51 protein-coding genes and 2 pseudogenes (1 of these 53 running past the window's edge) are annotated in these 57,671 nt (G+C 56.0%); 9 read left to right on the top strand and 44 right to left on the bottom strand.

The features are described from left to right. The 11 genes from FHR95_RS16155 to FHR95_RS16105 all read right to left on the bottom strand — a co-directional run. On the bottom strand, positions 1-365 hold the 5' end (the start) of the coding sequence (locus FHR95_RS16155; RefSeq protein ID WP_183315176.1) for a hypothetical protein. The gene continues 961 nt to the left of window position 1, outside the view; 365 of the gene's 1,326 nt are visible here — the first part of the coding sequence; it begins with the start codon at positions 363-365; the stop codon falls past the left edge of the window. A gap of 76 nt (positions 366-441) precedes the next feature. Continuing rightward, the gene (locus FHR95_RS16150) at positions 442-1,380 is read right to left on the bottom strand and encodes a glycosyltransferase (RefSeq protein ID WP_183315175.1); all 939 of its coding nucleotides are present in this window, start codon (positions 1,378-1,380) and stop codon (positions 442-444) included. Positions 1,381-1,516: 136 nt separating this feature from the next. Then, positions 1,517-2,197, bottom strand: a complete 681-nt coding sequence (locus FHR95_RS16145; RefSeq protein ID WP_183315174.1) for a P-loop NTPase family protein — start codon at positions 2,195-2,197, stop codon at positions 1,517-1,519. Positions 2,198-2,225: 28 nt separating this feature from the next. Further along, complete coding sequence (locus tag FHR95_RS16140) at positions 2,226-3,095, bottom strand: ATP-grasp fold amidoligase family protein (protein ID WP_183315173.1); 870 nt, start codon at positions 3,093-3,095, stop codon at positions 2,226-2,228. Positions 3,096-3,212: 117 nt separating this feature from the next. Beyond that, positions 3,213-4,931 carry a CocE/NonD family hydrolase gene (locus FHR95_RS16135; protein ID WP_183315172.1) on the bottom strand — a complete coding sequence of 573 codons (1,719 nt, stop codon included), beginning with the start codon at positions 4,929-4,931 and terminating at the stop codon, positions 3,213-3,215. A gap of 48 nt (positions 4,932-4,979) precedes the next feature. Continuing rightward, positions 4,980-5,687 carry a phosphoribosylglycinamide formyltransferase gene (gene purN / locus FHR95_RS16130; protein ID WP_183315171.1) on the bottom strand — a complete coding sequence of 236 codons (708 nt, stop codon included), beginning with the start codon at positions 5,685-5,687 and terminating at the stop codon, positions 4,980-4,982. A gap of 8 nt (positions 5,688-5,695) precedes the next feature. Beyond that, positions 5,696-6,583, bottom strand: coding sequence for a GNAT family N-acetyltransferase (locus tag FHR95_RS16125; protein ID WP_183315170.1), 888 nt, complete (start codon positions 6,581-6,583; stop codon positions 5,696-5,698). Continuing rightward, positions 6,580-7,413 carry a phytanoyl-CoA dioxygenase family protein gene (locus FHR95_RS16120; protein WP_183315169.1) on the bottom strand — a complete coding sequence of 278 codons (834 nt, stop codon included), beginning with the start codon at positions 7,411-7,413 and terminating at the stop codon, positions 6,580-6,582. The genes FHR95_RS16125 and FHR95_RS16120 overlap by 4 nt, the downstream gene beginning before the upstream one ends. 31 nt (positions 7,414-7,444) lie before the next feature. Then, positions 7,445-8,401 (bottom strand): phytanoyl-CoA dioxygenase family protein, encoded by a 957-nt coding sequence (locus tag FHR95_RS16115; RefSeq protein ID WP_183315168.1) that lies wholly within the window; start codon positions 8,399-8,401, stop codon positions 7,445-7,447. Positions 8,402-8,411: 10 nt separating this feature from the next. Further along, positions 8,412-10,409: a polysaccharide biosynthesis protein gene (locus FHR95_RS16110; protein ID WP_183315167.1), complete on the bottom strand. Its 1,998-nt coding sequence runs from the start codon at positions 10,407-10,409 to the stop codon at positions 8,412-8,414. A gap of 2 nt (positions 10,410-10,411) precedes the next feature. Continuing rightward, positions 10,412-11,494 (bottom strand): polysaccharide export protein, encoded by a 1,083-nt coding sequence (locus FHR95_RS16105; protein WP_183315166.1) that lies wholly within the window; start codon positions 11,492-11,494, stop codon positions 10,412-10,414. Between the two features lie 1,021 nt (positions 11,495-12,515). On the opposite strand from FHR95_RS16105, the gene FHR95_RS16100 reads away from it, so the two are divergent. Then, complete coding sequence (locus FHR95_RS16100; protein ID WP_183315165.1) at positions 12,516-14,522, top strand: acyltransferase family protein; 2,007 nt, start codon at positions 12,516-12,518, stop codon at positions 14,520-14,522. Positions 14,523-14,672: 150 nt separating this feature from the next. On the opposite strand, the gene FHR95_RS16095 is transcribed toward FHR95_RS16100, so the two are convergent. Continuing rightward, complete coding sequence (locus tag FHR95_RS16095) at positions 14,673-16,016, bottom strand: UDP-glucose dehydrogenase family protein (RefSeq protein ID WP_183315164.1); 1,344 nt, start codon at positions 16,014-16,016, stop codon at positions 14,673-14,675. A 737-nt stretch (positions 16,017-16,753) separates the two neighbouring features. Here FHR95_RS16095 and FHR95_RS16090 point away from each other — a divergent pair. After that, positions 16,754-17,473 (top strand): lipopolysaccharide kinase InaA family protein, encoded by a 720-nt coding sequence (locus tag FHR95_RS16090; RefSeq protein WP_183315163.1) that lies wholly within the window; start codon positions 16,754-16,756, stop codon positions 17,471-17,473. Positions 17,474-17,592: 119 nt separating this feature from the next. Here the strand turns inward: FHR95_RS16090 and FHR95_RS16085 are convergent, their stop codons facing one another. The 9 genes from FHR95_RS16085 to FHR95_RS16045 form a co-directional block, all read right to left on the bottom strand. Continuing rightward, complete coding sequence (locus FHR95_RS16085) at positions 17,593-18,315, bottom strand: hypothetical protein (protein WP_183315162.1); 723 nt, start codon at positions 18,313-18,315, stop codon at positions 17,593-17,595. Next, positions 18,312-19,469: a glycosyltransferase gene (locus FHR95_RS16080; protein ID WP_183315161.1), complete on the bottom strand. Its 1,158-nt coding sequence runs from the start codon at positions 19,467-19,469 to the stop codon at positions 18,312-18,314. The genes FHR95_RS16085 and FHR95_RS16080 overlap by 4 nt, the downstream gene beginning before the upstream one ends. After that, entirely contained in the window at positions 19,469-20,683 is a 1,215-nt protein-coding gene (locus FHR95_RS16075; RefSeq protein ID WP_246378664.1) for an O-antigen ligase family protein, read from the bottom strand. Before FHR95_RS16075 ends, FHR95_RS16080 begins: the two co-directional genes overlap by 1 nt. Positions 20,684-20,992: 309 nt before the next feature. Continuing rightward, positions 20,993-22,273, bottom strand: coding sequence for an exopolysaccharide biosynthesis polyprenyl glycosylphosphotransferase (locus FHR95_RS16070; RefSeq protein ID WP_246378663.1), 1,281 nt, complete (start codon positions 22,271-22,273; stop codon positions 20,993-20,995). Positions 22,274-22,340: 67 nt separating this feature from the next. Next, positions 22,341-23,579 carry a glycosyltransferase family 4 protein gene (locus FHR95_RS16065; protein ID WP_221199368.1) on the bottom strand — a complete coding sequence of 413 codons (1,239 nt, stop codon included), beginning with the start codon at positions 23,577-23,579 and terminating at the stop codon, positions 22,341-22,343. Continuing rightward, entirely contained in the window at positions 23,579-24,649 is a 1,071-nt protein-coding gene (gene wecB / locus FHR95_RS16060; RefSeq protein WP_183315160.1) for a non-hydrolyzing UDP-N-acetylglucosamine 2-epimerase, read from the bottom strand. Before wecB ends, FHR95_RS16065 begins: the two co-directional genes overlap by 1 nt. Before the next feature lie 8 nt (positions 24,650-24,657). Then, on the bottom strand, positions 24,658-25,776 hold the full coding sequence (locus tag FHR95_RS16055; protein ID WP_183315159.1) for a glycosyltransferase family 4 protein: 1,119 nt from the start codon (positions 25,774-25,776) through the stop codon (positions 24,658-24,660). Beyond that, the gene (locus tag FHR95_RS16050; protein ID WP_183315158.1) at positions 25,766-26,887 is read right to left on the bottom strand and encodes a glycosyltransferase; all 1,122 of its coding nucleotides are present in this window, start codon (positions 26,885-26,887) and stop codon (positions 25,766-25,768) included. Before FHR95_RS16050 ends, FHR95_RS16055 begins: the two co-directional genes overlap by 11 nt. A 91-nt stretch (positions 26,888-26,978) precedes the next feature. Beyond that, complete coding sequence (locus tag FHR95_RS16045) at positions 26,979-28,295, bottom strand: O-antigen polymerase (protein WP_183315157.1); 1,317 nt, start codon at positions 28,293-28,295, stop codon at positions 26,979-26,981. A gap of 594 nt (positions 28,296-28,889) precedes the next feature. Here FHR95_RS16045 and FHR95_RS17435 point away from each other — a divergent pair. Then, positions 28,890-29,861 (top strand): annotated as a pseudogene (locus tag FHR95_RS17435) (IS30 family transposase). Positions 29,862-29,979: 118 nt separating this feature from the next. Here the strand turns inward: FHR95_RS17435 and FHR95_RS16025 are convergent. The 6 genes from FHR95_RS16025 to FHR95_RS16000 all read right to left on the bottom strand — a co-directional run bounded on the left by FHR95_RS16025 (position 29,980) and on the right by FHR95_RS16000 (position 36,831). Beyond that, positions 29,980-31,425, bottom strand: a complete 1,446-nt coding sequence (locus FHR95_RS16025; RefSeq protein WP_183315153.1) for an oligosaccharide flippase family protein — start codon at positions 31,423-31,425, stop codon at positions 29,980-29,982. 67 nt (positions 31,426-31,492) lie between these two features. Continuing rightward, positions 31,493-32,581, bottom strand: coding sequence for a DegT/DnrJ/EryC1/StrS family aminotransferase (locus FHR95_RS16020; protein ID WP_425485308.1), 1,089 nt, complete (start codon positions 32,579-32,581; stop codon positions 31,493-31,495). Further along, positions 32,581-33,153: a UDP-2-acetamido-3-amino-2,3-dideoxy-D-glucuronate N-acetyltransferase gene (wbpD, locus tag FHR95_RS16015; RefSeq protein WP_183315181.1), complete on the bottom strand. Its 573-nt coding sequence runs from the start codon at positions 33,151-33,153 to the stop codon at positions 32,581-32,583. The genes FHR95_RS16020 and wbpD overlap by 1 nt, the downstream gene beginning before the upstream one ends. A 19-nt stretch (positions 33,154-33,172) precedes the next feature. Beyond that, entirely contained in the window at positions 33,173-34,120 is a 948-nt protein-coding gene (locus tag FHR95_RS16010; RefSeq protein ID WP_183315151.1) for a Gfo/Idh/MocA family protein, read from the bottom strand. A gap of 8 nt (positions 34,121-34,128) precedes the next feature. Further along, entirely contained in the window at positions 34,129-35,442 is a 1,314-nt protein-coding gene (wbpA, locus tag FHR95_RS16005; protein ID WP_183315150.1) for a UDP-N-acetyl-D-glucosamine 6-dehydrogenase, read from the bottom strand. Positions 35,443-35,445: 3 nt separating this feature from the next. Beyond that, positions 35,446-36,831 carry a hypothetical protein gene (locus tag FHR95_RS16000; protein ID WP_183315149.1) on the bottom strand — a complete coding sequence of 462 codons (1,386 nt, stop codon included), beginning with the start codon at positions 36,829-36,831 and terminating at the stop codon, positions 35,446-35,448. A 316-nt stretch (positions 36,832-37,147) separates the two neighbouring features. Here FHR95_RS16000 and FHR95_RS15995 point away from each other — a divergent pair, with 316 nt between their 5' ends. After that, complete coding sequence (locus FHR95_RS15995; protein WP_183315180.1) at positions 37,148-38,125, top strand: IS30 family transposase; 978 nt, start codon at positions 37,148-37,150, stop codon at positions 38,123-38,125. A 13-nt stretch (positions 38,126-38,138) separates the two neighbouring features. On the opposite strand, the gene FHR95_RS15990 is transcribed toward FHR95_RS15995, so the two are convergent. The 8 genes from FHR95_RS15990 to FHR95_RS15970 form a co-directional block, all read right to left on the bottom strand. Then, positions 38,139-38,930 (bottom strand): Wzz/FepE/Etk N-terminal domain-containing protein, encoded by a 792-nt coding sequence (locus tag FHR95_RS15990; protein ID WP_183315148.1) that lies wholly within the window; start codon positions 38,928-38,930, stop codon positions 38,139-38,141. A gap of 256 nt (positions 38,931-39,186) precedes the next feature. Beyond that, on the bottom strand, positions 39,187-39,909 hold the full coding sequence (locus FHR95_RS17380; protein WP_343065246.1) for a polysaccharide biosynthesis tyrosine autokinase: 723 nt from the start codon (positions 39,907-39,909) through the stop codon (positions 39,187-39,189). Beyond that, positions 39,896-40,306, bottom strand: coding sequence for a GNVR domain-containing protein (locus FHR95_RS17375; RefSeq protein ID WP_343065245.1), 411 nt, complete (start codon positions 40,304-40,306; stop codon positions 39,896-39,898). Before FHR95_RS17375 ends, FHR95_RS17380 begins: the two co-directional genes overlap by 14 nt. Before the next feature lie 179 nt (positions 40,307-40,485). After that, a complete protein-coding gene (locus FHR95_RS17370) occupies positions 40,486-40,791 on the bottom strand; it encodes a hypothetical protein (RefSeq protein WP_343065244.1) in 306 nt (101 codons plus the stop codon). A 144-nt stretch (positions 40,792-40,935) separates the two neighbouring features. Beyond that, positions 40,936-41,256 carry a Wzz/FepE/Etk N-terminal domain-containing protein gene (locus FHR95_RS17365; protein WP_343065243.1) on the bottom strand — a complete coding sequence of 107 codons (321 nt, stop codon included), beginning with the start codon at positions 41,254-41,256 and terminating at the stop codon, positions 40,936-40,938. 253 nt (positions 41,257-41,509) lie between these two features. Beyond that, complete coding sequence (locus FHR95_RS15980; RefSeq protein ID WP_183315147.1) at positions 41,510-41,851, bottom strand: four helix bundle protein; 342 nt, start codon at positions 41,849-41,851, stop codon at positions 41,510-41,512. A gap of 96 nt (positions 41,852-41,947) precedes the next feature. Then, positions 41,948-42,385, bottom strand: a complete 438-nt coding sequence (locus tag FHR95_RS15975) for an arsenate reductase/protein-tyrosine-phosphatase family protein (protein ID WP_183315146.1) — start codon at positions 42,383-42,385, stop codon at positions 41,948-41,950. Next, positions 42,385-43,515 (bottom strand): polysaccharide export protein, encoded by a 1,131-nt coding sequence (locus FHR95_RS15970; protein ID WP_183315145.1) that lies wholly within the window; start codon positions 43,513-43,515, stop codon positions 42,385-42,387. The genes FHR95_RS15975 and FHR95_RS15970 overlap by 1 nt, the downstream gene beginning before the upstream one ends. Positions 43,516-43,910: 395 nt before the next feature. Here FHR95_RS15970 and FHR95_RS15965 point away from each other — a divergent pair, with 395 nt between their 5' ends. Then, positions 43,911-44,129 carry a hypothetical protein gene (locus tag FHR95_RS15965; protein WP_183315144.1) on the top strand — a complete coding sequence of 73 codons (219 nt, stop codon included), beginning with the start codon at positions 43,911-43,913 and terminating at the stop codon, positions 44,127-44,129. Here the strand turns inward: FHR95_RS15965 and FHR95_RS15960 are convergent. The 5 genes from FHR95_RS15960 to cysQ all read right to left on the bottom strand — a co-directional run bounded on the left by FHR95_RS15960 (position 44,114) and on the right by cysQ (position 48,974). Then, a complete protein-coding gene (locus FHR95_RS15960) occupies positions 44,114-45,535 on the bottom strand; it encodes an MBL fold metallo-hydrolase RNA specificity domain-containing protein (protein WP_183315143.1) in 1,422 nt (473 codons plus the stop codon). The genes FHR95_RS15965 and FHR95_RS15960 overlap by 16 nt on opposite strands. Before the next feature lie 79 nt (positions 45,536-45,614). After that, complete coding sequence (locus FHR95_RS15955; RefSeq protein ID WP_183315142.1) at positions 45,615-47,021, bottom strand: mannose-1-phosphate guanylyltransferase/mannose-6-phosphate isomerase; 1,407 nt, start codon at positions 47,019-47,021, stop codon at positions 45,615-45,617. A 74-nt stretch (positions 47,022-47,095) separates the two neighbouring features. Then, a complete protein-coding gene (locus tag FHR95_RS15950) occupies positions 47,096-47,356 on the bottom strand; it encodes an MBL fold metallo-hydrolase (RefSeq protein WP_183315141.1) in 261 nt (86 codons plus the stop codon). A gap of 215 nt (positions 47,357-47,571) precedes the next feature. Continuing rightward, a complete protein-coding gene (locus tag FHR95_RS15945; RefSeq protein WP_183315140.1) occupies positions 47,572-47,994 on the bottom strand; it encodes a phasin family protein in 423 nt (140 codons plus the stop codon). Between the two features lie 134 nt (positions 47,995-48,128). Continuing rightward, positions 48,129-48,974: a 3'(2'),5'-bisphosphate nucleotidase CysQ gene (gene cysQ, locus FHR95_RS15940; RefSeq protein ID WP_343065242.1), complete on the bottom strand. Its 846-nt coding sequence runs from the start codon at positions 48,972-48,974 to the stop codon at positions 48,129-48,131. Positions 48,975-49,319: 345 nt separating this feature from the next. Here cysQ and FHR95_RS15935 point away from each other — a divergent pair, with 345 nt between their 5' ends. Further along, positions 49,320-49,766: a CopD family protein gene (locus FHR95_RS15935; RefSeq protein ID WP_183315138.1), complete on the top strand. Its 447-nt coding sequence runs from the start codon at positions 49,320-49,322 to the stop codon at positions 49,764-49,766. A gap of 23 nt (positions 49,767-49,789) precedes the next feature. On the opposite strand, the gene mscL is transcribed toward FHR95_RS15935, so the two are convergent. Further along, the gene (mscL, locus tag FHR95_RS15930) at positions 49,790-50,236 is read right to left on the bottom strand and encodes a large conductance mechanosensitive channel protein MscL (RefSeq protein ID WP_183315137.1); all 447 of its coding nucleotides are present in this window, start codon (positions 50,234-50,236) and stop codon (positions 49,790-49,792) included. A 192-nt stretch (positions 50,237-50,428) separates the two neighbouring features. Between mscL and FHR95_RS15925 the strand changes: the two genes are divergently transcribed. Next, the gene (locus tag FHR95_RS15925; protein ID WP_183315136.1) at positions 50,429-52,159 is read left to right on the top strand and encodes a PglL family O-oligosaccharyltransferase; all 1,731 of its coding nucleotides are present in this window, start codon (positions 50,429-50,431) and stop codon (positions 52,157-52,159) included. A gap of 9 nt (positions 52,160-52,168) precedes the next feature. Here the strand turns inward: FHR95_RS15925 and FHR95_RS15920 are convergent. Both FHR95_RS15920 and FHR95_RS15915 read right to left on the bottom strand, forming a co-directional pair. After that, positions 52,169-53,175 (bottom strand): annotated as a pseudogene (locus FHR95_RS15920) (IS30 family transposase). A 305-nt stretch (positions 53,176-53,480) separates the two neighbouring features. Further along, positions 53,481-54,518, bottom strand: a complete 1,038-nt coding sequence (locus FHR95_RS15915; RefSeq protein ID WP_183315135.1) for an IS110 family RNA-guided transposase — start codon at positions 54,516-54,518, stop codon at positions 53,481-53,483. Between the two features lie 199 nt (positions 54,519-54,717). On the opposite strand from FHR95_RS15915, the gene FHR95_RS15910 reads away from it, so the two are divergent. After that, positions 54,718-54,864, top strand: coding sequence for a hypothetical protein (locus FHR95_RS15910; RefSeq protein ID WP_183315134.1), 147 nt, complete (start codon positions 54,718-54,720; stop codon positions 54,862-54,864). A 26-nt stretch (positions 54,865-54,890) separates the two neighbouring features. Here FHR95_RS15910 and FHR95_RS15905 read toward each other — a convergent pair whose 3' ends face one another. Then, positions 54,891-55,331: a pilin gene (locus FHR95_RS15905; protein WP_183315133.1), complete on the bottom strand. Its 441-nt coding sequence runs from the start codon at positions 55,329-55,331 to the stop codon at positions 54,891-54,893. 382 nt (positions 55,332-55,713) lie between these two features. Between FHR95_RS15905 and pilB the strand changes: the two genes are divergently transcribed. Beyond that, the gene (gene pilB / locus FHR95_RS15900) at positions 55,714-57,510 is read left to right on the top strand and encodes a type IV-A pilus assembly ATPase PilB (RefSeq protein ID WP_425485307.1); all 1,797 of its coding nucleotides are present in this window, start codon (positions 55,714-55,716) and stop codon (positions 57,508-57,510) included. Positions 57,511-57,671: the final 161 nt, after the last annotated feature.

Genomic DNA, 57,671 nt, shown 5'->3' with positions numbered 1-57,671 from the left:
ATGCTTATTTCTAGCACGATAAAAACAGCAATAAGCACTGCAATACTTGTATCAACAATAAGTATGTCTCGCCTAAGCAAGACATGAACAACGCCTCCCAATGCACACCCAGAAATAAGTATCCATCCGAAATGGAGTCCAAAGATAAAATCTATGTTATTCAGTGCAGCGCCAATCAATATTATTGGAAAACCGTATACTGGTGAGAAGCCCGAAGCCAGGACAGCAAAGACAAACCCCAGAAATACAGCAAGTCGTGTATCCATGACAGCAACCAGAGCTATCAGAGCTGGCAATGACACGATAGATACAATTCGCAAAAACAATGGCCGCTCAGAATACTCCAGGTTTATGCCGTCAGTCATGTCTTTTACTCTTCAACAAGGGTGGCGCGGATATGATGCATGTCATTGAAATCATTCTTAGAGATATCAATGCACGTCATTCGCCATGCCACCTTAACTTTTTGACAAACAGGTTAATGTCTCGAAGTCGCAGTATTCGGATCAAGTACTCCTTGGACAGGGTTTTGCGAGAGGTGAGCGAAAACACCTTTCTCAAATACATGATCCAGAAGGCATAAGCATATTCGTCTTTTTCAACTCTTTTATAATATCTATAGATCCAATACCAGGAATTAATCTGTTCTTCGTGACGAGTATTCAAGTCCAATCCACTCCACATTCCATCAGGATGCACAATATGGCATGCGGGTAGAATTTCACTATGGAAATGACTGCCACCATAGTTTCCCAACAAAGATATTAGAAATTTGTCATTATTTTTTATTTTCCCTCTCTCGGGAATATCTCCAAAATCAATATTTCTAAAAACCATTGTGAGATTAAGCATCCATGCCTTTCCTGTCGCCATCTCCTGTGCAGAATAATCCCTGTGATGTTTTCTGGCTAACCGGGATTGAGTTATAACATGGCCTTCTTGATCCATGGAACATGAATCATGCGCTGTGACGGATATATGGGGATGGCTTTCTAAATAGTCACACTGTAACTTTATTTTTTGGGGGTCCATCCAGTAGTCGTCGCCTTCACAGTAAGCTATATATTTTCCAATTGCTTTTTTGTGAGCAATATCGAAAACTACTCGCCCCTTTGAGAACTGGTTTTCTTCTTGAAAGATAGGCTTTACGATATTAGGATATTGCGACTGATAGGCTCTGATAATATCGGAGGTCTCATCCGTTGAGGCATCGTCATGGATGATTACCTCAAAAGGAGATCGCAAATCTTGACTCAAGAATGATTCTATTGCTTTGGAGATATACCCATAGTGATTGTAAGTTATGCATAATACGCTGACAAGCGGCTGAGTTATATCGCCACTCCATGATTCCATGATATCCTTTTCATTCTTAATCATCGGTTTCACCGCCTGTAAAATTTACAGCACCAATATTAAATTTTCCAAGAAATGTGAATACTGATACTACTTGCTTTGGAAACCGGTGAGCAAAGACGGCCAGCTCTCGGCAAATAATATTGACTTTAACTCTCCATTACTGAAGATCGAGAATAAAATTATCTATGTCACTGATCATTTTGTCCAACCCCTTATCCACATCTATAGTCAGGCTAGGAAACCCGCTTTCCTTCATCCGACGTATTAACATTGCACGCCGCCCCATTACTTCAATGTTAAATAACGACAATTCATCACATGTCTTGTTTTTATGGTAGCTCAGGGTTTGGCCTTTAGTCCTTGACCTTCTCTTTATCCTTTCATTTATCATCTCTGGACTTGCTGTAAGATTTATCACTGCCCGATTATTCATGATAGCCCTGAAGTCATCTGGATATAACTCTGAAAGGAGACAAAGCTCGTTGGTAAACTGATGGCTGAGCCCTTCGTCCACTAACACTGTAGCTGGGAATTCATGCATATTCAGATCATAAAGAATCTTGATCGCTTTTCGTTGCAATATGTCAATGTCGTCTAATTCGTTAGCCGCAATGGACAGCAATCGAGCCCGTGATGCACATTCTTTCTTTTTCTTACCGACCTTCAGACGTCGTGATGTCAATATTGAATTCTTTATCAAACTCTTGATCAAGTATGTTTTCCCGATACCTGGCGGGCCAACTAAATCAATCACAAAGGAATGGTTGGTGGATTTTGAGCACCGATACGCTTTGAAGCCGGCTCTGTTGTAAAGAAAGTTATAGACTGATGCTTTCATTGCATCTTTAATCTCCTGGAAATAGTTATTACCACAAATCCCCAAAAACTCGATCCCACGACACAGGTTCGAACCTTGCATGTCCCAGGGATGGTGCAATGGTTATTTCGCCAAACACGATCCTTTCGTCATCAACCTGATACAGGTCCACTCTTACAAAATCGTAATTACTACCAAGCTTTTCGGCAATACGAATCATCTCTTCGAGGCGAGTGGGTCTAGCCGCGTCTGGTCCTACTGGATATCCGAGTTTAAAATCTTGACGCCTCCACTCAGTATCATACAATGATCGTGTATGGTTAACAAAGCGTCCGAAGTCAACCTGGATATACTGTACTTTCCCATGAAAAACGAAGAACTTGTAATCAAGTGGCACATTACCGGTACCAGGCAAAAGGTGCTCTTCGATAATCACCTTCGGTTTGATCATTCCATACCACCACTCGTTGGAATAAAGATAAAATCGCTTCAATGGATTATCATGACGCCGAAGTATTCGTGAAATATTTTCCCTAATTTCTTTTTCTGTGAATTTTTTTTTGTCGTTTACTATAAGAAGGCTTTCTGGTCCGCATCCGTCATTCCCTTTAACGACGAATGAATCCGGCAGTGCATTATAGTCCAGGTCTTCAGGTTCCTCTAAAACTTGGAAGCATTTGCTAAGATATTCATCGCCAACAGTTTTTTTTACATACTCCCTGACCGCAACCTTGTCTTGCAACATCACAGCATCTTTCATATCCCTGCTTACTTTTCTACAACAGATTTTTTCGTTGAATGTTTTGGGGCTTTTAAGGTCGCACCAATACCCCGTATGCCGCCTGAATTGAATCTTCTCATATACAATGGGGCCTAGAATTGATCTCGTCACTAGCCGATAAATAAGCTTTGCCTTCATAATGAGCTCCGGTTCAGGTTGAAACTTTCGCCACATCTATCGTGACAAGACTGGCTGTTAGCGACAAGATAAACAACCTTGTTTAAGGTTAGAATATTTCATCAGGGAAAGCGTAATTTATCTAAATATCAAGGGAAGAATTATACGTGAGGGATACGCCTTGCTATGATGTATAGTTTGCTCGGCCACTTCCATTTTGTCGTCCATACCCTGCTCATTTCCTGTATTAGGGTTGCGGTCCCAGAGGGGGAAATTACTGCTCGTGATATGTACCCGGATTCGATGTCCGCGAAGAAAAACATTACTCGTTGGCTGAAGCTTTAGCGTATATCGAGATATTTGACCTGGTGTTAACAGGATCGGTGCTTGCCAGATGGATTTTCTGAACCTTGCCCTAATTATTCCTTCAGTCAAGTTATAAGCTGTGCCATCGGGATAAACGTCTATCAGCTTGGCTGTAAAGTCCGTATCCTTGGCAGAGCTCGCGGCAAAGAGGATAATCTCGATAGGCCCTGTCACTTCGAGTTCGTTTTCAAGTGGAGCACTGGTGAAAACCAAAACATCTTTGCGGCTCTCGTTCGGCCGCTGATCGACAGCGCCGACACTAATCAGTTCAGGGTGATCCTTCCCCAGGAATGAGTGATTACCACCGAGTGTCGGAACCGGGTCATCTGGATTGTACAGATAGGTGGTTGCTGGTTCGTTCTCCGGAAGAGAAGTGCCAAGTGTGCCAAATCTCGAGCCATCAGGGCTGCTGAAATAGAACGGAGTAAAGTCAGTGTTGGGTAATGGCCACTCGTCTATAAAGCGCCACTCATTGATTCCCATTGTAAAAATCCTGATGGGTGGTTCTGATTCCATGCCATTATCGATTTTCTTGATCACATGGTCCAGCCACTCGATAGCCAGCATGATATCGATTTTAGATGCGTCTGGCCCAAAATCCCTGTCACCAACAACGCGATTTAAATGGTCTGAGGGGTTGATTGCTATACGAATATCAGACACATTCCCACTGTCGCGCAAGGCTTCATAATTCTCGAACACTGCACCAGCATAATAATCATACCAACCCGACATCATGAATACCGGGATTTTTACCTTATGATATTTACCCCTGAGGCTAATTTCTTTCCAAAAGTCATCGTATGTTGAATGACTAACATAATCGCGCCAGAGCCGATTCCTGGTCTTTGATACTTCCAAGTCCAGATCGATGAGTGGCAAGAAGTTATACAGATTCTTCCATCCGTAGCGACGAGCCTGCTTGGCATTTTCATATGCGCGGCTTGATGCAGTCATGGCCAACGAGAGCGCTCCATTGCATCGATAAACGCACTGCCATAGATCAGCATTAATACCTTGTGGTATAATCGCTTTCAAGTTGGGATGTTGCGTTGGTGCCACCAGCCATTGAGTGGCACCCCAATATGAACGCCCATACATCGCAGTATTGCCATCACTCCATGACTTGTTACTGATCCATGTCAATGTGTCGTAGCCATCTGCAGCATCATCAAAGAACCGATTTAGCTCACCCTCGGATGGAGCATGGCCTCGCGTCGCTTGCCCCACATAGGCGTAACCGTGAGATGTGAATGTTTCTGCATCGCTATAATCTCCAGCGCGATAGCCACGCGTCATCACCACAGGGAATCGCCTGCTGTCCTCGCTACTGGCCTTGGGCAACCAGACCCTTGTAAATAGTTGAACTCCATCACGCATCTCGACCATGCCTTCCATGGTCGGCACAGGAGCGGCAGCTTGATATCGCATCTTGAATACAGCCACCAACATCATAAGAATGACAATTATTGATAAGAACCAGCGTTGCACGATTGGCAACCTTAGACTTTAAAGAATTTTTCGACTTTCTGTTGCAATCTAGGCTAACGCCTTGAGACCAGTAATGGATGCATGAGATGCTGGCCCAGGAATTTCCAGATTGATTGCCTCTTTTGATTCCAGGCTCGGGGAAAATTCTATGTCTTGGTAGAAGGCCCCTTTGATACTGACATTGTTTCCATGAACAGTTAATCTGTCTTCCTTGATCCACTGGACTACCTGTATGAGTGTCTTGCATTGCTGGACGAATATCCGATGACGCATTGTTTCTTTGGCTTGCCCTGGATCCACAGCACACGCAGATTGCATAACAACCTTCCCTTCATCCATTACATCCTTGATCAATTCCACAGTCGTTCCAATTATTTTTGTCTGATACGCAATCCCATCACCAAATCCATCCATGCCTTTAAAAGCCGGGAGCAAGGAAGGGTGGAAATTGATTATTCGATCCTTGAATTTCTCGCGAATTTTTCCTGTGTAAAAATTCGTATAGAAGGACAGCACATAGTCTATGTCATGCCTATCCATATATTTACAAAGCTCATCGCAAAATTCATCATTGGTCGCTACATCAAACACAGTCACAGGAATGCCATGTTTTCGAGCTTTCTCGATGGCCGGGCATTGCTGATCAGCTACCACTGAGTGTATAACCTCTCGTATGGAGGCAATTTCCAGTACCTGATTCATGATAGAACCGGCCGTTGATACGACAAAGATGAACCTTGGGCTTTTTTTGCTCATGAACCACCTCACGCCCGATAAGCCGGGAAGAATGTAGTGTTCGAAGTACCGCTCGATAGGCTGTTGTATGCTCGTCTGTCAAGAATTTTCCCGCAGAAATATACTGTTTTCGTCGTGTTCGCCCATCCTTTCTTGAAATGAGCCAAGCCAGAAGATGACTCGTCACCCCCGCCAGGCAGACCTCCTAAGTTTACCCATGCAACTTTTCCCGTAAAATATTCTAGCATTGTCCATTTGGTCGCATAGGAGGCACCCAATGTGTACCCTTCTCCATTAAAGGCCACTAGATGGCCTTGAGCGACATCACCCTGGACATACCAAAGATCCAGTCCCACCGTTTCGCCACCACTGACTGCCCTGAACATGACCATGCCTGGTACTTTCAGTTGCTTTTCAAAGGCGTCTCGCGAAAAGGCACTTAACCCCTTGATGTCATGCTTCTTGGCAAGCACGCTATAAAGATTTATCCATTCTTCAATATAGGATGTTGGGTCAGTGCATACTTCAACGTCCACCTTTCGCAGGGCACGCTTCGCATTAGCACGATGTGATTTGGATACAAACTTCTCCAACGCCTGACTAGTATCTACTACATAGTGGTTCTTGTAAGGCATTACAAAATCGAAACTCTCTTCCAGCATTGACGTGTTATAGCCTCCAAATGGATCAGTGACCATGGAAAATGAAACCCATTGCCCTCTCTTTGCATCCAGATCTCGCCCTAGCGCGGACCAGGCTTTACAACAGAAAAGAGGATATAGTCCTATGGCATCATGGCGATCCGTATTCGGTATGGCGCGTTCTAACGCCCATCCCCCACTATGCTCAAGCGCATAGGGGTTGCCAAATTCCCTGAACGACTCCGCATATAGCGGATGCATGTAGCCCGAGTTCATACATGTATCTTTTTATCTGTGCAGGCAGTCTCTTCGAAACGATTCACTTGAGCCTGAAGTTCACGTAGTCGGGTCGAACGCGAGCGTTTGAAGAATTTTTCCCGCGGCAGTGTATTCAGACGGTACTTTGCTTTCCACTCGCCTCGAAGCAGTTCCGTACTACTCGGGTCACTTGATGGTTGCATAGTAGCCTGGACCAAGACCCTGTCCGGGCCTCCTGCATGTGGCGGTGAGCAGTGCCATGTGCAGGTATGACATAAGGCTATATCACCTGGCTGCAATGATGGGCAGATAAGAGGCCAATCCGGGCCCAGAATTTCCGTATTAACCTCTCCTGCATCACCCAAGTAGCCGAAATGATGAGTTCCAGGGTAAAAGGAAATGCCTCCATTATCCCTGTTCGATACGCTCAGCGGGATAAAAACAGTCGTCTTTTCAGGCCAACCATAGTCGTAACAGAAGTCATTATGAACAAATACCGGGGTTCTGCTTGAGCAATCCTTGATCACGAACCGCTGCATGAAAAGTGCAAGATCTGGGTAAAGCAACTCCATCACATCCAGCAACTCTTCACATTTGTTAATATCCGCCAAGACTGGTGGAAGTGCCTCATGCACATGGACGGGATTGAAGGGGTCTATGGTTCGGCTGTTTGCAAGCTTTTCTTCGTAAAAACTTTTCCATTCCGCCTGCCATTCTTTAATCAAGCTCTGAGGAATCACCCTACGTACGATAAAAAAACCTACTTCCCGATATATATCAATCGAGAGTTCTTTATCATCAGCCTTCGCGATCAGTTCGCGTACATCTCCAATATCGATCGATTTCATGGATTAACCACCTTTTAAACGAAGTGATCTTTCAAATCTTGTAGTCGCCAACTCGCTTGGGGAGCAAGTCGTAACTTCTCTTCATATCGATTCCGTATTGTTCATTGTCATAGGGTACCGAACAGTAACCCATGACCGCTTTTTGGCTGTCAGTGAGCTGATCGTATACTTCTTGAGGAATGTTTCCTGGTATATCGAAGGCTTGCTTTATCCACCATCGGCAAAATGTCGCGATCATCGCCCAGCGAGTGCCGCTGGTGCGGTTCTCTCTTGCGCCATGCCATATCCGACTGTCCCAGAAAAGCAAGTCTCCGGCCTGTGCTTCAATAGAAACTGCATCGTTGAAGGACTCTTGTGATGCATACCTGTCGGAACGATGTGAGCCTGGCACAATGACCGTACAGCCGTTTTCCTCTGTCTGGTCTTCCAGCAAGATGGAGCATTGCATGATAAAGGGATGCGAACCTGTGTAGGGCACGAAGGAATCAATATGCATTGGCATTTGATGATTGCTACTACGAGCGAGAAACGACCGTAGTATATAGTTGGGTGAGTCAGGAGGAAGCGACGTGAACCACCGGTCATTGAGGAAATGCTTCAAGATAGCTTCGATGGTGTCATTCCCCATCATCATTTTGACAAATGCAATTTCCTTGTTCTGAAGATTGTAGACCATTGCTTGGTCCCGGTTGAGGCGGGGCATTCTCTCCGATTGTTCTGACACCGTCTTGTCGAACCAGGACTGTACCAGACCTTTCGCCTCTGCAATTTCTGCTCGGCTGAATGCCTGCGGTATGTATGCATATCCGTTTGATTCGATAGAATTGATGTATGAGCTGATGGTACTTCCCATGTCATCATCAGTTTCGTCGACAATGTGTGATGCTAGTGTCTGTTTCATTTCCCTCTCCACATGTGCTTCTATCAATTTATGCCCTGCCGCTGGATGCTTGCTGGCTTTCGCGAAGGTCTGCTGTTCGTTGATCATGGACCGGTTATCAAATACGGGATCTGGCGACATGGCCGATGCCACACCAGACTCTGTCACCACTGACTGCCGCACTGACCGTTGATCCCTCATCCACCTGCAAAATCTCTTGGCTACAGGGCAGGAGAACAGGGGTTGAGGTGTTTGGCAGATAATCCAGGGGAGCCTGTTTCAGGAGGGTGATGATGTTCTGCTCATCGTTAGCAGCGACTGCTGCTTCCAGCCTGCCCAGAAAGGGCTCAAGCTTGTCCCAGGGCCAGTAGCCCTCCCGAGTGGTGAGGATGCGAGGATGGCGTGTATGACTGGCGTTATCCCCGATGATCAACTCCTCGTAGAGCTTCTCGCCGGGTCTCAGGCCCGTGTATCGGATCTCGATATCGCCACCGAGACTCTCCGCGCTCTTCACCTCGAGGCCGGAAAGCCGGATCATGCTCAAGGCCAAATCCGCGATCCGCACGGGCTCCCCCATGTCCAGCACGAAGACCTCGCCGGCCTCCCCCATGGCTCCGGCCTGGATCACCAGCTGTGCCGCTTCGGGAATGGTCATGAAGTAACGCGTGATATCGGCATGGGTCACCTCCACCGGGCCACCCTGCGCGATCTGTTCACGGAAGCGAGGCACCACCGAACCACTGGACCCGAGGACATTACCGAAGCGCACCATGCAAAACCGCGTCGCCACCTCCTTCGGATAGCGACTGGCGTAGGCCTGACAGATCAACTCGGTCAGCCGCTTGGTTGCCCCCATGACATTGCTGGGCCGCACCGCCTTATCGGTGGAGACCATCACGAAACTTTCCACCCCGGCTGCCACGGCGGCTTTTACCAGGCCCAGGGTCCCGAATACGTTGTTGCGGATGCCCTCGATAAGGTTGCTCTCCACCAACGGGACATGCTTATAGGCGGCAGCATGGTAGAGCGTCTGTACTGCCTCTTTTCGCATCAGCGACTCGAGACATGCTTGCTGCTGGATGGACACCAACACAGACCGACAGACGGATCCAGGGCCGCCAGTCGTTGCCATCAGCAACTCTTGCTCGATGGAGTAGAGCGCGAACTCACAGCTGTCGACGAGCACCAGGCGCCGGGGCTGCTGCAGTAGAATCTGGCGACAAAGCTCCGAACCGATTGACCCACCAGCCCCTGTCACCATGACGACCTTCCCCTGGATGTCCTGGGCCATGAGATCAGGAAAAGGCGGGACGGGCTCCCGTCCGAGAAGCTCCTCGACAGCCACGTTACGGGTGTCATTGACCAAGGCGCGACCCGACACCAGGTCTTCCGTCCCTGGTATGGTCTGCACCGGAATGGAGAGCTCGGCGAGGTTCTCGAGTATCTCCCTGCGTCTGCAGCGCGGGGCACTGGGTGTCGCGAGCAGGACCAGCTCTACGTCCAGCCGATCGACCAACCCTGCCAACTCATCGGGCCGATGAACCCGCAGTCCTTCTACCAGGGACCCCTGAAGCCCTCGCCAGTCATCAACGAAGGCACGCGGCCAGTAGTGTCCACCCTGCTGCAGTGCACGTGCTAGCTCGCAGCCCGCCGCCCCAGCACCGTAGATGATCACTGGCTTGCGCTGGGTCCTGCAGCTCAGTTGGTAGAGCTCATGGAGCACCAGCCGCAACCCGCCGATACCCAGCAGCGCCAGGATGGCGAACACTGGCACGACCCGCATGGCGAAAGGTCGCCCCGTGATCAGGTCGAGAAACAGCAGACCCCCGGCGACGAATACGACCCCAGCCGTCATGGCCTTGATCACGCGCCGATTCATGTAGCGCAGCACGACGCGATAGATGCCCAGCATCTCGAAACACAGCGGCGTGGCCAACACCATTGCGACCATCACGGCACTGGTTCGTCCTTGCAGCAAGGTCTTTGCATCGCCTACCAGCAGGAGAGCCATGAGCATGGCCACGGCCACCACCAGCATGTCCGCTACTCTGAGCAGCCAGCGCTTGGTTCGTCGTGGCAGCCGCACCAGTGCCTCGAGCCATCCTGACACCGACATGATCACAGGCTCCCCGCGGACGACCCGATATCACCGGGAAGGGTAAGGGACGGCAGCAGGAGGCTGATCACGTTGTTCCAGCGGGCCAGCGGCGCTGACGTGACATAGACGACGTCCTGGGCTTGCAGCGGGAAACGCGTCCCGAGCATCAGTCGGGTTGCATCGCCTATGTCAAGCTGATAGACGGTGGCCAGTTTCTCGCTCTCGGGCGCATGCCCGCGCACCACGAAGATCCCGGAAGGCTCGGCACGGCTCTCGTTGACGCCTCCCGCCCTGGCCAGGGCATCGGTCAGGTTAATCCGCTCGTTCCCCAAGGGAATGGCACCAGGACGATTGACCTGGCCTAGCACCACCACGTTCTGGTTCTCGGCCGTAGGAACATGCAACAAGTCGCCATCACGCAGAAGCCGGTTATCACGCTGGTTGCCGCGCCTCAAGAGGTCATACAGGGAGATGCGATGTTTCTGGCCGTCCCTGACCAGCGTCGTACCGTGCCAATTTGCCTCCGCTGTCGCGCCCCCCGACTGGCTGATGGCATCCAGTATGGTCATTGGCTCGCTGGTGATCGGCAGGGTCCCGGGCGTTTCCACGGCGCCGGTCACATAGACCTTCTGGGAACGGTAGGCTGCGACATTTACCTCTATCTGCGGGTCGGTGATGACACTCGACAGGCGACTCGTCAGTATTCGGCGCACTTCCTCCAGGGTCCTGCCCTCTATCCGCAGGCGCCCCACATAGGGATAAAACATGGTGCCATCCGGCTGAACCCTGTTACCGGTGTCCTCGGCTTCCCGCTCGGCCCCAGCAGGGATCGTCAGCTCTGGATGGTCGTAGACAATGATGCTCAGCACATCTCCCGGCCCCACACGGTACTGGTAATCACGCAGCTCCTCGCTCAGCTGCTGGGGCATGCCGCGGGCCGCAGCCTCCTGCTGGGGCGACATGGCGGCCACCAGCTGCGGCGTGATTGGCGCCAGATCGACACGCTGGTCCAGGGACTCGCCAATCTTTTCCTCGTCGATATGCCCGCCTGGCGACATGGCACAGCCCCCAAGCAACCCCAGGCCCAGCAGGAGTACGAACATTCGGGCCTTGCCCTTCCAGCGCCAGGCTTGCGGACTCTCTGCCTGGGTAGTCGCACTATCCGTTTGCACTGCATACATCATGGTCAGATCCCCGCTCGTATGTTCGGACACGCTACCGCCATGAGGGTGTCGATTAGCACCGCCCGATGCCCCTTGCAGCCACATGACGCGCCACAACGTGCCGGTAGATCGTCCAGCGCCCGCCTCAGCCACGCAGGCTCGGGGCAGCGAAACGATACTGCCGGATAGGTAACGTAAGCTTACAATGTTACCCATCAGCCATATTAGGTTTTTCTTGCACCATCAAGACTGATAAGGGGGGTACGGGAAATGCAGGAAGCGTTGGAGGGGCATCAGTAAATCAAGCATGACAGCAAAGTCATCTGCGACTCATGCATAAAGATGATCAGGGTCTACACCAGGCTCATACTCAACGACGTAAAGCGTCTTTCCTGTGCAAAAGTCCACTTCTTCCGTGAAGGTGGAAAAGAAAGGCTGGGGTCTTATCAACTGGAAGGGGGTAAAGGCGAGGGTGTTGGAGACGAGGAAGGTGACTCAACTCCGCACCCCGGCAGCGCAGCCAGCCATGGACTGGATGCGTGTTTATCGGCTGGGAGGCTCGAGGGCTCCGGACAAACGCACCGACAGCCCAATCCACGGCACTACAGCGGCTGGCCCTTGGTGACGGCGCCCGAAAGGCTGTGTTGTCCCGTCAGCCGAGGGATGGCGCTGAGCACCCGGCATAGCCAGCGCGATCATGAGTTTCGCCGCCATCCTGCTGTGAGTCGGCTAGTTGCCAATGAGTGAGCTACATACTGCTAGTTGGATGATTTATTTGGCAAGAAAGTTTGCTTTCCGAGGTGTTGCCCAACAGGAATCGTGCTGGAAGCTACCTTTCAACAAGGTGGTCAATACTGTGGATTCTGTGCCTGGCACTTGATGCCATCCTGTAAATCAAAAAACAAGGCTAGGCTCATCTTGTTTATGCCTATCGCGCGTCTCCCTGTTGACAACTAGGTTAATGCTGAAAATCGCACATGGGCATTTATTATTGTTGAATAGTGCACGGTGTTACATGAAAAACAGAAAGGAAATTGATGGATTGCGGGCAGTAGCTGTTCTACCCGTCATTTTATATCATGCGGGGTTCTCCTGGTTTTCCGGTGGGTATGTCGGGGTGGATGTATTCTTCGTGATAAGTGGGTACTTGATTACCTCCATACTCATCAGCGAGATATCAGATAAAACCTTCTCCATTGCAAGATTCTATGAACGGCGAGCACGTCGTATCTTACCGGCCTTGGCCTTTGTCAGCACATGCACCTTCTTTCTTGCCTGGATATGGATGCTTCCGTCACAGTTCAAGGATTTTTCGCAATCCCTTGTGGCATTAATCCTCTTTTCTTCCAACATCCTTTTCTGGAAAGAGTCGAATTATTTTTCCCCGGCAGCGGAAGAAAAGCCTATGCTTCATACGTGGAGCCTTGCAGTAGAGGAGCAGTTCTATATATTCTTTCCGATCATCCTTCTTCTGCTATGGCGCTTTGGCCGAAACCCGGCATTTTATACCATTATGATAATTTCACTTGTCAGTCTATTGCTGTCTGAATATGGGTGGCGAAAGCATCCTGATGCGAACTTCTACCTTCTGCCCTCTCGGGCCTGGGAGTTGGGGGCGGGAGCGATTTGTGCCTTCGCTTTGCAAGGGAGGGAGGTGAGGAAAGGCGGTCTTCTTTCTAGTGTGGGCTTCGCTTTAATTCTGTATGCCGTGGTCTTCTATGATGAAACCGTGCCATTCCCTTCCTTGTATACCCTGGTTCCCGTCGTGGGCACCGCCTTGATCATCTTGTTCGGCGAGGCCACAACCCCTATTGCAAGGTTATTGTCACGCCCCTTGCTTGTCGGCATTGGCCTTATTAGTTTTAGCGCCTATCTCTGGCATCAGCCATTACTGGCCTTTGCCAGAATCCGAAGCCTCACGGCAGCCCCCTCATGGACCTTGATGGGGTTTCTTTCCTTGGCTTCAATCGTACTTGCTTACTTTACATGGAAGTATATTGAGACTCCGTTCAGGAAAGGAGGCGTCAAGATAGCAATCAGAAGGAAGTCTGTATTTGTTTTTTCTGGGGTCGCTTCGTTCATGCTTGCCGGCCTGGGCGTCCATGGGCATGTAAGCAATGGTGCTGATTATAGGTTCAGCCCATCGATTACTGAGCTGCTGTCAGAAGGTAAAAACATCAACCCGCGCAGATCCGAATGCCATGTCGGCGAATCCGGCTCTGTCCCTGAGTGTACGTATGGCGGGGAAGAACTCGGGGCTATTGTTATCGGTGACAGCCACGCTGCAGCCTTGATCAGAGCGGTGGAGCGTGCCATGAACGATTCGGACAAGCATGTTCTTGACTGGACCATGAACAGTTGCGCAACAATTTCGGGTATCAAGAGCCATGATGGTGGTGGAACATGTGGAGAGTTTGTTGAATATGCTGTAAAAAAAAGCCGTGAATTGAGCAGTGATGTTCCCTTGATCATTATAAACCGACTCTCTTCTGTGCTTCTGGGGCCAAATGAGCCTTACAGGGCTCATGAGGTTGACAAACCAAGCATATATCTTGAGGAGCCACACAACGGGAGAAGCGAGCTATTCTTTAAAGAAATTTCACATGGATTTATTGAGACGGCATGTGAATTTTCAAAATCAAGAGACGTATTCATTCTGAGGCCGATTCCGGAGCTTAAAGTCAACGTTCCGGAGCACATGGCCTTTACCTCCTTGCTTAATGATGTCACGGAGCGAGTGCGCATCACACGAGATGAGTACAATGCAAGAAATGATCTAGCCTGGAGAATTCAGGATGAGGCAGCCGAGAAATGTGGTGTCGAGATTCTGGACCCCACACCGTATTTATGCGCGAATGGGAGTTGCTGGGGGGATGTGTCGGGTCGACCTGTCTACTATGATGATGACCACTTGAGCGAACATGGTGGAGATGTACTGCTACCGCTTCTTTCCGAGGTATTCAACTAGATGCAGGGAATGATGGGATAATAGCCTGCTGTACTTGGCCCAGTGGCCAACTCGGGTAGCATCATGCACCTCATCGAGTATCCCAACCAAAAATGTAGGCGATAACCCCGAAAGCGATATCCGCGCCCTCTCGGGGTTATCGGCACAGAGTTACCTCAGCGCGGTGAGGGAATCGCCCCGCCCCACGGCGAAGTAGCGCAGCCCGGCGGCCTTGACCGCCTCCGGCTCGAAGAGGTTGCGGCCATCGACGACCACCCCCATGCCCAGTTGCTGATTCAGCCAGGCGAAATCCAAGGTGCGGAACTCCTTCCACTCGGTGCAGATCACCAGGGCATCGGCGCCCTTCACCGCCTGGATGCGATCCCCCGCCAGCAGCAGGTCGTCGCGCTCACCATAGAGCCGGCGGCACTCCTTCATCGCCTCGGGGTCGTAAGCCTGCACCTTGGCTCCGGCCTCCCACAGCGCCTCCATCAGGGTGCGGCTGGGCGCGTCACGCATGTCGTCGGTATTGGGCTTGAAGGCCAGGCCCCACAGGGCGACGGTCTTGCCGGCGAGCTCCCCCCCGAGGGCCTGGGCCAGCTTGGTGAACAGGGTCCGCTTCTGGCGCCGGTTCACGCCCTCCACCGCGGCCAGCAGTTCGGCCTGGTAGTCCACGTCACTGGCGGAGCGTGCCAGGGCCTGGACGTCCTTGGGGAAGCAGGAGCCGCCATAGCCGCAGCCCGGGTAGATGAACTGATAGCCGATGCGCGGATCCGAGCCGATGCCGCGCCGCACCTGCTCCACATCGGCCCCCAGCCGCTCGGCCAGGTTGGCGATCTCGTTCATGAAGCTGATCTTGGTGGCCAGCATGGCGTTGGCGGCATACTTGGTCAGCTCCGCCGCCCGCAAGTCCATGAACATCAGCTTGTCGTGCAGACGAATGTAGGGGGCATAGCACTCGCGCATCAGCGTCTTCACCCGCTCGGACTCGGTGCCGACGATGATCCGGGCCCCCTGGGTGAAGTCCTGGATGGCCGCTCCCTCCTTGAGGAACTCCGGGTTGGAGCAGACATCGAACTCGAGCGCTTCGCCGCGGGCCTCAAGCGCTCCGGCCACTGTCTCGCGTACCCGGTCGGCGGTGCCCACCGGCACGGTGGACTTGTCGACAATGACCGTGTAGCCCGTCATGTGCTTGCCAATGGTCTCGGCCACCGCCAGCACGTACTTCAGATCGGCGCTGCCGTCCTCGTCGGGCGGCGTGCCCACGGCGATAAACTGCAGCGTGCCGAAGGCCACGGCCGCCGCCGGGTCGGTGGTGAAGCGCAGCCGTCCCGCCTCCACGTTGGTCTTGACCATCGTCTCGAGCCCCGGCTCGAAGATGGGAATCTCGCCGCCCTCCAGCCGCGCGATCTTCTCCGCGTCCACGTCCATGCACAGCACGTCATGGCCCACGTCGGCCAGGCAGGTGCCGGTCACCAGCCCCACGTAGCCCGTTCCAAAGATGGTGATCTTCATTCCCTGTTTCCCAATCTGTCCTGGTTATCTGTTCTGTTCAGTGGATGCGGTCGTTGTGGGAGCTGTGCTTGCACGGCGATGGCCCGCCTCCCCTTCGCGCTGCAAAGCAGTGCTCCTACAACCGCATTCCGGCCAAAAAGGCGCATTGTGGGAGCCGTCAGTTCGACGACTCGACTTGCACGGCGATAGAGGTATGCCCCACACCCCATAGAACCCGCGGTACCACTCCACGAAGCGCCTCACACCCGCCTCCACACCCACACGGGGCCGATACCCCGTGGCATTGTACAAGGCCTGGGTATCCGCCCCGGGGGCGAGGTACGTCCCGACTGCAGGAGCCGGAAATCGCACCAATGGCCAAGTCCCACGCCCCGATGAGCGCCCTCAGTGATACCGGGCTGCCATGGCCAATATTGTAGAGCGCATAGGGGGTAAGGGGCTATCAGGGCCCGACTCGCCAGCCAGATAGACGCGCTGCACACGCCCTTCGCCGGCTGTGGTAGCATTCAGCGCATTCACTATCCCGGGAGGCGTGGGTGGCCCGAAAACGCTATGCCCTCGTCATCGCCGACTATCGGCTGGCGCTTGAAAACGAAAAAGGCCCGGCCAATGCGATCGTTCGCATGGACCAGGCCCCTTCGAGATCGAGACACGCCACTAACGGCAGTTCCTCGAGGAAAGCGTTCTGCCCCAGATTGAGGCATCGTGATAAGAAAACTGAATAATCAGGACATGACGTGAAGCTGCTGGATATTCCCTTCAACGACCGCCGACGACGCTACCTGGTCTTCCATCCCGACGGCCTGCCGGGCAGGCTGGCTCTTGCCAGCACCACCACCACCGAGGCTTTCGAGGCATTAGGCAGCAGCCGCTTCTTCCTGTCGGCCGACCGGCAGATCCTCGCCAAGGTGGTACCCGACAAATACATGAAGCAGCAGGCACCGCTGAAGTGGCTGCTGCGCGACTACCTGGAGAAGCGCTGGCTGGCACAGACCGATGCACGCAAGGAGTTTACTAGCCTGCAAATCCTTCGCCGGGCCGGTTTGAAGACACCCCGCTGCCACGGCTGGGGGATCTCGCTCAATCCCGGCAACCGCAACGCCTCCTTGCTCCTGATGGAACACCTGCAAGATGCCAGGCCCGGCGTCGAGGTGTTCGAAGGCCAGAACGAAGAAGGACGACTGGCGTTTCTGGATCGCTTCTGCCGGGAGGTCGCCCAGCTCGCCCATACCGGTTACGCCCACCGCGACCTGCACTTCAACAACCTGCTGATCGACCGAGACGACCACATCGTCTGGATCGACGCACACCTGCGCCGGCTACCAACGCAAAACGCCGACCAATGGCCGGCGCTCAAGGAGACTCTGAGGGCAAACAAACTCGGGGGCGAAGGGTACCGACGGCGAGCTGAAGAATTACTAAAAGGGAGCTACCTGGATGCATTTCCGGATTCCTGACCTGCAGCCGGGTCCAGCTCTCTCCCGGCGCGGTTTCCGGCTTGCAGGTCGTCAACGCCTCGGTGACCCGCTGCAGGGCCGCCCTGCCGGTCGTACCCGCCGTGACCTCCTGCCACCATTCACGATGCACGGCCTTTACCATCACCGGCACGGAGTCGAGCCCCACCCGCTGCGCCATGGCCAGGCGATGCAGTCCCCGGTTGATCTTGAGCAGGCACCCTTCCCGGGTGACGGCCACGCCAGGCATCGAAGCCGCGCACGGCCATGTCATCCATGAAGCTCAAGTACACACCCAGGTAGGCGAGGATTCGCGCCTCGCTATCCAGCAGCACGCCCGTCTGGTGGGAACGCCAGGGCCTGCCCGCCTCCAGTCGTGCCTTGTATATATGGAAGGCCTCGCTACCGTTCAAGTCATGGCGATGCTCGTCCAGATCGCTGATGAAGCGGTAGCGCGACCCCTGACGCAGATCGCCACGCCGCTGGTCCCAGCGACCATCCCAGATGAATACCGTGGACGAGGGTCGACGATGCTTGGGCACTCCCCACCAGTGGGTGCTGGGAATCAACTGGCGGGGATCCACACGAACCACGAGGTCGCGGCCCAGTTCTCGCTCGATTACCCGCCGCGGGAGGCCGAGCCTTTCGACCTGAGCGGCGCCAGGCAGGCCGTGTGCCCAGGCGCCGAACAGCAACCGCTCCAGGGGGATGCCTACGAAATACTGAAAGGCATCGCGCACTGGCCATTGCAGGCGGGCACGCTGCACGGGCCAGTAAATTCGGGAATCCGCCCGCGGCGCAAACGCCGGGTCGCCTCCGGGATGCATGGGAAACAGTGGCCTCATGGCTCAGCCTGCCCAGTCTGCGCAACGAAGCGCTTCGCCACCGTCTCGGGCCGGAAGTCATCCAGCCAGCGCTCATCGATCGGCGGCTTCTCGCCTTTCACGGCCGTGCGGATGCCCTCGGCCAGGCTCGCCTCGTCATGGGGTACGATGCTCGCTTCCAGCTCGCCCTTGAGGATCTCGCGGATGCCACCCGGGCAGTCCACACTGAGCACCGGCGTAGCACATGCCAGCGCCTCGAACAGCACGATGCCCATGCCCTCGAAGCGAGAACTCAACACGAACAGCCGGGCATGATGCATCCACGGATAGGGGTTCGCACGCTGGCCGGCGAAACGCACCCGCTCGGCGATGCCCAGTTCCCTCGCTAGGCTCTCCAGCCGGCCACGCTCCTGGCCATCGCCCACCAGCACCAGGGGAAGCGCCACCCCGGAACGGGCATAGGCGTGCAGCAGCAGGGCCTGGTTCTTGGCCGGGACCAGGCGCGCCACGTTGACGATATAGGGCACCTCAGGCAGATCGGGCTCGGGCTCCCGCATCTGCCGACGGATGCTCTCGATCGGGCAGGGATTGGGGATGACATCGACTGAGGCCGGCGAGAAGAACCAGGCACGCATGGCCTCCTGCACGCTCTCGGCCACCCCCTGGGAGACGGTCACCAGATGGCGTCGGTGGTAGAGGCAACGCGCAAACAGCCTGCGTTGCCAGGTCACGCCGCGCACGTGCAGGATATTCTCCAGCACATAGCGCGCCCGGTCGTCGCGGAAGGTCCATACCAGCTCGAAGGTGCCGACCCCACGAAAGACGATACGATCCACCTGGCCATGGCGACGCTCGAACGCCTTGAGCCAGACCCGAAACACCAAGCCGCCCATGATCCCGCTGCCCAGGAAAAGCGAGCGCTTCACCACCGGGTTCAGGAATAGCCGCACCAGCAGTTCCAGCATCAGGCCCACTCCCGTGAGTCGAGCCCACCAGCGCAGTGAAAGATGGTGTTGCTGTACCTCAGGGTGTTCCGGCGCCAAGCCCTTTTCCACTCGGCGAAAGCTCAGCAGGTGGCTCTCGTGCCCCGCCTGGGCGAAGGCATCGGCCAGGTTCACCGCCACCCGCTCCATGCCGCCCATCTTCAGCGAACGAACCACCACAAGGGTACGCATCACGCCTCCTGGCGGAAGGTGGCAGGAAAGATGCGCTGGCCACTCTCCACCTGCCAGCGCCAGATATGTGTCACTAAGCCCCCCAGCACCAGGTTCTGCAGGTAGGAGCCCGACCAGAAGAAGCTGTAGGACTCGAACTGGCCAACGATAAAATAGAAGACGGAGAATGCCAGCCCGAACAGCGCCATGTCGTCCGGTATCGTGCCACCTCGCCAGGCCTTCCAGGTCCCCAGACAGACCCAGCCCACCAGGGCCCCGATCGCCATCACCCCCAGCAGGCCGTAGCTGACCAGCAGTTCAAGGAAGGTATTATGCAGATGGCCATAATTCTCGCGAGTCTGCCTGGGGAGCCACTCGGTCTCGGTCGTCACCAGGCTGCGCCCCTCCTCGCCCCAGCCAATCAGCGGACGCTCCTTGATCCACTCGACCGAGGCCCGCCAGGAAAGCAGGCGGTTGCCGATGCTGCTGTAGGAAAGGGTCTTCCAATCGTCTTCCAGTGCCTGAGTGATCACGCTGCGCTCAGCCTCCAGCCGCTTCTCCACGGCGCCCTGAAACCACCACCCCGAGGCGACAACAGCGATGACCAACAGCACTACGCCCACCAGGGCTGGCTTGCCCCAGCGGCCCCGATGGCCCACCGCATAGGCATGCAGGGCGATGACGGCCGCCATCACGATCAGCACCACCATCATGGCCAGCCACACTGCACGGGTCTGGGTGATCCCGATCCCCACCAGGCAGGAGCCCACGGCCGCCCCCCACCCCAGCCGTCGCAGCCAGGCCATCCGGCCAGGTGCCAGACAACGCCTAGCAAAGCAGAGCAGACCGATCAGCGCCGCACCAAAGAACAGGGCCGTGTGCTGGGCATTGCGGATGCCGAAGTCCACGCGCCTGCCGTTCAGCCCGAGTTGCCAGTGGGTCAGGTTACCGTCAATTAGCCAGACCACCGCCATCAGGCCAACCAAGGCCAGCCCCCAGGCCAGCAGCGTGGCTCGAGTACTCCCACCCAGCCACCAGGCCAGGCCGATGAACAGGAACCACTTGGCCAGCCGGTCGATCTGCGGGTTGTCCGTCATCCACTGGGGATGGTGAAGGTACCCCCCCACCCAGCTGACGATCTGCACGATGACGACCACCAGCAGCAACCATAGTGCCGCGCCACTCCGGATACCCTGACCCCAGCGCAGCACGGCAAACAGGCCAGTCAGGGCCATGAGCGTACCGGCTAGCTCGCCCACATCGGGAGCGGCCAGGCGAAGCCCGGCATAGAGCAGCGCACACCCAAGGCCGAGCCAGCAAAGCCAAATGGGAGATCGCCAGGAGGAGATTGATCCACCGGGATCGAGAAGGGAAAGGGGAGACTTCACGGCCTGCATCACTCGTTAAAAATTCAAAGGCGGGAATGATGGCGGCCGAGCCAAGCGAGCGCAACCTTGCCGTCGACGTCAGAGGCCGCGGACGCCGAGCCCAGAGACAACAAAGCCCGGCACAAGGGCCGGGCCTTGCCAAGCATCGGGTCGGCTTCACCTCGCCCCGTCTCCGGTGACGATGGTTTTCAGCGTCTTGAAGGCGATCAAGACGTCCAGCCAAAGCGAGAAGTGCTTGATGTAGTAGAAGTCGTACTGCAGCTTGGTGGTCATGCCTTCGACCTCGGCGGCATAGCCCTGCTCTACCTGCGCCCAGCCGGAAATCCCAGGACGCACCACGTGTCGGTAGCTGAAGAAGGGTACGTCGCGCTCGTACCACTCGGAGAGCTCCATGGACTCCGGCCGCGGGCCGATGAAGCTCATCTCGCCCTTGATCACGTTGAACAACTGCGGCAGTTCGTCCAGCCGGCACTTGCGAATGAAACGCCCTACCCGGGTGATACGCGGATCGTCGTCGCCTTCCGTGAAGCCGCTCCCCTTCTGATCGATATACATGCTGCGAAACTTGTAGACGCGAAACGGCACGCCACGAAAGCCCATGCGCGGCTGGACGAACAGAGCCGGCCCCGGGGTGTCCAGCCGGATGGCCGTCGCCACGGCCAGCATCACCGGGGCGAGCAGCGGCAACAGCAGTAGTGCCGCCACCAGATCAACGCAGCGCTTGAAGCCCTGATAGAAGAAAGACGGCAGCAGGCTGCCATATTCGTTCTCGGTCAGGTGCTCGATCTCCACCCGACCGCTTATCGACTCTTGGATCTGGCGAACGTGATAGACGGGGATATGGTTCAAGGTACAACGCGCCAGGAACTTCTCCCACTCGGGGGAAAGGTCCTCGGCGCGCAGGTCGGCAACGACACCATCGTAGCGCACCCCGTCCAGGTCAAGTTTTTTCAGGCAGCGCAAATCGACTCCATCCTCCGTTAACAAGTTATCGATCCGCCCGACCGGCACCACGGCGAGCTTCATCCGCCGATAGCGCCGTCCCAAGAAGAAGGCTAGATAGAACCAAGCCAGACTCATCAGGTAGCTGCCGCCCAGCACCTGGCGCGTATATTCCTCGCGAGTAAAGAAGAGCACTGCCACTACCAGCAGGTAAGACACCGACACGGTCGGGGCAATAAAGGCCGAGATGCGGGCACCGGGGAAACGATGCATGCGCCGCAGGGTGAAGAGAATGCCAACAAACGCCAAGCCACAGGCCAGCAAGGTATTGCCGCGCACCGCTGGCAGATACTCCCAGAAGCCCCACCCCCAGCGCTCCCAGGCGGGCAATCCCACCACCACCAAGGCGCCCACGGTTAACTGGAATGGCCACCCCAGCAACAGCGCCTCATACCAGCGCGAGTGGCGGCGCTCGTAGCGCATATCGTCGTTCATTAAAGAAACCCAGACATAAGATTAGTTGCATAAAAACCAATAATATCCAGATAATAACCTATATCACTTACGAGGTTAAAATTTGGATATATCGCTTAGCAAGCTGGCTATATTCATAATTTTCTTCAGCTAATTTCCGTGCATTCTCCCCCATCTTACTTCGCTCTTCCTGTGACAAGCCAAAAAGATAAAGCACTGCCTTGCACAACTCCTCAGGAGACTCAGGTAGTATACTCAAACCTGCTGAATATTCGCCAACAGGATCATAACCGCCTGAATCAACAGCATAGACTATCGGTTTTCCAGCACACATATAGTCGAAGAGTTTGTTAGGCGACACACCCAACCTAAAAAGTGGATCTCTTTTCAAGCCTATATAGCAAATATCAAAACAGGCTAACAAACTCTGAATCTGCCGCTTTGCTATTCGCCCTAAAACAGAAACATTCTTAAGCCCAAGAGATTTAATTTTTTGGCGAACTGACTCACGCTCTTCACCATCACCAACAATGACAAAATGTATTTTATCGTTACTCTTACAAAGCTCAGCTGCTTCTACAACATTCGAAAGATTGTTAGCTCTTCCAATTGCCCCCGCATACCCTACAATAAACTTATCTGTTGGGATCAAGGATAAAATTTCTTCATCAAGCGGTTCCTTGTGAATGACTTCACTTTTTAAATATCCGTTAGGAACCCAAAAAAATTTCTTCTCCTGCATACCGTGCCTAACCATGTGCGTATAAGAATATTTCAGATTTGATATAACGAGTTCCGAACGCTTGTAAGCCCTCTCCTCAATCCACTGGAAAAAACGGATAATCGGATGAGAGTGCGAGTACCCCCCTACTTCACAAAGAGTAAGAGGCCAGATGTCACGGACCTCAAAGACAAGTTTAGCCTTCAGGCGTATCGCCAAGCGCTCAGCACCTAAATATCCCACAAGAGGAGGTGAGGAATAAACGATAATGTCTGGTGCTTCTCCAAGATACTTAGGAAGCAAGCGCAACCTCCAAGCGAACACTAACCAGGCTATGGCACGCAGGGGACTACTCGCCGTGGAATAGCGTGGCACTGTAATACGAACAAATGCGAGATCATCCAAGTGTTCAATATCTACAAGGCCATCCACAGAGGGAGCTTCTCTCAGGTGATGACAAAAACTTGCTGCAACAATATAAACATTGTACCCAAGCTTGGCCATCTCGCGACCAAGATAATAACTACGGCCTGCGTATCCTGTTTCAGGCGTTGATGCATCTTGATTGATAAGCCAAACAGTTTCTTTCCTTTCCACCTGACTCATCAGCTAAACTCAATAATTTTTTTGACAATACGCGAAGACGCTGCACCTCCGCCATACAGTGCATGAGCATCTTCAACGATCCGTCCATAGTGATGCTTTGCTGAATCCAGAATCTTATTCTTGCATGCTCCAACGAGTTGGTTAGCACCAGCCTCGACCAATTCTACCCACTCGGTCTGGTCGCGCATGGTCACACAGGGCTTGCCAAAGAAGAAAGCCTCCTTCTGCACACCCCCACTGTCGGTTAGTACCAGATCACAATGATCAAGCAGCCACAGCATCTCGAAGTAACCAACGGGATCGATAAGGTGCACGTTGAGTGAAAGCCCCTGCTGCGCGATCAGCTTGCGAGTACGTGGATGCAACGGGAGCACCACGGGTGCTTTTTCCTGGTGGATCTGGTTCAGCGCCTGCACGATATTTGTCAAGCGCTCAGCGTCATCGGTATTCTCGGCCCTATGCAAAGTCGCCAGAATAAAACGATCCGGAAGATTGCCACCCACCGGTGGAACAGACCTCTTGGCAAACAACAAGGCAGCATCCTGCATCACATCGCCTACCTGCATCACTTTCACAGGCTTCTGCGCAAAACCCTCAGCCTCCAGATTCTTGACTGCAGTTTCTGTAGGACAAAACAACAGGTCACTGACCTGATCCGTCAGGATCCGATTGACCTCCTCCGGCATGCGCATATTGAAGCTGCGCAGCCCCGCCTCCACATGCGCGACCGGCACGTGGAGTTTGGCCGCCGCCAGCGCACCTGCCAAGGTGGAATTGGTATCGCCATAGACCAAAACACGATCCGGCTTGTGGGTTAGGATGGACTGCTCGATCTCGGCCAGCATGAGTCCCGTCATCTCCCCGTGGCTGCCGCCATGAATATCCAGTTGGATATCCGGCCTAGGTATACCCAATTGATCGAAGAAGACCTCCGACATGTTGGTATCGAAGTGCTGCCCGGTGTGCAGAAGAATCTCTTCAATGCCATCAGCTTGCTGAATGGCACGGGAAACAACACTGGCTTTGATGAACTGAGGTCTTGCGCCAATGATGGTCAGGATACGCTGCATAAAATTCGCTACCTAGCTAGTGAGTCATAGAGATCAAAAAGCTTCTGCTCTTCAATACTCCAGTTGTACTGTTCCTGAACAGCCCGCTGTCCGTTACGGCCCATCTCTTCGGCTTCCTCAGGATGAGCAACTAGATAATCGATGGCGTCGGCGATAGCCTGAGGATCCAACGGATCTACGCAGATACCGCACTGGTTACCTTCAATGATCTGCTTCCATAGTGGAAAGTTTGAAGCTATAACAGGCAACCCAGCTGCCATGTACTCAAACATTTTTACTGGAAGAGCATCAATATAGTTAATGACTGGATGAAGTGTTACCAACCCTGCTACTGACTCATGAAGAGCAGCCTTCACTCCATCACGATCAAGCCAACCACGATAATCAACCTGCTGCCACCCCGCTTCAGATTTGACCAGCTTTTCAAAATCAGGTTCACTGAAGCTACCACCAAGAATAAAATTAGCATGGCTATCAGTAAGGCGAACTGCTTTTACCATCTCGGAGACGCCACGAATACGGCCTAACCCACCAACGTAGACAACCTGTTTTTTTTTCTTTGACCAGCTGCAAGATTCAGAAAAAAGCTCGCGATACAAAGGGTAGTTATTAACGTCAACTGAACGCACTCCCATGGCGGTGAACTTTTCGCGGATGAACGGTGTTGCTGCTATAACAGCATCCAACTTACGGCAGGCCCACTGCTCGTATACAGCAAAGCTCTTCGATAGCAGCCACTTAGCTGGCTTATTAAGATACGGTTTACCCAGTAGCTGTTTCGGGACATCCTCATGGGCATCGAAAATTACTACTTTCCCTTGCTTCTTAAGCTTAAGCCCGATCGGAATCAGTTCGGGATCGTGTAATTGGTAGATATCAGCATCCAGATCAAGTGCTTTCTTTAGTACACGGCCTGGTGCTTTGCGGATGCGATCCAAGCGTCCATTGGAAGCACCAACATCAAAGATGTTAACATTGTTTTTTTGCTCATCGCCGCCGCCGTCTGCAACTATAAGGGAAACTTTATATAATTTTTCAGATAGAGATGTGCACTCCTTGAAGAAAATACGAGTATCAAAGCGAGGGTGCACTGAGGTAAGGTGGACGACTTTTACATTAGAGGGCATCGTAAATCTCTTTCAACACTTTTTCTTGCTCTTCCCAGCAATATATTTTTCTCTTTGTTATGATATTATTAAGAGTAACTGAATAACTTTTTCCTAATGAAGATGCAATGGCCCGTTTAAAACCTTCAATCGTATTAACATCGGCTACAACACCCACATCCTCAGCCTCTACCATCCGTTTCATCTCAAAAAGATTAGAGGTCAGTACTGGCAAGCCAGCCATAAGGTATTCAAAAATTTTATTAGGCGAACAGTAACGATGGTTTAGACATGTATCTTCATAAAACAGGATACCATAATCAGCCGAACTGGTATAACTTAATAACACATCAGAGCTTACAGCAGGGTGGAAAAATACCGTGTTGCAGTGTGAAGCGTATTCTCGGATCAAACCTTCAAGAGGCCCGTACCCCATGCACACCAGCACATTCTTATCTAACTCGAGATCAGAGAAGGCCTCAAGTAATAGCTCAATTCCACGGCCTTGACTTAATCCGCCTTGATATAGAAATATAGTTTGGTCTGAACGAATCCCGAGATACTCTCGAAACAGGTTTCGCTTTGGCTGCTCGTGATACGCGGGGCAATTAAGGACAATATAAGGTTTGGTAATGTCATAAAGGCGAGAGTATTCATTAGCTATAGAATCACTGACAGCTACCACAGCATCTGCATAAGGTATGAGTTTACGTTCTAGCCATTTTTTTCCTTTTTTTTCAATGCCTTTCAGGCCAACAACTTCTGTCTCATACTCATGACAATCATAAACAACCTTCCTCCCACGCCCAAAAAGTTTAATCAACAACCCTACAGGCAAAGCATTGAGATCATTACAATGAACTATATCAGCATTTCTAAAGCGCCAAGTTGAACGAAGCAAAAACTCAATATATTTCAAAAACTGAATTGGCTTCAACTTTGGCCAGGGCCTTGTAATCAACCTGATTCGCTCTGTATTGATGCCTTGGATAGCTTCACTTTCTGATAGCTCAGAATTATGCATTGCGACCACTGTGGGATCGTAACCAAATTTTGCAAGTGACTTAGATATTTTTAAAACACGACTATCATTAGTGAAGTCGTTTAAAACGATATTAGCAATCTTTTTCATTCCCGGAACCAATTGGATGAATATTATTAAACGCGTGAAATAAAACCCGTCAAGAAAAGCATAATTGATAGCTGAAATTTCTAATCGGCCATTATTTTTTCCTAATATTTATTTTTCCACGCATTGAGTATATAAAGAGCACGAGAACAGAAACAAACACAATATATATACTATACAAATAACCGCTGAAGCCAGTGGTAGATAAGCTTTTAAAAATCAAAATCAACCATACCAAAAAACCTATAGAGACGGGGTTGATTTCAAGCCTCGAAACCAAACAACTAACCAGGGCAACAAAACAGCCAATGATAAATGCAACAATAGGAATTCCTATAGGGCCAAAATTCGCATAAGCCTCACCCCAAAAAACTGTAGGTGCCGTGCCAACTACACCAGAATCGGCAAGTTTAGGAAACAACCAATTCATGACTTCAATAGTGTACCTGTATGGCTCATAAGGCATCAAGCCACCTGGATTAGGAAAGGTTTTTCCAAAAAGATAATCTTGGTGTTCAGGGAAAAACTCTAAATAAAAGTAAGCTGGGAAAATACTACCAGAAAATGTACGCGAAAATACCGACCAGATCGCAGAGCCGAAATCACGCACTCCCATAAAGTAAATATAGGAAAACATGAGAGTCACTACTAACAATAGTGAAAACGAAATTAGTTTTCTGAAAGGAACGAAGCCATCTCTTCTGACAAGAAAGTACACCATAAATAACCCAACCAATAACCAAGCTAAGGGGGCCTTCTCAGTAGCCATAATATCCACGAAAACCGAATAGATAAAAGTGATGATGAAAAACAATAGCGACTTTAACGTTTTGCGCATCAACCAAAGGGCGAAAGAACAATATGTTAGTAAGCTACCAAAATCATGCATTACTAGCTTGTACCAATGATATTTACCTGAGAATGAGTTCCCCATGTCGCTTCTTGCCAGCTTTATAGAACTGTCAACATCCGTCAGTGCAACAAATAACGCGATTTTATCAACCTGAGAAAGGTATTTAAAAAGAACCAATACACAAAATATAAATACCACATATAGAGATTTATATTGAAAACCGCTAAGCGGCTTAATGTCGCTCGAACTAAACTTATTATCTTCCAAGCCAACGACTTTTCTGATAAAAATAACGCCAAGCAAAAAAAATACAATATTAACGGTAGAGTAAAACAAGACTTCCAAAACCACAGCTGGGTCTCGAACACCAATATTGTACCTATACTCATCAAGCTGATAAAAAAGGGGGAAGGTGCCCAATAAAGAAAACATGATTAACGCTACAGCAGTAACGTTAACGATACTAACCTGATTTATTCGTTCTCCTGCAATTCTTAACTGAAACATTGCGTAAACAGGGGCAAGAAAGAAAAGCAGCAAAAAAAATAGACTCAACAACTCTATCTCCAACTGAAAGTATTAATTAAATCGCTGCAGAAGAAAAAGGCTTTGCTAAACTTTTAGAGAACTGCCAATGTCAGCACTGCTTTTCATTTTCTATGCGTCAGCACAACTACTTAACATATATAACTGGCGTTAAACTTGGCACTATTTTGTGGCTGTAAAAACTGTTTGGTGCCTCAGCACCTTCTAGGGAATATGGGAACTGTTCGCCAACAGTAGCATTCAGCATATACTCCAAGTATTAGCCGGAATTATAAGCACGTATTTACTGCATGTCGCTGATACAGTCACTGTAGAGCTTTACGAGATCACACTTTGAAAACGTTTGACTGAAAAAGAGATTGAAATAGCAAACCGATTGGAAGTCTAAGACAAGGCACCAAAGTCCAGCTGTGAAGCGAGCACACTCTAATAGCGTTGCACTTCGAACTTGAGACCACCAACCCTATAGATACTTTTTGACCACATCTCTTTATGTGGTGTTATGTTTTTCAAACCTGGAGTCATAGAATAACCGCAGCACTTTGGATCGCATGCTAGAGGCACGCCGGTACCCTCTCTGCTTTACCGACAAAAGTGAAGCAGAGCATGGGATGCCGACGGCTGACCCAGACCCAACGATGCCAAATCCACGCCTGCTATGACGTGGAAATGAGCCAGCGGCAAATCGGCAGAGAGCTGGCTCTCCACAGCGCCACGATCAGTCGTGTGCTGCGCCGCAACGCCACCTCCGGTGGCTACGATATTCAGCAGGCCTAGGTTCTCAGTGATCACCGGCGGCGTACCGCCTGGAAGTGGACGAAGCGCTTGCCGAACATGATAACCGCCGTTATCGGCCAGCTGAGTGAGGAATGGAGTCCGCAACAGATCAGCGAATTCATGTCGCCATTGGTCGGCGTGGCCGTCAGTCATCAGTGGATCTATTTCTTGATCTGGGAAGACAAGGCACTGGGTGGCGATCACTGGCGCCACCTCCGTCAGCCGAAGCGTCGCAGCAAGCACCGCGGCCAGACTAAGAGCGCTGGGCTGGGCAAGGTGCCTAACCGGGTAGGCATGCATCGAGGACCGGCCGGCTGAGGTCGTTGACCGGTGCTTCATCGGCCACTACGAGGGCGACAACGTGATCCACGGGGCACAAGCAACAGGACTTGATCACGCTGGTCGAGCGTCGCAGCGACTATCTGCTGGCAGCAAGGTTGCCTAGGATCTCCTCGGAGCTGACGAAATCGGCTATGATCGCCTATTGAAGCCTCGTCGGGGTGCTGTCCAGACCATCACGCTGGACACTGATTCGGAATTTGCCGTCCACGAAACCGTGGCCAAGGCGGTGACAGCAGCGACCTACTTCTGTGATACCTACTGCTCCGCGCAGCGTGGGGCCAACGAGAACACGAATGGCCTGATACGAAAGTTCTTTCCCAAAGGAAAGAACTTCCGCCAGGTCACCGATGCCGAGTTGCGCAAGGTGGTCAAGAAACTGAATGACCGCCCCCGAAGCGGCTCAGCCTGGGGGAATACTCAGGAGCCCTGGATACCGCAGGTGCTGTGCTTATTGCTTGAATTCAGGAATGAATGCCGCATGCAAAATCAAAAAAGACCAAAAATTACGTGATAAGGGGATGGAAAAAATATAACTTATTCAACATGTCACTACTATTCCAACGAAATCATCTAAATGTTAGCCATCTTTTAGTGAATACAGTCTTTTTACTCTTGGAAAGTAGAAGCCAAGCAACACTATTGCGGCAATAATCATTGCCACATATTCATTCCAACTCAACACAATTGCAACTGGAACAAGAGAAATAAAAACCCTCAAAAACTCAGACCATAAATTTTTAAGGATAAAAAAATAGGACGCTCCGGAAATATGAAAAATAGACAGACTGTAAAAAAAATAACACGCTGCACTTGTTAGCGAAAAAAGCATTAGGGCGCCCATGAAGTCAAAGTACATGTAACCTAACAATATTGCAGCGGCTCTTAGAGAAAACATTACTGCCTGAAAAAAAAGCCCTAACCTTTCCTTCTCCAGAACAAAATAAACCACACTCAAAGGCGAGCTAAGAAATTGAAATAAAATCCAGGGCACCATCCATCTTGAAATTTCACCTGCAACTTTCCAGTCTTCTCCAAAAACCCATGAAAAAAAGGCCGGTGAGAATAACATAAACACAAGAGCTGCGGGTAAAGACAACTCCAGCAGAACCACTGCGCCTTTTTCTACGTGTGCAGCTAATGTACCATTAGCTTTAGCTTGAGCCATATTAGAGAAGTAAACTTTCCCTATAGCACCTCCTAATACGGTCATGGGCAGCTTTAAAATACGGCTCGCTAATGCATAAAGTCCAACTACCCAAGAGCCAAACATTGCCGAGAAGATCAGTGGTGGTAACTGACTACCTGACGAATTCAAAAGGCCAGACCAAGTTGAGAATATGGGGAAATGCTTATATCTTTTAGCAACTACCCATACACCGCTCCATGACCAAGTACTGAAGTCTTTGTGCTTGATGGCTGAACGGCCGAGTCTTATACTACCTACTCCTTGTCCACTTGCTTGCCCTAACAAAAGCGCAACGCCACCTATCTTGTACCCAAATAACTGAATAGCCAAAGTTGCTAGTGCTTGGCTAATGCGTGTTCTAGCAATATCACTAAAAGCTTTAGTGCGTACTGCCCAATAGTTAAAAACGTTATAGATACCAGATAAGAAGACACCGACTGGAAGTAACCACATCAACTTTACTAGGCTTGGCGTATTCAGCATGTAGGCCATTCGCTGACCAACCAACAAGACCATGGTTGTCGATATGGCTGTCATCATTAATACAGCCAGAATACTAAGCACGAGCACATTGGCTGCTTCTGTATTGCATTGAGGCAAAGGGATGGCCAACTCATAACGTAGGCTGGCGACTACAGTAAACATTGCAAGCAGCCCTGAATATACTGCCAACAAGCCGAAATCTTCTGGTGTGTAAAGGCGTGTAAGTAAAGGTGCTGCCAGCACCATAAGTGCCTGCGCACCTGCCGTGCCTCCTACCAGCACGCTCACACTACGAGCAAAAGAGTTCTTAGGCAGTAATCGGGGTGCTATTATCTTTAGCTGACCAAAGTTCACTGCTGCCACTCCTAAAGCCATCTTGGACGCAATTCACGCAAGAGTCCTAGTCTAGGAAAAAGTGCCTTCACCCGATTGCGTCAAGCATTGCCATTACTACCTTCTCTTGATCATTCCTGTCAATGTAGGGATGCATGGGCAAGCTCATGACTTGTGCTGCAGCTTCATTTCCTACTGCTAAGCAAGCATTCCTATCGGCTACAGCCGGCTGCTGGTTGAGCGGAATAGGGTAGTGTACGGCAGTCGATACACCCTTATCTGTGAGCCGGGACTGCACCTTTTCGCGACTCTTCACGCGAACTGTGTACTGCGCCCAAGCGCTAGTATTGTGCGGTTCCAAGTACGGAGTAGTGGTAACTCCTATCTCGTTGAGCAATTTGTTGTACCGCTCCGCCACCTGCTGTCGCAGCTGTAGCTCCTCGTCGAAGATCTCCAGCTTGGGCAACAGGATGGCGGCCTGGAGGGTATCTAGGCGACTGTTCACCCCCACGCGGACGTGATGGTAGCGACGATCCTGGCCATGACGGGCGATCTGGCGCAACACATTGGCCAGTTCATCATCGTTCGTGAATATGGCACCGCCATCGCCGTAGCAGCCCAAGGGTTTGCTGGGGAAGAAACTTGTGGTAGCGATAGTGCTAAGGTTGCAGGACTTGCGGCCCTTATAGGTAGCGCCAAAGCTCTGGGCGGCATCCTCGATTACCGGGATGCCATGCTTATCGGCAATGGCGTTGATGGCATCCATATCCGCGCACTGCCCATAGAGCGACACTGGGATGATCGCTTTTGTTCGCGGGGTGATCGCTGCTTCGAGCAACGTGGGATCGAGGTTGTAAGTACGCGGATCGATATCCACGTAGGCCGGCTTAGCGCCGAGCAGAGCCACCGTCTCGGCGGTGGCGATGTAGGTAAAACCGGGGGTTATCACCTCGTCGCCAGGGCCAATGTCTAGCGCCATCTGGGCGATCTGCAGAGCATCCGTACCGTTGGCGCAAGTGATGCAATACTTCGCGCCGGTGTAGGACGCGAGTTTCTCTTCGAGCTCCGCAACTTCGGGCCCGAGGATATATTTGCCGTGAGCCAACACACGCTGGATGCCGGCGTCGATCTTGTCCTTTATGCGGGCCTGCTGGGCGGCCAGGTCGATGAATTGGATCATGCGCTCACCCTCGTCAGCTGCTTACCATCCAGCACGTAGCGATCGCCGGTATGCTGGCACATCGCTTCGCCCTGCCCTTCCAACGGCAAATCGAGCTGCTCGCCGTACTGGCTCATCCAACCGATCTGTCGAGCCGGAACCCCGACCATCAGGGCATAGGCCGGTACATCCTTGTTGATCACCGCGCCGGCACCGAGAAAAGCGTACTCACCGATGGTCACGCCGCACACGAGGGTACAGTTGGCCCCCAGGGTAGCCCCCTTCTTCACCAGGGTGTCACGGTACTCACTCTTACGCTCGATCAGCGAGCGGGGGTTGTAGACGTTGGTGAAGACCATGCTCGGGCCGCAGAACACCCCCTCTTCCAAGACCACGTTGTCGTAGACGGAGACGTTGTTCTGCACCTTGCAGTGGTCGCCGATCACGACTTTATTACCCACGAAGACGTTCTGGCCCAGGGAAACGCCCTTGCCGATGCGAGCACCGCCGCAAACGTGCACGAAGTGCCAGACGCGGGAGCCTTCACCGATCTGGGCCCCATCATCGACGATGGCGGAGTCATGGATCATCACGCTGGTGTCACTCATATCACATCAGCCTATTAAGGAAGGGATGAGCTTCGCCGGCCTCCGGCGCCTGGGGCTTCGCAGAGCGAATGGTGTTCACGGTCTGGATGCAGTGGCGAGCATCCTCGATACCGTAGCCGCGGCCGGCGAGGATCTCCTGATAGCTCAGTGTGTGCAGGTCGGTAAAGCCGCCGGAGAACTCGACCTCTTCGTCATCCACGGTGATGGAGCGATAGGTCGGCTGCTTGCCCTTGACGCTTTCCGGCAGGTCGCCCGCGTCGATGGAGAGGAACCAGGGCACCCGCGCCTTTTCGTACTCCAGGTAACCGGCGGCCTTGTCGTTGCTAGCGTAGTGCAGCACGTTCTTCTGCAGCTTGCCAAAGATGAAGTGTAGCATGTCGAAGAAATGCACGCCGATGTTGGTGGCCACGCCGAAGGACTTGCGCGGGTCGCCTTTCCAGCTCTCCATGTACCACCTGCCGCGGGAGGTGATGTAGGTCAGCTCCACCTCATGCTTATCGCTGCGGGACTCCTGCTGCACCTTCTGCTTGAGGTCGAGGATCGCCTGATGGTGGCGCAACTGCAGGATGTTATAGACCCGCATGCCGGTCTCCTGCTCGATCAGCGCCAGCTCATCGAGAAGTTCGGGCGTCGGTACCAGGGGCTTCTCGCAGATAACGTCGCAGCCTAGGCGCAAGCCGGCGGCAATGTGCGCATGATGCAGATAGTTGGGCGAGCATACCACCACATAGTCCAGCGCAGTCTCAGGGTTACGCTTGAGCTGCCAGGCGTGTTCTTGGAAACGTTCGAACTCAGTAAAGAACGCGCTCTGGGGCGAAATGGAGTCGATGATGCCCACGGAGTCGTTGATGTCGTAGCCCACCGCCAGGTGGTTGCAGGTTTCCTTGATGGCCTTCATATGGCGCGGGGCGATGTAACCGGCAGCGCCGATCAGGGCAAAGTTCTTCATTCTCTTCCTCAGGCCTTGATGATGTGGGCGGCGGGCGCGCGGTAGGTGCCGCGGCTGTCAATGATCAGCTTGGCGTGCTGCTGGATCAGCTCGAAGTCGAAACGGTCATGGTCGGTTGCCAGCACTACGGCATCGAAGCTGGCCAGGCTCTCGGCGGTCAATTCCACACTGGCCAATTCGAAGTGGTGCTCGCGCATCTTGGGGAAGACCGGCACATGGGGGTCGCTGTAGGCGACTTCGGCCCCCTTAGCTTCAATCAGTTCCATGATCTCCACAGAGGGAGACTCGCGCATGTCGTCGACGTTCTTCTTGTAGGTGATCCCCAGCACCAGCACGCGGCTGTTCTTGAGCGCCTTGCCATGCTCGTTCAGACCGTCCATCAGCTTGCCCACCACGTACTCGGGCATAGCACGGTTCACCTCCCCGGAGAGCTCGATAAAACGAGTGTGCAGGCCGTACTCACGTGCCTTCCAGGTCAGGTAGAAGGGATCAATTGGGATGCAGTGGCCCCCCAGGCCCGGGCCTGGGTAGTAGGGCGTGAAGCCAAAGGGCTTGGTGGCGGCGGCATCCACTACCTCGAAGATATCGATGCCCATACGGTCGGCGACGATCTTCATCTCGTTGACAAGACCGATGTTTACCGCACGGTGGATGTTCTCCAGCAGCTTGGTCATCTCGGCAGCCTTGGTGGAGCTAACCGGCACCACCTGGTCGATGGCGTGAGAGTAGAGCGCGATACCCACCTCGCGGCAGGCGGGTGTCTGGCCACCTACCACCTTGGGAATGGTGCGCGTCTCGAAATCGGGGTTGCCCGGATCTTCCCGCTCCGGCGAATAGACCAGGAAGATGTTCTCGCCAACGACCAGGCCCCCTTCCTGCACGCGAGGCAGCAGCTCCTCCTCGGTGGTGCCCGGGTAGGTGGTGCTCTCCAGCGACACCATCTGCCCTTCTCGCAGATAGGGTTTCAGCGCATCGGTGGTGTTGATCACGAAGCTCATGTCCGGCTCGCGATACTTGTTTAGCGGCGTGGGCACGCAGAGGATGATGGCATCGGCTTCCACCACGCGGCTGAAGTCGCTGGTGGCTTCAAAGCCGGACTGAGTCGCCCTGGCGACTTTCTCGGAGGGGATATGCTCGATATAGCTCTTGCCACCGTTCAGGTGGTTGACCTTCTCCGGGTCGATGTCGATACCCAAGACGCGAAAGCCGATATCGTTGTAGCGCAGCATAAGCGGCAGGCCGACATAGCCGAGCCCGACGATGCCGATCACGGCTTCCTTGGCGTTGAGTCTATCGATCAGAGTGGCGTGGGGAGATGTCATCAATCATCCATTCATGCAGTGGTTTTGATAGAGCAACAGGTTGACGAACAGGGATTCGGAGACCACATAGCTCTCGCCCTCGTACGCCAGACGATGTTGAAATTCGGGGGGCTTTGGACGGGTGAACGGTACTACACGCCTGCCGGGCAAGACGTGCTGGCCCAGCCCCTCGAACAGGGCCCGCTCTTGTACAAGCAGGAAGCCGGCATTCTCATTGAAGTCAATGGCGCGAATCTCGCTCATCGAGATCGGGTGGTCTCCTTGCTCGCGGAGATGGGCACGTAGTCGCTGGCGTACCTCATCGGTCGTGATGGGCAGGGAGAAGAAGAAGAAGGCTTCCGGCTTGCCGCAGCGGCGCAGTTCGCGGGTGATACCGAGAAAGCATGCTTCGCCCAACAAGGCCTGCATGGCATCGTCCCCCACTGCCTGGCCAGCCTCGGTAAAGAGAAAGGGTAGCTCCTCTCGTGTTTCATTGATCAGCCAGGCCAGGGGGCTGTAGGTGCCCTGATTACCAAGGCGGCAGGTATGCAGGTTGGAGGCGCCGGAAACGCTGGCCGATAGCTGACCCTTGAAGACATTAGTGTTGTGGCTTCGCCGGGGAATGATGAAATCACCATCGCGCGTTCGAAAGAGGCAATTGAGGCCCAGATGGTTCTCGGGAAGGCTTGTTTCCAATGTAGAAAGTACTGGACCAGGCTCGAGCATGTCGCGATAGGTCAGGCCACCTGGCATCTCGACTTCCGGTAGCATGTTGGTGACCAGGTAGCTGTAATAAGTGGCCTTCTCGAAGACAAGCGTGGTACCAGAAGCATGTTGCTCCAGCCCAGTGACGGACATCAGCAGCCCGTTGTAGTCATATTTTTCCAGCGCATTAAAGCGTTTGAGCGTGAGTTCCAACGCCTGGTCCGCAACCACCCAAGGCAGGTCGAACCAGTTGTTTTCCAGGCGAAACGCCAAGTCTTGGATGGTGGCAGCCACAGGTGGTTGGTACTCAAGCAACGACTGGCTGACGATGAGATCCCGTCGATTGCCCAAGCGGCGTGTGTCGGCGGATGTCAGGCCAACCTGGGGTTTGAAGCCACCCTGGCCGTGGCGTTTCATGGCCAGAAAGCGGTGTCGCTCCTTGAAATAGCGCTCGACGTAGAACTGCGTGTCCAACGAATAGCGAACGTTCTCCATCCGCGAGGATGAGAAGTACAACAGGAAAAGCGCCGCCTGGATGAGTGCGAACTGGATGCCATCCATGATCAGCGACAGGCTCATGCCATAGAAGAGTTCTCTAAGGGTGGCATACCCCCCTACAATGAGATGGGCTACCAAGGCCGCAGCCAATACGTGCCGCCAGCGTGGTCGCGAGAAGATGATACCTAGGTATTGGGTAATAGCCATGCAGTGGGATCAACAAGAGTAAGATAGCGTAAAGTGCCAAGAATATTATAAATGCGGATAATTAATCACCCGGGGTTCAACAGGTCACTTAATGATGTTCTATAACAGTTAGCCATAGGTAGGAAGAAACCAGAACAGCCATATGAAAGGGACAGGGATAGGGAGTAGAGATAGAGCAATGATCGAGCAGATTGTTTTATGCCTCTGGATTCATAGAATAACCGCAGCACTTTGGACCGCACGGTAGAGGCAGGAGGGCCAGCGCCGGTACCATTCTCGGCTCACCAAAGTGATGCAGAGCATGTGATACCGACAGCTGACCCAGACCCAACGATACCAGATCCACGCCCGCTATGACTTGGGCATGAGCCAGCGGCAGATCGGCAGGGAGTTGGGCCTCCATAGCAGCACGATCAGTCGTGAGCTGCGCCGCAACGCCACCTCCGATGGCTATGATCCCGAACAGGCCCAGGCCCTCAGTGATCATCGGCGCCGCACAGCCTGGAAGTGGACAAAGCGCCTGCCGAGCATGATTGCTGCCGTCGTCGGCCGGCTGCGTGAGGAGTGGAGCCCACAGCAAATCAGCGGCTTCATAGCCCCCATGGCCGGGGTAGGCGTCAGTCATCAGTGGATCTACTCCTTGATCTGGGATGACAAGGCACGGGGTGGTGATCTCTGGCGGCATCTCCGTCAGCCCAAACGTCGCAGCAAGCACCGCGCCCAGGCCAAGAGCGCTGGTCTGGGCAAGATCCCCAACCGGGTAGGGATCGAGCACCGACCGGCTGAAGTCGATGACCGGCGTTTCATCGGCCACTGGGAGGGCGACACCGTGATCCAGGGGCACAAGCAATCCGGCCTGGTCACACTGGTCGAGCGTCGCAGCGGCTATCTGCTGGCGGCACGGCTGCCCAAGATCTCGGCGGAGCTGACACAAGCGGCCATGATCCGCCTGTTGAAGCCCCGTCGGGGTGCTGTCCGGACCATCACGCTGGACAATGGCTCGGAATTCGCCGATCACGAAGCCGTGTCCAAGGCGGTGACGGCGGCAACGTACTTCTGTGATCCCTACTGCTCCGGGCAGCGTGGGACCAACGAGAACACGAATGGCCTGATACGGCAGTACTTTCCCAAGGGAACGGACTTCCGCCAGGTCACCGACGCCGAGTTGCGCAGGGTGGTCAGAAAGCTGAATGACCGCCCTCGAAAACGGCTTGGCTATCGGACACCGGCACAGGTGTTTCTGGGGGAATACTCAGGAGCCCTGGATACCGCAGGTGCTGCGCTTATTGCTTGAATTCAGGGCCTCCTCATTCCTCTTCCTGGAGGCTGTCCCGCACAGCTACGGCAAACTGGGAAAGGAACGCCATCATGAGAGCAACCATGCCACCCACCACAATCGCCAGGGCCATCACCAAGCTACGGCTGGTTCCCGTAGGCTTGAGGCCCTTCACGGCGGTCTGCACGAGCTCCCCTTCCTGCAATTGCGCCAGGCGTTCCTGAATATCTGCCACGCGTTGTGAGTAGCTTGCCACAAGTTCCGCGGCGGAAGGGCTCGTGGACTCCTTGGCAAGTTCCAGGGAGCGCTGCGTACTTTCCAGCTGGCTCTGCATTGTATCACTACGGCGTTCAAGCTGAGCCTGCTGGTCCTGCTCGATACGCTCAAGAACCCGGGCATGAAAAGACTCCACCACTGGCCCATTGGCTTCGCTGGATTGTGATGTCAGCTTCACCAGGAGGGTGTCCTCCGGGTTGCTGACAGAGGTCTGGAACGGAAGTGAGGCCATTCCTTCGTCTTCCAGGATCTGGCGTGTGACGGAGCCGAGGTAGAGGTTGCTGGTCTTGGCCACAATGGTGGAAGGCGACTCGAGGGCGCCATCTTCCCTGTTCTCGGTGGGTGCCTGTTCGGCTACCTGATAGAGGGAAACATAATCGTAGCTGCGCTCCATCAGCAGGACGTAGGCTAGGGCACCCAGCACGATGACAGCGAAGGTGGCCACCATCAGCTTCCAGCGCTTTATCAGGATCTTGGCGAGGTCCACCAGGGAGATTTCGTCATCGCTGGCATATCGGGATGCCTGTCCGTCCGGGGGGTTGTTCATTTCTTGGAATTACCTTTCGCCATGGCAAGGGCACGCTACCGCCCGGAGGTCGCACCGGGCATGTCCTCGAACCCTGCAGTTCACGTCTCGCCGGGAAGCCAACACGGGCCCCCTCAGCAAAGTATTTTTTACGGGGAGAGGATTGTACGTCAGGGCGGGACGTGACTCTAGCGGGATACGTGCCAGCAGGTATGGAGGGCGGGTGCCGAACAAGGCGCCCTGTCGCCGATCGGTGACGGCGGGGCCATCCCCTACTCTACCGGTAGGCATAGTTGTAATAGCCATAGCCATAGCCGTAGCCGTAGTGGGTGGCGGCCTTGCGCTCCATGGCATTACGGATCGCGCCCTTGACGGTGACGCCGGCGGTCTCTAGGCGGCGAGTGGCGATCTGCAGTTCCTTGGCAGGGTTCAGCTGGAAGCGGGCGACCATCAGGCTAGTGCCACACTGCTTGCCGACCAGGGCCGCATCCGTCACAGCCAGCACCGGCGGGGTATCGAGGATCACCAGGTCGAACTCGCGGCTGGCCTGCTCGAGGAAGGCAGTGAATCCGGCGTTCATCAGCAGTTCGGCGGGGTTGGGCGGTGCCGTGCCGCGTGCCACGTAGCTCAGGTTCTCGATGCCGCTGTCGCGCACCACCTCCCCCCAGTTTGCCTTGCCGGAGAGCAGCTCCGAGAGCCCGTTTTCGCTGTGACCGCGGAAGGCGTGGTGGATATGGCCCTTGCGCATGTCGGCATCCACCACCAGCACCCTCTGGCCACCGAGGGCGCAGACGGTGGCCAGGTTGACGGAGATGAAGCTCTTGCCGATCCCGGGGCTCGGCCCGGTGATCATCAGGCGATTGTCACCGGCCTCCAGCATGGCGAAGTGCAGGCTGGTGCGCAGCCCCCGCAGCGCCTCCACAGCGGTGTCGGCCGGGGCACGCTCAGCCAGGATACCGGTGACGATGTCGTGGCCAAGGCGCTCGCTACGGCGCTTCATCCCGCTGGACCAGCTTCTGCTGCTCGTCGGAAAGCGGCACGCTGGCATAGACCGGCAGGCCAACCTCCTCGACCTGCTCGGCCGACTCCACGCCACGGCGCAGCAGGCCGCGCACCAGCACGATCCCCACCGCGAGCATGCCGCCCAGCAGGGTCGCCAGCACGACGATCAGTGGTTTCTTGGGTTCCACCGGCTCGGGCTGCACCACGGCCTCATCGAGGATGCGCATGTTGCCCACCGTGCTGGCCTTGGCGATCTTCATCTCCTGGATCTTGTTGCGCAGCTGCAGGTAGACCTCCTGGTTGAGCTCCACGTCGCGCGTGCGGCGCAGCACCTGCTGCTGCGTCTCCGGCAGCGTGTCGATGCGCTCGTTGAGCCTTTCCCGCTCATCGATCAACTACTGCTTCTTCTCCAGCAGGGCCGAATAGGTCGGGTGGCTGAGGGAAAAGCGTCGAGAGATCTCGGACTCGGTAAACTCCAGTTCATTGAGCTGCGCCTCCAGGTTGACCAGTCGCTCCAGGATCGACTGGGTCTCCAGGGAGAGATCGACGCTGTCGCGTTCCGTGCGATAGTCGTTCAGTGCATTCTCGGCCTCGCGCAGCTGTGGCGGTTTTCGGGCTCCTGCCCCTCCAGGAAGTCCAAGCTCTGCTCGATCTCGGCGCTCTGGCGCTGAATGTTCTGCGTCAGGTAAATCTCACTGATGGCATCCAGCACGCGGGCAGCACGCTCGGGGTTAGCATCGGTCAGGGCCAGGTCGAGCAGGCCGCTGTCCTTACCCTGCTGGCTGACGCTAAAACGTGAGCGCAGGTCATTGATTGCCGCCAGGCGCGAGCGCTTGACCAGGGTAAACTCGGCGCCCGGGGCCGCCTTGATCTCGGCCACTTGCAGGGTGGCCTGGCCATCTAGGAAGCTGTTGTCCTCGCCGATCTCGCCCTCCCACAGCGTCTCGCCTTCCAGACTCAGCGTTTAACGGCCCTCATCGCCTGCCGTCAGCGTGAACGCCTCTCCCACCAGGGGCGAATCTACCTAGAAATCCCCGATGTTGATCGCCTCTCCCGCCCAGACGCTGCTCTCCGCAAAGCTGGGCCGCTCGATGCCGAGACGCATCAGGAAGTCGCCGATGACGGGGAAACGTGCCGGCACCACCACCAGGTCGAGCCGCTCCTGGTCCACGACACGGCCAAGCAACAGCCGCGAACGCAGGATACCGATCTGGGTATCGGCCGTGGGCTCCTCGCCGAGCATGGCCCGCACGTCTTCCAGCGGGTTGCTCATCCCCGCCTTGTCCTCCACCTGCACCAGCGCATCCGCCCGGTAGATCGGCGTCGCCTGCAGCGCATAGGCCACGCCCCCCCAGGGCAAACAGGAAGGTAATGCCGATGATCCACCACTTGTGGTCCAGCAGCAGGCCGAAGAGGCGGCCGAGGTAGATTTCGTCATCCGCCACCGCAGGTGGCTTCGTTCCAGGGTTGTGCGAGTCTGACATCTGGGGTGAGTTCTCCGGGCTGGGTGGTTTAGCTACAAGCTACAAGGAGCAAGCTGCAAGGAAACCCAGCGGCCAATCTATTGATGAATAATGAAAATTCTGTTGCGCGTGTTACTAGCGACGGAAAGAGGCCATCAGACCGTGAAGCATCTTGGAAATTTCACGGGTCTCCTGAGCCCACCTCTGTCCCAGAGGCTTACTGATGTAGCCGATCTCGATGCCGATATATATCTGCGTTCTCAGCTCGCCACACGAGCCCTTCGAATAGCTCAGGAACCTGACCCGATCTTTTTCGGTCTCTCGCTCATAGCCTTCGGCGATATTGCTGGCAATCGACAAGGCGGACCGCGTTATCTGGTCCTTGAACCCGAAATCGCGGCAGCTCTTGAGCTCGGTGTAGACATCGGCACACAGCCGAGCGGACCGCTTCCAGACTTGAAGATCCTCGAATTGCATGACGCCACCTCACCAGGACTACTTCCCTTATTGCTCGCCCCTCGCACCTTGCCCTTTGGGGTTCCTTGCAGCTTGTAGCTTGCCCCCTTGTAGCTCCTACAACCGCTTCGCCCACTCCCCGGTGGCCTCCCTCAGCAGGCCGTGCACATGCTCAAACACTTCCCGGCTCTTGCGATACGGGTCGGGGATCTCGCGGCCACGGCCTTCATCGAGCCACTTTCCGAGCAGCATGGTCTTGCCTAATGCCGCGGGGGCGAGGTCGGCGACGGCGTGGCGCTGGCCTTCGCTCATCACCAGGATCAGGTCAGCTTCGGTGAGCATGGCCTCGGTGAGCTGGCGGGCCTGGTGGTCGGCCACGTGTAGGCCGTCGGCCTCGGCGAGCTCGCGGGCGGTGGGCTCGACGCCGTGGCCGACCAGGGCGCCCAGCCCGGCAGAGTCGATTCGCCTGCCGGGCAGCGCCGCGGCGAGCATGGCGGCGGCGACGGGGCTGCGACAGATGTTACCGGTGCAGACGACAAGCAGGTGCTGGAACATCAGAAGTCGTCGCGGAGGTCATTGGCGTCACGCGTCGTCCGCGTGACCTGATAGACCGCGGTCACGGTGGGCAGCAGCTGGCCAATCACGCGGTTCCAGCGGCCCAGCGGCGTGGTGGTCACGTACACCACGTCGGTAAGCTCGAGCCGGAACTCGGTGCCCAGCACCATGGCAGCGGCATTGCGGGCATCCAGCTGGTAGACGGTCGCCAGCTTGTCGCTGCGCTCCGGCTGGCGACGGAAGACGAAGATGCCGCTGGCATCGGCCTGGGCCTCGTCGAAACAACCGGCGCGGCTGAGCGCCTCGGTCAGGCTCATCGGCGAGCGTCCCATGGGCAGGGCCTGGGGCTCGCCCACCTCGCCCATCACGAACACCTGTTGGCTGCCCAGGTCCGGCACATGCAGCACATCGCCGTCCTTCAGCAGCAGGTCCTGGCTGAGCTCTCCCTCGTTGAGCATGTCGTAGAGCGACAGGGTACGCTGCTCGCCGTCACGGAGCAGGACAACCTCATGCCAGTTGGCCTGGGGCCCGAGCCCGCCGGTCAGGCTGATGGCATCCAGCACCGTCATCGGTACATTGGTGACCGGAAGACGGGCAGGCTCGTTCACCTCGCCGGTGACCTGCACCTCCTGCGAATTGAAGGCGGCGATCTTCACCTCCACCTGGGGCGCGGCGATATAGGGCTCGAGGCGCCGCGCCAGTTCATCGCGCACCTCGGTGACGGTTCGCCCGGCCACCTCGACGCGCCCGATGAAGGGATAGTAGATGGTGCCATCCTGGTGGACGGTGTTGCCGGCCTCCTCGACGCTGCGTTCGCTGCCGGTGGGGATCGTCAGATCCGGGTGGTCATAGACGATGATACTCAGTACATCGCCCTTGCCGATGCGATAGCCGTAGTCGTCAATCGCTTCCCACTGCCCCTCGCTGAGCGCCTCGAGCCGCTCGGTATCCGGCGCCGGGCGTTGGAGATTGATCAGCCCCAGGGTGATGGGCTCGATATCAACCAGGTTGTCGACGGGCGCACTCTCACTGCGGGAGGCGAAATGGCTACCCGGCGCATAGGCGCAGCCGGTGAGCAGGATGGCACCACTCAGGGCCGGCAGCAGCTTCATGGGCGTTGAATGGGGCATGAAGGGGAATGCCTGCAAGGTGGAAGGGCCTATGCGTTCGGGCACGCTACCGCCCGGGGGTGTCATGGCGCATCCCCGAGGCCTGTCTCTTTTTGGCAACATGCAACTGTATGTGGTTATTTGGAAATACCGCTGAAAGGGTGCGGACTTTACAATTTTGCGGAAGACATTTCTACCGCCCGGGAGGCGGCGCCCGCCTGAGTCGCCGCTACCGGCTCTACGATCTCACCGAAGAGCGCGACCTCGGCCGCTACTGGGAGGAGTACGACCAGAGCTGGGACTAGGGCCGCCTTAGTCAAACCGACGAGATCGCCTACACCCCGTGGCCGCGTTCTCGTACGAAGACGAGCGACGCGATGGCGTACCATCGGGCCATATCCAGGGAGGGATTGCCCATGAGACCCATCACGCTCGACGTCGACCCCCAGGGCCGGCGCATCCTGTCCTGCGCCTGCGGCACCATCGAGATCGCCCGGGCCAATGACTGGCAGGAGTTCACGATCGAGGCGGTCGACAACGACCTGGCCGTGGTCACCTGCGCCAATTGCGAACGGAATACCCGCCTGGGCCGCCTCGGCGCCGAGGCGGAGACCCCCCCTCACTCCACCTGGTGATCCGCCCCCAGGCTCACCTCGACCTCCCGGCCGGCGTCCCTCGCCCACTGTTCGATCCTCGCCTTGAAGGCGAGCTGGGCGTCGCGTTCCCCGTGGACCAGGCGCACATGGCGCGGTGGATGGCGCATACGGCGGATGAAGTCGAGCAGGTTCTGCTGGTCGGCGTGGGCGGAGTAGCCGCTGACGGTCTCGATATGGGCGCGGATGTCGATGCGCTCGCCGTCGAGCAGTACCCAGCCGCCACTTGGCCCGTAGCGCTGGATGTCGCGGCCCGGGGTGCCGGCGCCCTGGTAGCCGATGAACACCACCGCGTGGCGCGGGTCACCCAGCATGCGCTTGAGGTAATTGACCACCCGCCCGCCGGTGACCATGCCGCTGGCGGCGATCACAACCGCCGGGCGGTGGGTGCGCGCCAGGTACTCCACGGTCTGCTCGTGCTCGTCGTGGCTGTCCACGGTGTAGAGGTTATCGAAGCTCAGCGGGTGGCGCCCGCCGCGCAGCCGACGCTGGGCCTCGGCATCCCACCAGGGCCTGAGCTCGCGGTAGACCTCGGTGAAGCGCGCGGCCAATGGCGAGTCGACGATGATCTCGAGCTCGCGCCAGCGCGGATCCGTGGCGCCGTGGATCAGCCCCTCGAGCTCGTAGAGCAGCTCCTGGGTACGGCCGATACTGAAGGCGGGGATCACCACGCTGCCGGCGCTCTCCAGCGCACGGTCGATGGCGCCCTTGAGCCGCGCCCGGCGGGTGGTGCGGTCCTCGTGGCGGAGGCCGCCGTAGGTGCTCTCGATCACCAGGGTGTCAGCGCGATATGGGGACCTGGGTGCCGGCAGCAGCGTCGAGTAAGGCGCGCCCAGGTCGCCGGAGAACACCGTGCGGCTTGACTCGCCCGTGGCGTGGTCGCGCACGTCGACCTCCACGTAGGCCGAGCCGAGGATATGGCCAGCGCGCTGCAGCTTGACGCGGATCCGATGGCGAGTGTCATCGATCACGGTATGCCACTGCCGGTAATCCAGCGGCACCAGCCGCCCCTCCACCTCGCCTAGGAAGCGCTCGATCAGCGCCCGGTCGCGGGTGAAGCCGATCTTCAGCGCATCCTCGATCACCAGCGGCAGCAGCCGCGCGGAGGGCACCGAACAGAGGATAGGCCCGCGATAGCCCGCGGCCAGCAGGTAGGGCAGCCGGCCGATATGGTCGATATGCACATGGGTGACCACCAGCGCCAGCACGTCGTCCACCGGGAAGCGCACCCGGTGCTGCTCGAGGCTGTCGAGATGGTCGGCGTCCTGGCCCTGGAAGAGCCCGCAATCCATCAGCAGTGCGCGCTCCTCGCTGACCTGCAGGCGATGGCAGCTGCCAGTCACGCCTTCGGCGGCGCCGTGATGGCGTATCTGTGGCGTATCGTGCATGCGGGTGGCCTCCCCTATCTGTCAACGTCGTTGTCACCGAAACAGATTGAGAGGTGATGCTCCTCGTGGCTTGCCGATATCAAAAGCGCCCGTAGCGGTCGTCGAAGCGCACGATGTCATCCTCGCCCAGGTAGGCCCCCGATTGCACCTCGATCAGCTCCAGCGGAATCTTGCCCGGATTCTCCAGGGCATGGACCTGGCCGATGGGGATATAGGTCGACTCGTTCTCGCTGACGAGGCGGGTAGTCTCGCCGATGGTGACCTTCGCGGTGCCCGAGACCACCACCCAGTGCTCAGCGCGGTGGTGGTGCAACTGCACCGAGAGCCTGCCGCCGGGCTTCACGGTAATGCGCTTGACCTGATAGCGCTCTCCCTTATCGATGCTGTCGTAGACACCCCAGGGGCGATAGACCTCGCGATGGCTCTGCTGCTCGCTACGTCCTTCTGCCTTGAGGCGCGCGACGATCTGCTTGACCTCCTGCACGCGATCCTTGCGGGCCACCAACACGGCGTCCTTGGTCTCCACTACCACCAGGTCCTCGACGCCCAGCGTAGCCACCAGGCGGTGGTCGGCATGCACCAACAGGTTGTGGCTGTCGTGAAGCATCACGTCACCCTGGCAGGCATTGCCTTGCCCATCGCGCTCGCTGACCGCCCACAGCGCCGACCAGGAACCGATATCGCTCCAGCCCGCCTCCAGCGGCACCACACTGGCATGCTCGGTACGCTCCATCACCGCGTAGTCGACGGAATCCGCCGGGCAGGCCTTGAAGGCCTCGGCGTCCAGCCGGGTAAAGTCGAGATCCTCGCTGGCCCCGGCCAGGGCCGCGCGACAAGCTGCCACCATGGCCGGCTGGAAGCGCTCGAGCTCCTCCAGGTAGCGCTTGGCCGAGAACAGAAACATGCCGCTGTTCCAGTAATAGTCGCCGCTGGCCAGGTAGTTCTCGGCGGTTAGCCGGTCGGGCTTCTCGACGAAGCGCATGACCCGGAAACCGACATCACCCTGCCGCTCGCCACGCTGGATATAACCGTAGCCGGTCTCGGCATGGGTGGGCACCACGCCGAAGGTGACCAGTTGGCCCTGCTCAGCAAGCGTGCGGGCATGAGCCACGCTCTCGTGGAACTGCGCCACGTCGCGAATCAGATGATCGGCGGCCAGCACCAGCAGCAGCGCTTCAGGCTCCGCTTCTAGAGCCTGAAGTGACGCCAGGGCGATGGCCGGCGCGGTATTGCGGCCTTCCGGCTCGAGCAGGATGCGAGCCTCGCCAATGCCCTGCTGGCGCACCTGCTCGGCCACCAGGAAGCGATGCGCCTCGTGGCAGATCAACAGCGGTGCGCGGTGCTCGAGCGGTGAGAGTCGCTTGAGCGTCTCCTGCAGCATGCTGCCCTCGCCGGTCAGCGACAGGAACTGCTTAGGGTGCCACTGGCGCGACAGCGGCCACAAGCGCGAGCCACTGCCCCCGGCCATGATGACGGGGGTAATCATGAGGAATCTCCGTATCCGCCTTTCAGGATGGAACAGCCGTCAGGTAGGCACGCGTATTGGCATGCACCATTTCATCATGAGCGATGGCCCGCCGCCAGCAGGTAGGGCAGCCGGCCGATATGGTCGATATGCACATGGGTGACCACCAGCGCCAGCACGTCGTCCACCGGGAAGCGCACCCGGTGCTGCTCGAGGCTGTCGAGGTGGTCGGCGTCCTGGCCCTGGAAGAGCCCGCAATCCACCAGCAATGCGTGCTCCTCGCTCACCTGCAGGCGATGACAGCTGCCGGTCACGCCCTCGGCGGCGCCATGGTGAACAATCCGTGGAGTCTGCATCCGGGTGGCCTCCCTGCCCACTAACCAATACCTGCTATCCTGCTATCCGATGCCCTCAGTATAGGCAAGGTGGGCGTCGAAGCCCCTACCCATGCATGCTGAAAAGTCTGGCATGGTGGTCTGGATGGGCATCGTAAACACCGACAGGCCGCCGATCACTGATCGGCGGCCTGTCGAGATATCACGCTGCCCGGCCCGCAGGCCGGGGGCAAGGCTTAGTTGGCAGCCTTGGGGGCGGCTTCCTTGACCACCTTGGTAGCGGTCTCGGTGGCCTTCTTGGCGCCTTCCTGGGCCTGCTTGACGTTGCTCTCGGTCAGCTTCTGGCTTTCCTTGGCAAACTCCTGCTGCAGGGCCACCACCTTCTCGGCGTCGCCCTTCAGGCGCTCGGTCAGCTCGTTGGCGACCTTCTGCTGGCCTTCCATATAGCTCTTGAGGCCTTCGGCGTCCTTGACCTCCATCAGGCTGCGCAGCTGCGCCAGGCTGGTGTCGGTGTAGGCCTGGGCGGCCTCGAACTGGGCATTGACCAGCTTCTCGGTCATATCGACCGAGAGCGCGGCAAAGGCGCGCGCCGGCGCGAGCATGGACTCAAACTGAGCGGTGTCGAACTGCTTGGTATCAAACGCGAATACGTTGGTCATGATGGAACCTCCTGGGCTCTGGATGACATGGAACGGGAGACTCCCGCTCTGCTGCAGTGCACAATAGCAGGCAGTTTTGTGCAGTGCAACATGCATCGCACCCAACTCGTTTCAGCTCGTCTCACGTTCGGCCCTCAGCGGGTTGTTGGCGTCTCTTTCAGCGCCTCGGCAAGCGCCCGCTGCCAACGCGCATCGCGCTGGCCGCAGGCGATAAAGCCGGGGTTGAGCAGGCTTTCCTGCTGATTGCAGCGCAGCGGCTGCAGGGTCGCGGCGTCCAGTACCTGCCCGCCGGCGGCAGTCACCACGGCCTGGGCGGCGGCGGTGTCCCACTCGCTGGTCGGCGCCAGGCGCGGATACAGATCAGCCTTGCCCTCAGCGATCAGGCAGAACTTCAGGGAGCTGCCGATATCGCGCGTGACATGCGCCGGCAACGCCTGGCAGAAGGCTATGAAGGCCTCACGGCCGTTGCGGCGGCTGCCCGCCACCTGCCAGGGCTCACGATCGGGATCGGGCAGTTCGCGCACGCCGATGGCGCGCTCGCGCTCTCCTTCGCGCCGAAAGGCCCCCTGCCCGACCTGGCCCCACCAGGTCACCGGCCTCTCGGGCAGCGCCGGCGCGTAGACGATGCCGAACACCGGCACCCCCGCCTCGACCAGCGCCACATTGAGGGTAAATTCCCCGTTGCCGGCGATGAATTCGCGAGTGCCGTCCAGGGGGTCGACCAGCCAGAAGCGTGCCCAGTGCCGGCGGGTCGCGAAGGGAATCTCGTCCGACTCCTCGGAGAGAACCGGCATGCCCGGCGTTTCGCGCTCGAGCAGCGCCAGCAGGGCATGGTGCGACGCCATATCGGCCTCGGTAAGCGGACTGTCGTCGGCCTTGTGCTCAACGGCGTACGCTCGGCGATAGATCGCCATCACCTCGCGCCCCGCAGCCACCACGCCGGCGATCAGCCGCTCGATCGCCTCAGGTTCCAGCCTCATGGCCATTCTCCTTCACTGCTGCTACGACTTAGGTCGTAGACAAGCGTTTGACCTCGGGTATAATGGAAAAAAGTTTCATATTGATCAGGCCCATCGGGCCGCGGAGACACCTTATGACCGTTATGCCATTGACCAGCATCTGGGACCAACCCCTTCCGCCAAGGGCGCCGCGCGCGGCCCGTCGTCGCCGCAGCAACGAACGCTTCCTGACGATCTGGAGTCGCCCAAGCGCGCGACTGCCGAAGAAGATGGCGCGAGCCCCACGCACCCATCGCCTGCCGCGCTTCTATATCTGAACGTGCTCTGCTCGCCGGCTCAGCCCGTTAAGCGAGCGTTGGAGGCACCATGAACGCCACTATGCTGCTCCTGCACCTGCTGGGCGCCACCGTCTGGACCGGCGGGCACCTGGTGCTGGCGGTGACCATCCTGCCGCGGGTGCTGAAGGGCAAGGACGTGGCGGCACTTCACTGGTTCGAGCAGGGCTACGAACGCATCGGCATGCCGGCGCTACTGGTGCAGGTCGTCACCGGGCTGTGGCTAGCATGGCAGAAGCTGCCCTCCCTGGCGCTATGGTTCTCGGCCGAGGGCGGCCCGGTGGCCCAGCTGATCCAGGCCAAGCTCGCCTTGCTCGGCCTCACCGCCCTGGTGGCGGCGCACGCCCGCTTCCGGGTCATCCCGCGCCTCTCGCCCGCCACCCTCCCGCTGATGGGCTGGCATATCCTCGCCGTCACCGGGCTCTCGGTGCTGTTCGTGGTGGCGGGGCTGTCGTTTCGGGTGCGCTGGGGGCTCTGAGCCTCCTATGCCTCCCTCTCACATCAGTCATCCGGTGATGGCCTCGGCGCCTGTTCCCTGCGCAGTTCATCGCGGATCTCGCGCAGCAGCAGGATTTCCTCTGGGGGCGCCGTGGGTTCGGTGGGCGCCGCGGTCTGCTGGCGGCGCAGGCGATTGATGCCCTTCACCAGCAGGAAGACCGCGAAGGCCACGATCAGGAAGCTGACCACATTGTTGACGAACACCCCGACGTTGAGGGTCACCGCGCCTGCCGCCGTGGCGTCGGCCAGGGTGGCATAGGGCCCCTCGCCCTTGAGCACCAGGAAGATATCGGAGAAGTCGACGCCGCCCATCAGCAGCCCGATGGGCGGCATCAGCACGTCGTTGACCAGGCTCTTGACGATGGTCCCGAAGGCCCCGCCGATGATGATCCCCACCGCCATGTCCACCACGTTGCCGCGCACGGCGAATTCCTTGAACTCCTTGAACATGCCCGTTTCTCCTTTGCGATCCGCCGCCCTGTGCAGCCGGGTTGAAAAAGTGTAACGCGAAAGCATGGGAAACCCTTTCCCGTAAGGCCTCACTGCGCTTTACATCGGCTGCCCACCCCGCGACACTAGTCATGTTACATTCCGATACGAATCGAATGAGAAGACCAAGCCATTAAGGCCGCAGGGACTGCCATGACCACCGATACCGCCCCCAACCGCCGCCTGATCAAGTGGTTCATCGGCACGGCGATATTCACCTTCACTGTACTGCTGCACGTCACCTTCCCCAATATTGGTGGTTCAGGCTTGCAAATGCCCTCGAACAGTGCCGTGTGGCTAGGGTTCGCCTTGATGATGGCAATTGCCATGTGGCCAGCTACCCGAGGGGTGATCCGTTATAGCAAGTTCCATATCGGGCTCGGGTTGCTGCTGCTGGCCCTCTGGCTGCCCTTCATCTGGTCCTGGAACGAAGCCTCACTGATCGCCCTGCCGCGGATGTTTACGGTGACCGCCGGGGCCATACTTTTGCTAGGGCTCGCCCAACTGCAGCCAACTTGTCGTGACTGGTATTGGTTAGGCATGGCAATCCTGCTCGGTGTGCTGTTGGAAGCCATTTATGCAATTGTTCAATATTATCTTCTTGGGCCAGGGTTATGGCTATCATATGACCCTGAATACGGGAGACCTTTTGGCGTCTTCCAACAACCCAATGTACTTGCCACTTTCCTGACTACTGGCCTGGTAATTTCAGCGCGGCTCATGCGTGATCTAAGGAGCCGACCATTGACGGTACTGGCAAGCTTTGCGCCATTATTGATTCCATTGCCTGTTTTTCTAACCTATTCACGCATAGGCTGGCTAAGCTTTTTAATTATCGTCCCGATCCTACTAGTATATCTCTTTCTGACGGGGCGTCGTCAGTTTATTATTTGGGCAGGATTACTTATCATCGGCATCCTGATTGCTTATGTAGGCTTAATAAATATTGAAACAAGCCCGAGAGATCCCACGTCGACCAATACCGTCAACCTAAGAATTGGGAAGATTCTTCATTCTATAAATATGATCATGGATAAACCTGTAACCGGATGGGGCTACGGCAGGTTTCAGCATGACTTCATAAACAGCCTTGCCGAAGCGCGCGCTTCGGACGCTGGAGTGAACCTAGTCATCACCACCAATTTGTCACATCCACACAACGAACTACTTCTCTGGGGCATTGAAGGTGGTTTATTGCCTATGACAGCCATGCTTTGCATGGGCATATATGTCATGTATAGAGTTTTCTTCAGCAAGTTAGGTAAAGAACGAATTATATTATTCTGCCTTCCTCTCCCACTTTTACTACACAGTATGACAGAGCTTCCTTTTTATCATTCAACCACACACTTCCTTACTTTTGTTTTACTTCTTGGATTCATAGTTGCAGTTGCAGAAAAAACTTCCACGCGTGATTTCCGCTACACATTTAGCATTAAAATAGGTGCTTTTTTTGCCACACCACTGCTCCTGCTCTTCTTCGCGACTCACTTGCACACCCTGTTCAAGATTGCTGACTATGCGTATAAGATAACAGAAAGCCGCGATCCTTTAGGAGACATCATCAACCCGTTTGGCATGTACCGACAACTGGAATTTCTTCAGATGTCGCGCCAAGTAAATGCAGGAGTCGCTATAGGCTTTACAAGAGCCGCTGAAGATTACATCCACTGGGCAGAAGAGTCCAAGAGACTGGTACCCCGCCCGGAGCTTTATTACAACTTAATTCTAGCGTATCGAGCATTGGAAGATGATGCTGCTGTAAAGAGAGTAGAAAGTGAAGCAGAATGGCTCTACCCGACATTCAGGTCCATGTACAAGAACAAGAGGGAAGATCATGCTGAAGCAATGGAAGAGATATCTTCAAGCATCTCAAGACCCTAGAGCCTGAATTCAAGAAATAAGCGCAGCACCTGCGGTATCCAGGGCTCCTGAGTATTCCCCCAGAAACACCTGTGCCGGTGTCCGACAGCCGAGCCGTTTTCGAGGGCGGTCATTCAACTTCCTGACCACCCTGCACAACTCGGCGTCGGTGACCTGGCGGAAGTCCGTTACCTTGGGAAAGTACTGCCGTATCAGGTCATTCGTGTTCTTGTTGGTCATTGAGACCGCCGTCCCACGCTGCCCGGAACAATAGGGATCACAGAAGTACGTCGCTGCCGTCACCGCCTTGGCCACGGCTTCGTGGTAGGCGAATTCCGAGCCATTGTCCAGCGTGATGCTCTGGACAGCTCCCCGACGAGGCTTCAAAAGGCGGATCATGGCCGCTTGTGTCAGCTCCGCCGAGATCCTAGGCAGCCGTGCCGCCAGCAGAAAGCCGCTGCGACGTGCGACCAGTGTGACCAGGCCCGATTGCTTGTGCCCCTGGATCACGGTGTCGCCCTCCCCGTGACCGATGAAACGACGGTCATCAGCCTCTGCCGGGCGGTGCTCGATACCTACCCGGTTGGAGATCTTGCCCAGCCCAGCGCTCTTGGCCTTAGCGCGATGCTTGCTGCGACGTTTGGGCTGATGGAGGTGCCGCCAGAGATCGCCACTCGGCGCCTTGCAATCCCAGATCAAGGAGTAGATCCACTGATGACTGACGCCTACCCCGGCCAATGGGGCTATGAAGCTGCTGATTTGCTGAGGGTTCCACTCCTCACGCAGCCGGCCGACAACGGCGGTGATCATGCTCGGCAAGCGCTTCGTCCATTTCCAGGCGGTACGGCGCCGATGATCACTGAGAACTTGGGCCTGCTGAGGATCGTAGCCTCCTGAGGTGGCGTTGCGCCGGAGCTCACGACTGATCGTACTGCTATGGAGGCCCAGCTCTCTGCCGATCTGTCGCTGGTCATGCCCACGTCATAGCGGGCGTGGATCTGGTATCGTTGGTTCTGGGTCAGCTGTCGGTATCCCATGTTCTGCTTCACTTTGGTCGTATATGGAGTCCTCCCCGTTTGCAAGCATGTGGCACGGTGGCTGATAGGAACGACTGCACACGTATATCCGGTCTTGCTAGTGATGCCTGGGGCATCGGACCCTGATGGGCTATCCGCACGTCAGGTCCCAGTTGGTGAGGCGAGCTACAAGCTCTTCGACCAAAACGGGTTTTTCTGGCGTCCGTTCGACCTGTTTGCCATCTTCCAGCATGCTCAGCAATCGTGGTGGCGGGTGACCTCAGTGAAGTGAAACGGTGTCAACGGCTAAATACGGCAGTTCGGGACTACGTGGTCTGAGCCGCCATGTCAGGATCGTAGGACGTATCATGGTGCGTGTTGGCCCACGCAATTCGAGCCGTCTTGTTGGCCAACGCCACAATCGCCACGTTGACGTGCTTTCGCTCCGTCAGTTGTCGGAGCCAGTTGCTCAGGTTGTCATCCTTTGTTCCCGTGTAGCGCACCACCGCTCGGGCACCATGGACCAGTAACGTGCGCAGATAACTGTCACCGCGCTTGCTGATGCCCAACAAGCGATCGCGCCCGCCGGTGCTGTGTTGGCGCGGCGTCAGGCCCAGCGAGGCGGCAAAATCTCGCCCGCATTTGAAGGCCTTGGCATCTCCCAGGGCCCCGCTCAGAGCGCTGGCAGTGATCGTGCCAACGCCCCTCAGGGTCATCAGGCGTTTGGCTACTGGGTCGGTAAGGGCATGCTGTTCGATGCGATCGGTCATCGCGGCGATGCGCTCGTTGAGATAACGCAGGTCGTCTGCGAGGCCTGCCAGCAGGATCCGGAAATCGTCCGTCAGTCCGTTCTCTGCATCCTCCAGCCAGCACGGCAAGGTGGCACGTAACTGACCCATACCGGTAGGGGCTACCAAGCCGTACTCACTGACCAGGCCGCGAATCTGGTTGGCCTTGGCGGTGCGTTGCTGGACCAGTTCACTACGGATGCGATGCGCCGCCTGCACGTCCTGTTGAGCGACTGTCTTGATAGTGACGAAGCGCATGTGAGGGCGCGCCATGGCCTCACAGATTGCCTCGGCATCCGCCCGGTCATTCTTGTTGCTCTTGACGTAGGGTTTCACGAACTGGGCGGCGATCAGCTTGACGCGATAGCCACGTGCTTGAAGCGCGCGTGCCCAGTGATGGGATGAAGAGCAGGCTTCCATGCCAATCTCGGCACCTACGGGAACGCGTTTGACGATGGCATCCAGCCACTTGTCGCGCTTGTACTTGCCATACCATGCGACCTGGTCGTGACGGTCCACGCCATGGACATGGAAGACGGATTTGGCAATATCGACGCCAACACGTGAAATGCTCATGGGATGCTCTCCTCTGCCAGGGGCCTTACCCACTCAGTTTGGCGCATCGGCGCCGGGAGGGTGGGGAGGACTCCATCCCATTGGTAAAGCAGGGAGGGTACCGGCGCTGGCCCTCCTGCCTCTACCGTGGTGTCCAAAGTGCTGCGGTTATTCTATGAATCCAGGATCTACAGCAGCCAAGATTTTGAGGAAATGAAAAATGACTGGTTCATTTTCCGATCACATTGCGCTGGGAGGAACTACAGAAAAATTTTTCTTACTATCCACTACCCAGGCAGACCTTTCAAATGGTTCTGGCACCAGAAAACCAAAAAAAACCGGGCAATGCCCGGCATTTAAATTATAGACTAAAATCTAAAAAATTCGTTATATTTATTTACAATACTGCGGGAGATAGTCTTGTGTGATATCTGAAGTACAGCCCCAATTTCCAGATTCATCTCTACTGAGATAGATATAGGAGGTTGAATTTCCTTCGGCTCTTTGAACAGCACCGCTCTTGTCAAAGACAAAGCTTATAGCATCGGAAATGGCTGAACCTGCAAACGGAGTGGTGGCAATAGTACCATAAGTATGATCGGAGTTAAGCCCGATATCTTCAGGTGTCGCTAATGCATCACCGGTATAGAGATTAGAGTCATAAGTCGTCTGGCCACCACGGATTGTGGAAAGAGCTGAAGAAACTTCAGACCTCACCACGTAATCTTGGTACCTCGGAATCGCGATTGCCGCCAGGATACCGATGATCGCCACCACGATCAGCAACTCGATCAGGGTAAAACCGCCCTGCCCGGTCTTCACGTATTTCTGCATGCCTTGTCTCTTCATGGCCCTGCCCCTTGCTCCTGTCCGCCGTGGCGCGTCTGGCGTCTGCCTTCTTCTCGCCACCCGTGCGGGTTCACGTTAGGTGGTCAGGATGAGCCGTCTCAGGCCTTGCCTGGCCACCGGGTTCATCGAGCGTCATACTGCCCGGTAAGGGTTACATTAAGTTACGATCTGCAACCCTGCAAGGGGCATTGTAGCTGAAAGGTGAGTGGGTAGCAGAAATTTCATACCAGCGTATGAGCCAAAGTGCGAGGAAAAGGTTGAATGCGCGTGGTGCCGCGCTGGGCGGGGGGTGGCCACAGAGGCTAGAATCAGCGCAGACGACACTCTCCAGCTACAGCTGCACCTTGGCTGCGACACATGAGACGCCATGAACGACTACCGCCCCCCCTCCCCCGAGATGCCGCCGGCCGCCCCGGAACCCACGCCCTCACCGCTGCATGGCGCCACCCACCGCGGCGGGTTGCGCGGGCTCGCCCGGCGCCTGGTGAGCGATGGCCTGCTGGGCGAGGCGGCGGCGGTGCGCGCCGAGAGCGAGGCCCGCGAGTCTGAGCTGTCGCTGCTCGAGCACCTGATCGAGGCGGGCATCGTGCCGGCTCGAAAGGCCACGCTATCCGCCGCCTGGGAGTATGGCCTGCCGATCATCGACCTGGACGCCATCCGCCTGGAGAGCCTGCCCCCGGCGGCGGACTACCCGGACAAGATCCTGCGCCGGCTGGGCGTGCTGCCGCTGGTGCGCCACGGCCATCGGCTCACCGTGGCGGTGCCCTACCCCTCGACGCTCGCCCTGCTGGACGAGCTGCAGTTCGCCACCGGCCTCACGCCTGAAGGCGTGCTGGCCCCGGTGGACCAGCTCGGCCCAGTGCTGGAGGGATATCTCGCCCGCAGCGAGCGAAGCATGCTCGACGAGCTGGGCGACGTCGACGACGCCGTGGGCCAGCTCGCCTATGACGAGGGCGTGGTGGACGCCACCGATGAGCAGGCAGCAGTGGCCGCGGCCGGCGACGACGCGCCCATCGTCAAGTTCGTCAACAAGATCCTGCTGGACGCCATCCACCGCGGCGCCTCGGACATCCACTTCGAGCCCTACGAGACCAGCTACAGGGTTCGCTTTCGCATTGATGGCATCCTCCACGACGTGGCCCACCCGCCCTTCGCCATGCGTTCGCGCATCTCGGCGCGCCTCAAGGTGATGTCGCGGCTGGATATCTCGGAGCGCCGCCTCCCCCAGGACGGCGCCATCAAGCTCAAGCTCTCCACCACCCGCTCCATCGACTTTCGCGTCAATTCGCTGCCCACGGTGTACGGCGAGAAGGTGGTGCTGCGCATCCTCGACCCCAGCTCGGCGCAGCTGGGCATCGAGCAACTGGGCTTTACCCCCGAGCAGCGCGCCATGTACGAGGGGGTGCTGGACGACCCCCAGGGCATGATCCTGGTCACCGGGCCCACCGGCAGCGGCAAGACGGTAACCCTCTACACCGGCATCAACATCCTCAACCAGGTGGAGCGCAATATCTGCACCGCCGAGGACCCGGTGGAGATCAAGGTACCGGGGGTCAACCAGGTGAACGTGCTGCCCAAGATCGGTCTGACCTTCGCCAGCGCCCTGCGTGCCTTCCTGCGCCAGGACCCGGACGTGGTGATGGTCGGCGAGATCCGCGACCTGGAGACCGCCGAGATCGCCGTCAAGGCCTCCCAGACGGGCCACCTGGTGCTCTCCACCGTGCACACCAACTCGGCGGCGGAGACCCTGACCCGCCTGGCCAACATGGGCGTGGCGCCCTTTAATATCGCGAGCTCCGTGAGCCTGATCATCGCCCAGCGCCTGGCACGGCGGCTGTGCAAGCGCTGCAAGCAGCCGGCGGACATCCCCCGCGAGGTGCTGCTGCAGCAGGGCTTCACGGAAGACGAAGTGGCCAATTCCACCATCTATGAGCCGGTGGGCTGCAAGCACTGCACCCAGGGCTTCAAGGGCCGGGTGGGCATCTACGAGGTGGTGCCGATCAGTGACGACATGAGCCATCTGATCATGACCCAGGGCAACTCCCGAGACTTCGACACCCAGGCGCGCCAGGAGGGCCACCCGGACCTGCGGCGCAGTGGGCTGCTGAAGGTGATGCAGGGGCTGACCAGCCTGGCCGAGGTCAACCGGGTGACGAAGGATTAGCGAAAAGCGGCCAAGCGGCCAAGCGGCCAAGCGGCCAAGCGGCCAAGCGGCCAAGCGGCGCATTATTGTAGACATCATGGATTGACCTGCCCCTCCTCAACGTCGTGGGTTACGTTGAGGTTGAGGCACCAACACAGAGCCACTATTGAGGGAGGCAGGTC

Origin of the sequence: Halomonas fontilapidosi, from assembly GCF_014192285.1 — a bacterium.
Classification (GTDB): Bacteria; Pseudomonadota; Gammaproteobacteria; order Pseudomonadales; family Halomonadaceae; genus Halomonas; species Halomonas fontilapidosi.
Note: the sequence above shows the minus strand (reverse complement) of the source record. Positions and strands in the feature narration are given on the sequence as shown.

Excerpts from the sequence above, each read along its gene's own strand:
- FHR95_RS16010 (WP_183315151.1), bottom strand. The coding sequence starts at position 34,120 with ATGAAGAACTTTGCCCTGATCGGCGCTGCCGGTTACATCGCCCCGCGC.
- purN (WP_183315171.1), bottom strand. The coding sequence starts at position 5,687 with ATGAGCAAAAAAAGCCCAAGGTTCATCTTTGTCGTATCAACGGCCGGT.
- FHR95_RS15905 (WP_183315133.1), bottom strand. The coding sequence starts at position 55,331 with ATGCAGAAATACGTGAAGACCGGGCAGGGCGGTTTTACCCTGATCGAG.
- FHR95_RS16080 (WP_183315161.1), bottom strand. The coding sequence starts at position 19,469 with ATGCGTACCCTTGTGGTGGTTCGTTCGCTGAAGATGGGCGGCATGGAG.
- FHR95_RS15915 (WP_183315135.1), bottom strand. The coding sequence starts at position 54,518 with ATGAGCATTTCACGTGTTGGCGTCGATATTGCCAAATCCGTCTTCCAT.
- wbpD (WP_183315181.1), bottom strand. The coding sequence starts at position 33,153 with ATGATCCATGACTCCGCCATCGTCGATGATGGGGCCCAGATCGGTGAA.
- FHR95_RS16140 (WP_183315173.1), bottom strand. The coding sequence starts at position 3,095 with ATGAAGGCAAAGCTTATTTATCGGCTAGTGACGAGATCAATTCTAGGC.
- FHR95_RS16100 (WP_183315165.1), top strand. The coding sequence starts at position 12,516 with ATGCTGAAAATCGCACATGGGCATTTATTATTGTTGAATAGTGCACGG.
- FHR95_RS15960 (WP_183315143.1), bottom strand. The coding sequence starts at position 45,535 with ATGCACGATACGCCACAGATACGCCATCACGGCGCCGCCGAAGGCGTG.
- FHR95_RS16085 (WP_183315162.1), bottom strand. The coding sequence starts at position 18,315 with ATGAGGCCACTGTTTCCCATGCATCCCGGAGGCGACCCGGCGTTTGCG.
- FHR95_RS16055 (WP_183315159.1), bottom strand. The coding sequence starts at position 25,776 with ATGCCCTCTAATGTAAAAGTCGTCCACCTTACCTCAGTGCACCCTCGC.
- FHR95_RS16050 (WP_183315158.1), bottom strand. The coding sequence starts at position 26,887 with ATGAAAAAGATTGCTAATATCGTTTTAAACGACTTCACTAATGATAGT.
- FHR95_RS16120 (WP_183315169.1), bottom strand. The coding sequence starts at position 7,413 with ATGAAATCGATCGATATTGGAGATGTACGCGAACTGATCGCGAAGGCT.
- FHR95_RS16000 (WP_183315149.1), bottom strand. The coding sequence starts at position 36,831 with ATGGCTATTACCCAATACCTAGGTATCATCTTCTCGCGACCACGCTGG.
- FHR95_RS16105 (WP_183315166.1), bottom strand. The coding sequence starts at position 11,494 with ATGTTCGTACTCCTGCTGGGCCTGGGGTTGCTTGGGGGCTGTGCCATG.
- FHR95_RS15945 (WP_183315140.1), bottom strand. The coding sequence starts at position 47,994 with ATGACCAACGTATTCGCGTTTGATACCAAGCAGTTCGACACCGCTCAG.
- FHR95_RS16150 (WP_183315175.1), bottom strand. The coding sequence starts at position 1,380 with ATGATTAAGAATGAAAAGGATATCATGGAATCATGGAGTGGCGATATA.
- FHR95_RS15965 (WP_183315144.1), top strand. The coding sequence starts at position 43,911 with ATGAGACCCATCACGCTCGACGTCGACCCCCAGGGCCGGCGCATCCTG.
- FHR95_RS16125 (WP_183315170.1), bottom strand. The coding sequence starts at position 6,583 with ATGAACTCGGGCTACATGCATCCGCTATATGCGGAGTCGTTCAGGGAA.
- FHR95_RS15990 (WP_183315148.1), bottom strand. The coding sequence starts at position 38,930 with ATGAACAACCCCCCGGACGGACAGGCATCCCGATATGCCAGCGATGAC.
- wbpA (WP_183315150.1), bottom strand. The coding sequence starts at position 35,442 with ATGACATCTCCCCACGCCACTCTGATCGATAGACTCAACGCCAAGGAA.
- wecB (WP_183315160.1), bottom strand. The coding sequence starts at position 24,649 with ATGCAGCGTATCCTGACCATCATTGGCGCAAGACCTCAGTTCATCAAA.
- pilB (WP_425485307.1), top strand. The coding sequence starts at position 55,714 with ATGAACGACTACCGCCCCCCCTCCCCCGAGATGCCGCCGGCCGCCCCG.
- FHR95_RS16115 (WP_183315168.1), bottom strand. The coding sequence starts at position 8,401 with ATGATCAACGAACAGCAGACCTTCGCGAAAGCCAGCAAGCATCCAGCG.
- FHR95_RS16070 (WP_246378663.1), bottom strand. The coding sequence starts at position 22,273 with ATGAACGACGATATGCGCTACGAGCGCCGCCACTCGCGCTGGTATGAG.
- FHR95_RS15925 (WP_183315136.1), top strand. The coding sequence starts at position 50,429 with ATGACCACCGATACCGCCCCCAACCGCCGCCTGATCAAGTGGTTCATC.
- FHR95_RS15955 (WP_183315142.1), bottom strand. The coding sequence starts at position 47,021 with ATGATTACCCCCGTCATCATGGCCGGGGGCAGTGGCTCGCGCTTGTGG.
- FHR95_RS16065 (WP_221199368.1), bottom strand. The coding sequence starts at position 23,579 with ATGAGTCAGGTGGAAAGGAAAGAAACTGTTTGGCTTATCAATCAAGAT.
- mscL (WP_183315137.1), bottom strand. The coding sequence starts at position 50,236 with ATGTTCAAGGAGTTCAAGGAATTCGCCGTGCGCGGCAACGTGGTGGAC.
- FHR95_RS16145 (WP_183315174.1), bottom strand. The coding sequence starts at position 2,197 with ATGAAAGCATCAGTCTATAACTTTCTTTACAACAGAGCCGGCTTCAAA.
- cysQ (WP_343065242.1), bottom strand. The coding sequence starts at position 48,974 with ATGAGGCTGGAACCTGAGGCGATCGAGCGGCTGATCGCCGGCGTGGTG.
- FHR95_RS15980 (WP_183315147.1), bottom strand. The coding sequence starts at position 41,851 with ATGCAATTCGAGGATCTTCAAGTCTGGAAGCGGTCCGCTCGGCTGTGT.
- FHR95_RS15950 (WP_183315141.1), bottom strand. The coding sequence starts at position 47,356 with ATGCAGACTCCACGGATTGTTCACCATGGCGCCGCCGAGGGCGTGACC.
- FHR95_RS16095 (WP_183315164.1), bottom strand. The coding sequence starts at position 16,016 with ATGAAGATCACCATCTTTGGAACGGGCTACGTGGGGCTGGTGACCGGC.
- FHR95_RS16110 (WP_183315167.1), bottom strand. The coding sequence starts at position 10,409 with ATGTCGGTGTCAGGATGGCTCGAGGCACTGGTGCGGCTGCCACGACGA.
- FHR95_RS15970 (WP_183315145.1), bottom strand. The coding sequence starts at position 43,515 with ATGCCCCATTCAACGCCCATGAAGCTGCTGCCGGCCCTGAGTGGTGCC.
- FHR95_RS17380 (WP_343065246.1), bottom strand. The coding sequence starts at position 39,909 with ATGAAGCGCCGTAGCGAGCGCCTTGGCCACGACATCGTCACCGGTATC.
- FHR95_RS15975 (WP_183315146.1), bottom strand. The coding sequence starts at position 42,385 with ATGTTCCAGCACCTGCTTGTCGTCTGCACCGGTAACATCTGTCGCAGC.
- FHR95_RS15935 (WP_183315138.1), top strand. The coding sequence starts at position 49,320 with ATGAACGCCACTATGCTGCTCCTGCACCTGCTGGGCGCCACCGTCTGG.
- FHR95_RS15910 (WP_183315134.1), top strand. The coding sequence starts at position 54,718 with ATGACTGGTTCATTTTCCGATCACATTGCGCTGGGAGGAACTACAGAA.
- FHR95_RS16075 (WP_246378664.1), bottom strand. The coding sequence starts at position 20,683 with ATGGCCCTGACTGGCCTGTTTGCCGTGCTGCGCTGGGGTCAGGGTATC.